A 57,671-nucleotide genomic window follows, 5' to 3' on the forward strand; every position below is an offset into this window, starting at 1 on the left:
AGCATCTTACCTGACATTATTCAAGCGAACCTTGCAAAGAATGGCGAAAAATGAATAATTCATGCTAATTTTTAAGAAAAAGTTCTTCTTTTGTCATGTAGCAGGAAATGACCCAGCGAATCCAGAAAGATTTATATACAGAAATGTAATAAAGGAGGAAAGGCCATGGGTCTTAGTTCAACGTTTGCTATCAAAGAAGAGGTGCTAATTGTTCGGCTTTCAGGCGAATTAGATCATCACGAAGCAGAACAATTACGGAATGAATGGAAAGAAATTATGTACAAAAACGATGTTAAACATGTGCTATTAAATCTTGAAGCAATGACCTTTATGGATAGTTCTGGATTAGGTGTTGTTCTAGGTAGGTATAAAGAAGTATTACAACTAGGCGGAGAAATGGTCGTTTGTTCCATCTCTCCACCAGTTAAACGGTTGTTTGAAATGTCAGGTTTATTTAAAATCGTGCGACTAGAGGAGAATGAGGAATTCGCATTGGAAACCTTGGGGGTGGCATCATGAAAAATGAAATGGCTGTAGCGTTTTCAAGTATCAGTGAAAACGAATCATTTGCTAGAGTTACCGTTGCTGCGTTTGTAAGTCAAGTTGATCCAACAATGGACGAGCTAACGGAAATAAAAACGGTAGTATCGGAAGCCGTTACGAATTCGATTATCCATGGCTATAATAATGAGCCTCATCATCAAGTGTATATTACTTGTACGTTAATAGATGGGGAAGTAGAGCTAACTATAAAGGATGAAGGTATTGGAATCAATGATATTAATGAAGCTCGACAACCCCTCTATACTTCCAAACCTGAACTGGAACGATCTGGTATGGGATTTACAATCATCGAAAACTTTATGGATACGGTTGAGGTCATATCTAATCCAGGAAAAGGAACAACGGTTCACATGACAAAACAACTTACTAATACGAAGACGGTGTGTTCCTAGTGAAGGGTCTTGCCTATGAATGTTAATGTGAAAGGTGATAATAAAAACGAGACGTTAACGGATGAAGAAGTAAAAGTATACATCGAAAAAAGCCAAAAGGGAGATAAAACAGCTAGAGATATATTAGTCGAAAAAAATATCCGTCTCGTTTGGTCCGTTGTGCAACGATTTATTAATAGAGGATATGACCCCGATGATTTATTCCAGATTGGAAGTATTGGATTAATTAAATCAATAGATAAGTTTGATCTATCTTATGATGTTCGCTTTTCAACTTATGCCGTACCGATGATAATCGGTGAAATTCAACGATTTATTAGAGATGATGGGACAGTAAAAGTTAGTAGATCCTTGAAGGAAACTGGTAATCGTATTCGAAAGAAAAAAGATGAGCTGACAAAAAAACTAGGAAGGTCACCAACTGTTAATGAAATTGCCAGTGAATTAGATATTTCACCTGAAGATGTTGTACACGCACAGGAAGCTGGTAAATCACCACAATCCATCCACGAGACAGTGTTCGAGAATGATGGGGATCCAATAACCTTATTGGATCAAATATCTGATCAAGACTCAAAGTGGTTTGAGAAACTTACTTTACAAGAGGCAATTCGAGGCTTAAGCGAAAGAGAAAGATTAATTGTTTACTTGCGATATTATAAGGATCAAACACAATCTGAAGTGGCTGATAGGCTAGGTATCTCTCAAGTTCAAGTTTCTAGATTAGAAAAAAAGATACTGCAAGAGATGAAAATCAATATAGATTCATAAAAATCATCACCTTGGTGATGATTTTTTTCGTTATGTTTGAAGTGGATGGCATTGTCGGTTAATCGGGGTGTGTTTCTGTGGTAATAGTATGAGATTGCTGAGACGAATTTTAGTTATGTCCAGCCCCAATATACTCGAACATGCTGCCAATTGTCTTGTAGGAAAGATTTCTTCGAAACGAAAGTATAGAATTCGTGATAATTAATGGATATTTGGCAAATACTATTTGATACATAAATTGTTTGAGGAGAATCATTATGGCTGAACAAGTTTATTTACGTATGAAAAAGAATATAGAGCTATCTGGATACCAAGAAATCAAATTAAAGGATATTGCTTTTATTTCAACTAACGGAAATGTCAAAAGGAGATTAGAAAACACGCCGATTTATCATGTAACCAAAAAAGATAAAAATATTATCATTATCGATAGCTTTTTGATTATCGATCACTTAATAAAGGATTATGCTGATTTAGAATTTCAATTAATCGGCCCGACGCAGACGATTATTCGGGTACAACCAAAAAAGAAATCCCCTTCTTTATTATTATCGATTGGCGTATGGATTTTATTATTTGTTGGTACTGCTATGACAATTATGAACTTTCATTATGATGTAAGTATGCAAGAAGTACAGCAAAAGATTCATTATTTATTAACAGGTGAAGTAAAAGAGTTTCCACTTTGGATTCAAATACCGTATTCATTTGGACTAGGTGTCGGTATGTTATTGTTTTTTAATCATTGGTTTAATAAACGATTTAACGAAGAACCAAGCCCCTTAGAAGTTGAGATTTATAATTATCAGCAAGACCTAGATAATTATGTCATTCAATACGAGAATAAATTAAACGATGCCAATACTTCTAAGTAACTTCATTGAGGTTATCATTGGTTTTTCTGCAGGTATTGCTGTAGGGGCTGGTTACGTTGCTTTTATCACGGTGCTAGGGATTGTTCCCAGGCTAATCCAATTAAGCAAAACAGAGATGTTTTTAAATATATATACTGCTTGCATTCTGTTCGCGAGTATCTTTGGGACGTATTTATCGTTTACCAATTCAACATGGAATTATTCGGTGATTTTTCTCGCCATTTGGGGATTATTACAGGGAATATTTAATGGCATGCTTGCAGCGGCACTAACAGAAGTATTAAATGTTTTTCCGATTCTTTACAAGCGAATAGGAGTGGACAAACATATGCTTTGGCTGTTGATGGCGATTGTCTTTGGTAAAATAGCTGGTTCATTATTTCAATGGATATACTTTGTTAAACAATGAGAGTGGAGGGATACATATGAAAAAGAAAGAACATGACCAAAAAATCCATGTCTCTCCTAATATTAAAGAAACAGAAAAATATATGGAGAAACGATTGGGCATTGGAGTCTCATTTGATTTGGGATTTCGTGAAGTTGTGTTGTTAAAGCGTAAAGTTCAAGTATATTATGTGACCGGGTTATGTGATTCCATTATTATTCAGGATTTACTTAAAGAACTGGTTAATTTGAATGACCACGAGTCAAACAGCAAAAAACTTCCAGAGATCATTGAAAATCGGCTGCTTCATCAGCAGGTGGAAAAAGTAAAAACAATGGATGAATCAATTGATCAAATGCTGTCAGGTCTCATTGTTCTTTTTGTTGATGGAGAGAAGTATGCATTTATCATCGACGTTAGGAATTATCCAGGCAGGACGCCTGAAGAACCTGATACTGAACGTGTTGTTCGAGGTTCCCGTGATGGGTATACAGAAAATATCATTGAAAATACAGCACTAACTAGAAGAAGGATTCGTGATCCACGTTTACGAAATGAAATGCTAAAGGTTGGTGAGCGATCAAAGACAGACGTATGTCTCAGCTACATTGATGATGTGGCAGATGAAGGTTTAATCAATCTTATTAAAGACAGGGTTGAACAAATTGAAATTGATGGCCTCTCGATGGCTGATAAAACAATTGATGAATTTATTATTAATCGCAAATGGATTCCGTTTCCACTAGTACGATATACTGAAAGGCCCGATGTTGCAGCCAACCATTTATTAGAAGGGCATGTATTAATAACAGTAGATACGTCCCCAAGTGTGATTATTTTACCGACTACTTTATTTCACCATTTACAGCATGCAGAGGAATATCGGCAAACACCAGCAATTGGTACTTTTATACGTTGGATTCGATTTCTAGCTGTTTTCGCTTCGATGTACTTGCTTCCATTATGGTTATTGTTTGTAATGGAACCAAATTTATTGCCAAAAGAATTAGCGTTTATTGGACCAAATGAAGACGGTAATATTTCGATTCCGATCCAAATCATAATGGCAATTGTCGGAATTGAGTTTTTAAGGATGGCTGCTATTCATACACCGACACCCTTATCAACTTCGATGGGGCTTATCGCAGCTGTGCTTATTGGTCAAATTGCAATCGATGTTGGTATGTTTAGTCCAGAAGTAATCTTATATGTGTCCATTAGTGCAGTGGGTACATATGTTACTCCAAGTTATGAGTTGAGTGTTTCGAATAAGATAGTTAATATTTTATTTGTTATTATTACTGGGTTATATGGGCTTTACGGATTTATCGGCATGTTCTTAGTACACCTCTTGGGTTTAGCAAGCTTAAAGTCATTAAGAACTCCTTACCTATGGCCATTTATACCATTTAATTCTAGAGCGATGCTGCATACGTTGGTAAGGATTCCGATGCCATTCACGAATAGTCGTCCGAGTATAGTGCATCCCAAGAATAATTACCGACAGCCTGAAAAAAATAATAACTAAGAGCTACTACTAAGGTTAGCTCTTTTCTTTTGTACAGCAATATGATAAAGTTTTAAAATATAATTGCGAAAGAATTGCTTGGAGGACATATACCATGATAATTGATAACCACCCATTTCAAGTTAATCAGCATGGACATTTGGAAATTGGTGGGGTGGATAGTATAGATCTTGTAAATAAATACGGTACCCCACTTTATGTTTATGATGTACATATTATAAGAGAGAATTGTCGCGCGTTTATTGAGACGTTTAAAGAATTGAATGTACCTGCTAAAGTAGCCTATGCCAGCAAAGCTTTTTCAACGGTAGCTATGTTACAAGTGATGAAACAAGAAGGTATGTGCTTGGATGTTGTCTCTGAAGGTGAGTTATTTACCGCGTTACAGGCGGATTTTCCAACTGAAAACATACACTTACATGGAAATAATAAAAGTATGAATGAATTACGGATGGCAATTGATCATAATATTGGCTGTATTGTGGTAGATAATTTTAGAGAAATAGAGCTTGTCGCTGAATTATTACAAGAACAAGACAAGCAGATGGATGTACTCATGCGTGTTACTCCAGGAATTGAGTCTAAAACACATCAATATATTATGACTGGGAATGAAGATTCTAAGTTTGGCTTTAATCTAACAAACGGACAGGCAGAGCAAGCATTTCAACAATTATTTCAACATTCTCACATACAGTTCAAAGGGTTACATTGTCATATTGGTTCCCAAATCTTTGAAACAGATCGTTTTTTAATTGCTACAGAAGTATTATTTCAAGAGCTTAAAAAATGGAAAGATACGTATCAATTTATTCCAGAAGTATTGAATTTAGGGGGCGGATATGGAATTCGCTATACTTCACAGGACGCACCAATACCATATGCAGTTTACGTTAAGGAACTCGTAAATGAGGTAAAGAAACAGGTGGAAGCATTAGCTATTCCAATGCCAGAAATATGGTTAGAACCTGGCCGAGCTATTGCGGGGAATGCGGGTATTACACTTTATACAGTTGGGGCTATTAAGCAGATCCCAGGAATCAGGAATTATATAGCAGTTGATGGAGGAATGACCGATAATTTAAGGCCTGCATTATATCAGGCAAAATACGAGGCAATCCTTGCAAACAAAGCAAATCAAGCTCCAGATAGTGAAGTCTCAGTAGCAGGCAAGTGTTGTGAATCTGGTGACATGCTAATTTGGGATCTCCCGCTCCCGCAAGTACATTCGAATGATATATTAGCTGTTTTTTCTACAGGAGCCTATGGTTATTCGATGGCTAACCACTATAATCGGATTGCAAAACCTGCGATCGTGTTTATTGAAGATGGTGAGGATAAGTTAGTATTAAAACGGGAAACATATCAGGACATTACGCGGAATGATTTGAGTTATGAATAACGACCGATAGTAACAATTCTTTTCTTCGTTGAAATTAAATGATAAAATAAACGATAGTCTAATAGAAAAAGGTGATTAATAGCATGGCAAAAAAAGGGTATATTTTAATGGAAAATGATAATAAAATTGAATTTGATCTTTTTGAAGAAGCAGCTCCGAATACAGTTGCCAACTTCGAAAAGCTAGCAAATGAAGGTTTTTATAATGGATTGACGTTTCATCGCGTGATCCCTGGGTTTGTTAGTCAAGGTGGATGCCCAGTTGGAAATGGAACGGGTTCAGCGGGTTATACCATCGATTGTGAAACAGAAGGAAATCCACATAAACATCAAGAGGGATCGCTATCAATGGCACATGCCGGAAAAAATACTGGAAGTTGCCAATTTTTCATTGTACATGAATCTCAACCTCATCTAAATGGTGTCCATACCGTATTCGGGCAGGTTACTTCAGGAATTGAATTTGCTAAATCCATGCAAAATGGGGATGTTATGAAAGAAGTAAACATTTATCCTGCATAAGCATGCTTTGTTTTCTTGAAGGATGACGACGTATATGGAATTCGTAAAGCTTGTATATTTATTATTGTTAGTAGCTCCAGTAAGTATATTCATACATGAATTTGGCCATGCTATTGCTGCATGGCTCATTGGAGCAGATCGAATCTACATATCTATTGGGGTTGGAAAAAAAGGAAAAACCGTTATAGTGGGTAAGGTCCACATGATAATTTATCCGTTGTTCTTTTTGGGAGGAGTTGCAACAAGTGAGAGACAACCTTGCTACACTCGTTTAGAAATAATCTTCATTTCCATATTTGGACCATTTGTGAGTGGCGTCGTCGTCATTATCTGTTGGTTTTTCTATCAAATGAATGCTAACTCATTAATTCAGTTATTTTTGCTATTTAATGCTTGGTTATCTATTATTAATCTGATACCATTTCGCTATCAAGGGAAAAGAACAGACGGATATGTCGTTTTTAACTTATTATTAAAGCAAATAAAAGGTAATTGAACCATGTTGTATCTATAAAAAAGCTAAATTTGACAAACTAGATAAAACATGCATAAATATAATTACAAACTCCAAAAGTAGCTAATTTGATAATACATTAAATGATTAAACGAACATCAAATGAATTCAAGCTTTCGATGTATACGTAAGTTATTACGTTAATGAGGGGTATTTATGTTAATTCGCTATAAGAAGAATCAAGAAAAAATCGCAATGGGTTTATTATCTTTTATGCCAGAAGAAAAAGATGTAAAGAAATTGCAACAAACGATAAAAGAATATGAAACGAATCCAGATTGGCATCTATATTTGTGGAAAGAAGAAGATATACTTGGTGCTGTCGGGGTAAAGATAGAAGATGAAATAAATGCTGTTATTCAGCATGTTTCCGTAAATCCTTCTCATCGTAATCTCGGAATTGGCAAAAAAATGGTCAATGAAATTGAGAGGCTTTATCATAACAAATATGCTGTTTGTGCAAGTGATAAAATTCAGCAATTTTATATGAAATGCGATGGTGATTCAAAGGAAGAGAAGGAAAACGATGAATAAAAAGCCAGCCCTCTTAAGGGCCGGCTTTTATTTTCGTGCTGCTCCATGTAATAAATGACTTAGAGCCAAGCAGCACCGACAATAATTAATAAAATGAACAATACTACGATTAACGCGAAACCTCCGCCGTAACCATATCCACCACTCATGATGAAATACCTCCTTTTTCTTCTTTGCCTAAATGTCTTTAATAACATTTATCTTACAGTAATAACGTATGACGGGATATTCAATCGTGTATGGGCGTTTATAATTATTGCACTAATTTTTAGAAGGAAAGGGACGAAATAAATTGAATCAAGCATATCAGGTGAAATTAGATGCGTTCGAAGGACCGCTTGATTTACTGCTCCATTTAATTAATCAATACGAAATTGATATTTATGATATTCCTGTAGCACAAATCACAGAACAATACATGAATTATATTCACACCATGCATCAGCTTGAGTTAAATGTAGCAAGCGAATATCTTGTAATGGCGGCAACGCTGGTGGAAATTAAAAGCCAAATGCTACTGCCAAAACCGGAGATAGATGACGAAGTTGAAGAATATATGGAGGATCCTCGTGAAGAATTAATGTATCGATTAATTGAATATAGAAAATATAAAGAAGCTGCTGCACAATTACAGGAAAAAGAAAGAGAGGCTAATCAACTGTATACAAGGCCACCTGCAAACTTTGATAACTACCTAAGTGAGACAACAACGGTTGTCCAAGGCGATTTATCTGTATATGATATGATTAATGCTCTAGGAAAAATGTTTGAACGTAAGAAATGGAATACTCCTTTAGATACGAAGATTAAGCGTATGGAAGTATCTATAGAACAACGTATGAAAGAAGTACTTGAAGTTGTTAATCTGTCAGATGAAGGAATATTATTTGATCACTTATTTACGACGCAAACTAGATCCCATATTGTAGTAACCTTCATATCATTATTAGAATTAATGAAAAATAATCAAGTTTATTGTAAACAAGAAAAACAATTGGATGCATTATATGTGTTTCGTATGGAGGAATAAGGGTGGAAATATCAAAATTAAAAGCGATTGTAGAAGGATTATTGTTTGCTTCCGGAAATGAAGGGATTACCATAAAACAGCTTTCAAAAATAATGGAAGTAACGGAAGCAACAATTGAACATTTAATGGAAGAATTAAAATATGGTTATGAAAGCACAGACCGTGGTATCATGCTAATGCAAGCACATGAAGTATTCCATTTGACAACAAAACCAGAACATAGCGAATATTATAAAAGATTATTAGAAACACCTCAAACATCACGAATGTCTCAAGCTGCTCTTGAAACATTAGCAATTATCGCTTATCAGCAACCAATTACGAGAACAGAGATTGAAGATATTCGGGGTGTTAAGAGTGATCGCCCTGTTCAAACGCTCCTTTCCCGATTATTAATCGAAGAAGTTGGTAGAAAAGATACGGTAGGTAAACCGATGCTTTTCGCTACCACAAAAGAATTTTTAACATACTTCGGACTAACTTCTCTCGAAGATTTGCCTCCTCTACCTGAAAATCCAGAAACTGAAGGAGAACTGGAGTCAGAGGCAGATTTGTTTTTTGAACGATTTAGTGAAAATATAAATGAAAATGAACCGAAGTAAAGCTGGCAAACCGCCAGTTTTTTTAATTATGTCTTTTTAAACCACAGGCTCTGTTTGTGTGAAAATAAACCTTTAGGGGATGTAAAACAACTAATCCCAACGGCGTCGAGTGAAATCGTTTGGATTACTATAGGAACAAGATACTTTTGTACGAATGTAGCCTTTCTAAACGGGTTCTCGTGTCGTTTGCGCATGAAGAAAGCATAGGACTACATTTTTTTGATTCACATCAACCCGATATAGGCATATGCTACCTTGAGGTGATGATATGGATCGTTCGGTTAATGAATACCTAGATAATCTTATCCAATGGGGAAATCAAGCACGAGCCACAATCGAAAAATCAGAGATTGAAAATCAAGAACAACTGTTAAGTCAGCTGGATAATTGGCAGCATGATGTGAATCAATTGAAACAAATGCAGCAATTACGATCAGCAGAAAAATTGACTACTGTTCATAATGAAGGCGAAAGAATCTTATATCAGATCCATCAATCGCAACATAAAGGTTCTAAGGAGGATAGTATTGATTATGGACAGCATAAGCTGCCTCCATTACCATATGCATACAATGCGCTGGAACCTTACATCAGTGAAGAAATTATGCGTTTACATCATGATGTCCATCATCAAGGGTATGTAGATGGTTTAAATAAAGCAGAAAAAGAACTGTACGGAAAAAAGCTAAATAAGGATCTCATAAAATATTGGTTAAGAGAACAAGCATTTCATGGCTCTGGTCACCAATTGCATACGATATTTTGGTTTAATATGACACCTGATGCAGCAAAACGACCTTCTGGTATATTATTACAAACGATAGAATCAGACTTTGGATCATGGCATCGATTTAAAGCATTATTTACTGCTACAGCTAACTCTGTCGAAGGCGATGGTTGGGCTATCCTATTTTGGAATCCTAGAAATGGAAAATTAGGCGTACAATCATTTGAAAAACATCAATTATTCCAAATAGCTGACATTATACCTCTTCTCGTTTTAGATGTATGGGAACATGCGTATTATTTACAATATAAAACAGATAAAAAAGCATATGTTGATAATTGGTGGAATGTCGTAAATTGGAAAGATGTAGCTAATCGACTCAATAAAGCAATGAAAGTAAAGTGGGAATTATATTAATAAGGCAGGTTATTCTGCCTGTCTTATTAATTTGTCTGCGATCTATCTCTATTGATAGCGTACTTTTTGTTCATATCTTGTTTGTACATGCATAAACTATACAGACAACACCAATGTAGGAGGAACCTGCTCATGCGTATTGCAATTGTCTGTATCGCTATTTTTATATTTTCATTGATTTTCCCTTCCATAGGACAAGCTGATCCCCAGGTTTCGGGGCGTAATGCAGTTTTGATAGAACAATCAACTGGTCGAGTATTATTTGAAAAACAAGCTCATGATAAAGAATCGATTGCCAGTATTACAAAGATTATGACGGCAATAATTGCGATAGAGTCTGGTAAAATGCAAGAAAAAGCGAAGGCTAGTCGAAAAGCAATCTATACGGAAGGTTCTTCTATTTATCTAGAGCAGGGTGAGAAAATGACTATTAAAGATCTTGTTTATGGATTGATGCTACGCTCTGGAAATGATGCGGCAGTTGCTATAAGTGAACATATTGGTGGAAGTGAAGAAGGGTTCGTTTATTTAATGAATCAAAAAGCAAAATGGCTTGGAATGGATAATACACACTTTGATAATCCACATGGACTAGATTCAGAGAATCATTACTCGACAGCGTATGATATGGCAATATTAATGAGTTATGCCATGAAAAACGAAACATTTCAAGATATAACCGGTTCGCAAACCTATTTATCTGAAAATAGAACATATAGTTGGAAAAACAAAAACAAACTCCTTACACAATTTTATGAATATTGCACAGGTGGTAAAACAGGTTACACGAAGAAAACTGGAAGAACGTTGGTTTCTTCTGCGCAGAAGGACGGGATGAATCTAATCGCTGTAACATTAGACGCTCCGGACGATTGGAGAGATCATATTTCCATGTTTGAGTGGGGATTTGACAATTATAATATGGAAACAATTGCTGAGGAAGAACCGATTTCCTATCGATTTTCGCAAGACACAGAAGCAAAATCTGGATATATACAACATGAGATAACATACCCATTACGTGATGAAGAAGTCTCCCAAGTTACGAACCAACTCTATATTTTAGAAAATGCCAAGCAAAGGGAAGAGCAAATAATTGGAAAAAACGTTTTTTATTTAAATGGAAAGCAAATTGCTGAAACAAACATCTTGCAGGAAGATCATGGGCAGGATATAAATCATCAATCGATTATTGAATCGTTCCTATCTGCATTACAAGAAGTTACTGGCGTGAGTGCAACATGGTAAATATTATTTGGGCAGGAATGGCCGCTATTGGAATTATATATGCCATGATTAATGGAACAATGGACAAGGTCAACGAAGCTATATTCGAGAGTGCAAATGAAGCGGTAACACTGACAATAGGATTAATTAGTGTACTGGTATTCTGGCTAGGAATCATGAAGATTGCTGAAAAGGCAGGTATCTTAGAATTATTAGCGAAATTATTTCGTCCCGTTGTAGTCCGTCTCTTTCCCGATATTCCAAAAGACCACCCAGCAATAGGATATATATTATCTAATATTACTGCAAATATATTTGGCTTAGGTAATGCTGCTACACCGATGGGGATTAAAGCGATGGAGCAAATGAAACAAATAAGTGGAGGAGATACTGCATCACGATCAATGATTACATTTTTAGCTTTGAATACTTCTAGTCTAACGTTAATCCCCACAACGGTTATTGCAATTCGGATGCAGTATGATTCTGCCTCACCTACTGAAATTGTCGGTGCAACGATACTAGCGACGCTCATTTCCTCCATTAGTGCAATTCTAATTGATCGATTTTTCTATTATCATAGCAGGCGGAGGATTTAACTTATGGGATTTATAACTTCAATGAGTATTTGGTTAATACCTTGTTTCATTTTAGTTGTGTTAATTACTGCAACCGTTAAACGAGTACCATCCTATGAATTGTTTGTTGAAGGGGGGAAGGAAGGAGTCAAAATGGCCTTTTCTTTACTTCCCTTTTTAGTAGGTATGATTGTATCTATATCGATTTTACGAAGTTCTGGAGCATTAGATGCGTTTATAAATCTTATTTCACCATTTTTATCGTTTATAGGAATACCGCCTGATATTATTCCGCTGGCTATTGTACGACCAATATCCGGTACAGCAGCTTTAGGGATGACAACGGAGCTAATTGATGCATATGGCCCTGACTCATTTATTGGAAGATTAGCTTCTGTAATGCAAGGGAGTACGGATACCACTCTGTATATATTAACGGTTTATTTTGGAGCAATTGGAATTAGAAAAATGGGATATGCATTGAAAGTTGGACTATTAGCTGATTTAGTTGGTATAATAGCTTCAATCGTAATTGTATCCATATTATTTGGATAAGACTTTAAACTAGCGTTAACAGAGAGTTAACGCTATTATTGTGGTTGAAAATATAAAGGTAATGGTGATAATAATGACGAACACACAAGAACGTTTACAAAAAGTAATAGCACAAAGTGGAATAACTTCACGACGGAAAGCAGAAAAACTAATTCAAGATGGAAAAGTAAAAGTTAATCAGAAGGTAATCACTACATTGGGAACGAAGGTTAACCCGGATGATCAAATTGAGGTAGACGGTGTTCCTTTAGAAAAAGAAACCCCTGTTTATTTTATGCTTTATAAACCAAGAGGAGTTATTTCCAGTTTATCTGATGATAAAGGCAGAAAAGTTGTAACTGATTTACTCGGTGAGATCGAGGAACGTGTTTTTCCTATCGGAAGATTAGATTATGATACATCTGGCATACTGATACTAACGAATGATGGTGAATTTGCAAACCTTTTAATGCATCCACGATATCAAGTAGATAAAGTATATGTTGCAAAGATTAAAGGTACCCCGGAAAAGAGTGAATTGAATCAACTAAGAAAAGGGGTTCGATCCGATAATGACCTATTAAAGGCAGTTAATTACCGTATATTGTCTACGGATAAGAAAAAGAATCATACGATTTTGCAGCTGACATTACGAGAAGGAAAAAACCGTCATGTAAGAAGAATGATGGATGGATTAGGGTATCCAGTCATGAAATTAAAAAGAGAAAAATACGGTATGCTAACATTGGATGGGTTGAATTCAGGGGAGTATCGACCATTAACACCAAAAGAAGTGAAACAGATGCGAAATATGGCAACTAAAATTGTTGAAGAATAGTCAAAATTACATGAAAATCTTAATGGTATAATGACTCTGGGAGTTGATTCATTTGGGTCTAGAAGAAATGAAGCAAAAAAAGAAAACGAAAAAGCGAAACCGCTTAATTTTCAGGTCAATCATTCTTGTCGTTTTAGTAGGGGCAGTAGTTTTTGCTGTTGTTTCTAATTTGAAGGAGGATAAAATTGTCTATAAAGAAGGGGACGAAGCACCAGATTTTCAATTAAAACAAATTAATAGTAATAATGAAGCAGAGACCATTCGCTTAAGTGAGTTAGAAGGTAAAGGAGTTATGTTGAATTTTTGGGGGACGTGGTGTAAGCCGTGTGAGTCGGAAATGCCATATATGCAGAAACTTTATCCAGAATACAAGGAGAAAGGAGTAGAGATTGTAGCAGTTAGCTTGGATTCTACAGAATTAGTGGTAAACCGTTTTATAGAAAAATATGATCTTACTTTTCCAATACCTCATGATAAGGATAGCCAAGTGCAAGACTTGTATAAAGTTGGCCCCATCCCTAGCACAATATTTATAAATCCTGAAGGTGAAATTGTCGAAGTAATCAATGGTGCCTTAACCTTGGAGCGGTTAGAAGGATATCTTCAGGAAATACAGCCAAAGTAATGGACAATGGTTATGGAGAGGGATTTATATGAAAAGAATTAAATGTGAATGTGGTCATGTTAACCCAGAGGGTACAGTACTTTGTGAAGCATGCGGAAAACCGATTGAAGAAAATCAACATATCGATGGCAATGATAAGAAAAAATTACTTAATATGCGTTACGATGGAACAGCACGTCGATCTCAGACTTATAATAAGTCCATAGTGGACAAGATCTGGAGTTTTTTCTCCTCCGTAAAAGTGGGAGTATGGTTAATCGTTCTTGCATTAATCGCTTCTGCAATAGGCTCCATATTTCCGCAAGAACAATACATACCAGCAGATGCGGCTTCTCGCGATCCAGCTATCTTCTATGAGGAAAGATATGGAATATTTGGCTTAATCTTTTATCAATTAGGTTTTCATAATCTATATAGTTCTTGGTGGTATATGATTTTAATCGCACTGATAGGTGTATCATTAGTGATCTGTAGTTTAGATCGATTTGTACCATTATTCAAGGCGCTACGCAATCAAAAAGCCAAAAGGCATGAGACATTTTTAAATAGGCAACGATTGTTTAGTGAGACAGACGAGGTTACTAATGAAGATCTAGAAAGTGTTAAACAAGGTCTGAAGAATCAACGATATAAGTTGACGGAAGAAGATGGCCATATTCTTGCTGAAAAAGGTAGATTCTCCAGGTGGGGACCATATGTTAACCACATTGGTTTAATTATTATTTTATTAGCGGCTTTATTGCGAACAACTCCGCTTTTTTATATGGATGAGTATGTTTGGGTTCGTGAAGGTGAACAGGTGGTTTTACCAGGAACAGACCAAGCGTATTATATCGAAAATAAAGATTTTATTATAGAAAACCATAATCCAAACGATGAGCGGTTTGAAGAAGCAATCGCCGAAGAGGGTGGCGAAGTTCCTAGTAATTACCAGACTAATGTTGCTATCTACCAAGCTCAAGAACCAGAAGTAACAGGAGCAGAGCCAGAATTACAAAAGATTATTGATTCCAATATTCGAATGAATCAACCTGCGAAATTTGATAGTTATGCGGTTTATCAATCTGGATATCAATTAAATGAATTCTCCAGTATGTCATTTAAAATCCATGAAACCGATGACCCTGATGAGGATGCATTGGGTTCATTTACGGTAGATTTAACTTCCCCAGAATCAGAATATGAATTGGAGAATGGCTTTCGAGTAGAAGTAACGAATTATTATCCAGATTATTATTTAGATGATAATGGGGAACCTGCATCAGAAACTAACTATCCGCGAAACCCAGCATTTGTTATGATGGTACATCCACCTGATGGTAGTGAACCTGAGATCAGCTTTCTAGGTATTGGTAAAAATATAGATGCAACAGGTGAAAATGACTATAAAGTGGGCATAACAAATTTTGAAACACATGACGTGAGTGGTTTAAGTATAAGAAAGGACTATTCATTACCATACTTCCTAGTAGGTGCAATCATCTTTATGATTGGGGTAATTCAAGGAATGTACTGGCAGCATCGCAGGGTGTGGATTCGTCCGAAAGATAACGGGATTTTACTTGCTGCCCATACTAATAAGAATTGGCATGGCGTAACAAAGGATATTGAAAAATCAATCTCCGGAACAAATGTAAATATGGTAAAAGACCAGCAGGAATTGGATGAATAGCTTCACATGTTAGCTAATTAGGAGGGGTTTCATGAGTAGTAATAACTTAATTGAATTAAGCGGTACATTACTTTATACCGCTTTCTTTCTCTATTTAATTGCGACAGTATTTTTTTCTTTTACAATTGGCAACAAACGTAAGTCGGATGGAAAAGCAGGAAAGATTGGGATAACTTTAACGATTATCGGTTTCCTCTCTCAATTCGCTTATTTTATAACGAGGTGGATGGGGAGTGGTCATGCTCCAGTTAGTAATTTGTTTGAGTTTATGACCTTCTTCGGTATGGCAATTGTCCTAGGATTTATTATTATTTACTTTATTTACAAATTATCAGTTCTAGGTTTATTTGCGCTGCCTGTGGCATTAATCATTATTGCCTATGCAAGTATGTTTCCTACCGAAGTATCACCTCTCATACCGTCATTACAAAGTCATTGGTTATATATTCACGTAACTACAGTGTCGTTAGCACAAGGTATTTTAACCATTAGTTTTGTGGCGGGTTTAATTTATTTAATTAGACAAGTCGATCAAACCAAAACTACAAAACAGACGACTTGGCTGGAAATAACGATTTATTCGTTAATCCTGTTCGTCGGTTTTATTCTAGCTTCAACACTATTTAATGTGATGAATTATAACGCAACGTTCGAATACCCAACTACTGGTAATACTACCGTCGAAACGGAATATCATATGCCTGCTATTGCTGGGCCAACGGATGGTACGTTACTTACAGATGGGGTGATGGAGCCTTGGTTTGAAACACCTGGTTGGATGCATGGTGCAGATGCAGGAAGGAAGTTTAACACATTAATCTGGTCATTTATTTTTGGTACAGGTCTTTATCTATTATTAAGGCTTGTCTTTAGAAAACGGATTGGTGCGGCAATTCAACCGCTTGTGAAAAATGCCAAGCCTGATCTTTTAGATGAGATAGGGTATAGAGCAGTAGCTATCGGGTTTCCGGTATTTACGTTAGGTGGACTTATCTTTGCTGCGATCTGGGCTGAGGAAGCATGGGGGAGATTTTGGGGATGGGATCCGAAAGAAGTATGGGCTCTCATTACTTGGTTCTTCTATGCAGCGTACTTACATTTAAGATTATCAAGAGGATGGCATGGTGAAAAGTCAGCTTGGCTGGCAGTTGTTGGTTTCGCCATTATCATGTTTAATTTAATTGTTGTCAACCTTGTGCTAGCAGGTTTACACTCGTATGCTTAACCTATATTGAAGGCAAGGCATCATTGTTCGAAAGTGATGCCTTGTTTTTTCTTATACTTTTAACACCGGATAGTTTATACTCATAAGTGAATAGGTATGATTGGGGGTTCAAACATGGAAACAGAAGCAAAAGTATTAGTAGTAGATGATGAAGATAGAATACGAAGATTAATTCGAATGTATATGGAACGGGATAATTTTATTGTTGAAGAAGCAGAAAACGGTACAGCTGCACTGGATTTAGCGTTAAATAATGACTATGATGTGATCTTGTTAGACATCATGATGCCGGGAATGGATGGGGTTGAAGTATGCCAGGAGCTTAGGAAACAAAAAGATACACCTGTTATTATGTTAACTGCTAAAGGAGAGGAAGCAAACCGCGTACAAGGGTTTGAGATCGGAGCAGATGATTATATTGTGAAGCCCTTTAGTCCAAGAGAAGTTGTTTTACGGGTGAAAGCCCTTCTACGCAGAGTGACAAGCTCAACATTTAACGAAACTGACACAACAACCAAAAATATTATGGTTTTCCCACATATAACAATTGATAATGATGCACATCGAGTAACAGCGGATGGCGAAGAGGTAAGTTTAACCCCAAAAGAATATGAATTGTTATGTTTTCTTGCCAAATCGCCGGATAAAGTATTTAACCGAGAGCTCTTATTAAAAGAAGTATGGCAATATGAATTTTTTGGGGACTTGCGAACAGTTGATACACATGTAAAGCGTCTTCGCGAGAAATTAAATCAAGTTTCCCAAGAAGCTGCCAAGATGATTGTAACCGTATGGGGAGTCGGTTATAAATTCGAGGTGGATGATCAATAATGTTTTGGAGAAGTGTGGTGGGGAAACTAGCAATAACCATCTTATTGCTAGTTTCTTTTGTATTATTTATTTTAACAATATTATTGCTGCAGTTTTTTGAAGATTTTCATATACAAGAAGCAGAAGAAGATATGTTGCAAACTGCGACCAAGGTTTCTTTACTTGTTAATACGCATGATGATCGGCAAATTGTAAAAGAAATGACGGAACGAGTTAAAGATCCAGCTAGTAGGGTTGCCGTAGTATTTAATGATGGCGATCTATGGGTATCTGACGATGGAAAGGATAATCGTTTACCCGAATTAAAATCTAGTTGGATTGAGAATGAGGCGGGATTATCCGATGTATTAACAAATAACCAAGAAATACGGAAACAGATGCTTCTCCCTGGAAATCAGATGGAAGCAATGATTGTTGGTATTCCAATTGAAAATGAGGATGGAGCTATCTATGTTTATCAATCATTAGACGTTATTGATCAAACAAAAGCAGAAACAACGAAAATTATCTTTTTAGCAGCAGGAATTGCGATTGTTTTAACAACTATATTTGCATTTTTCTTATCGACACGAATTACTTCTCCCCTTATAAAGATGCGAGAAGCTGCATTTGATCTTGCAAAGGGAGAATTCAATACAAAAGTCCCAATATTAACGCATGACGAAATTGGAGAATTAGCTTTAGCGTTTAACCGAATGGGTAGGCAGCTTAAGTTTCATTTAAATGCGTTACGACAAGAAAAAGAGCAATTATCAAGTATTGTAAGCTCGATGGCTGATGGAGTAATTACGTTAAATCGAAGGGGAGACATGATTGTTACCAATAGTCCAGCAGATCGATTTATCGAAGACTGGTATTATGAGAATAATTTACAAAATGATACCGAAGAAAGGACACTTCCGTCAGAATTACTAGAAGTATTGCAAGAAGTGATTAATGGAGAAAAGGAAGCCATTCATGAAATCAGCTTGCAAGGTAGAAATTGGGTCATGCTGATGACCCCATTATATGATCAAAATTATGTGCGTGGTGCGGTAGCAGTTATTCGCGATATGACAGAAGAAAGGCGAATGGACAAATTACGAGAGGACTTTATTGCAAATGTTTCTCATGAATTACGTACACCGATTTCAATGCTACAAGGCTATAGCGAAGCCATTGTTGATGATATTGCAGAGTCAAAAGAAGATAAAAATGAATTAGCACAAATCATTCATGATGAATCATTACGGATGGGAAGGCTTGTCAATGAGTTATTAGACCTTGCTCGAATGGAAGCAGGTCACATCCATTTAAGTATGGAATCGGTAGATGTAGAAAAATATGTAGAAAGAATTATGAAGAAATTCAATGGTTTAGCATACGATAACCAAATTTCTCTTTCCTTAGACAAACAAATTATCCAATCCTATGCAATTTTTGACCCAGACCGAATCGAACAAGTATTTACAAACCTTATTGATAATGCCATTCGTCATACAAGTAAACATGGGTTTGTCCGGGTAAAAGTAATAAATGATCAACGTGCATTTCAGGTTGAGATTGAAGATAGTGGTAGTGGAATTCCAGAAGAGGATCTTCCATTTGTATTTGAACGTTTTTACAAAGCAGATAAGTCAAGGGTAAAGGATAAGAAGAAAAAAGGTACTGGGTTAGGGTTAGCGATTGCCAAAAATATTGTTGATTCCCATCATGGTTCAATTAATGTGAATAGTAAAGTAAACAAGGGAACTGCTTTTACTTTCCGTATTCCGAAAAATATGGAATCCTGATCCAGGTTATGGTATGGTTACGATGATTAGGAATAGAAAGGATGATCCGGATGAAAACATGGCTAAAACGGTTTGTTCCTATACTGGTTATTCTAGTCTTCATAACAGGTTGTGGAACAGAGGAACAAGGTGCTCCTGCAGAACCGAATCAAACGTCGGAGAACCAGCAAACCCAAACCGAGCAAAATGAAGAAAAAGTCTTGATAACAATCTCAAAAGATAATGGTGAGGAATACTTACATGAAAAAGAAATCCCTATTGAAGAGGGCGCCATTCTCATGGATGTAATGGAAGAGAATTTCTATATTGAAACAGAACAAGATGGTACATTTATAACCTCAATTGAACGTTTATCAGCGAAAGAAGGCGAACAAAAAGGGTGGGTTTATACTGTAAATGGGGACATGCCTACCGTTGGAGCTGCAGAATATAAATTAAAACCAGATGATAAGGTTGTATTTGATTTCCAGGCTTGGGAATAATTTGAGTGAACACATATAAAATAACGTTATTAGCAGTGTTAGCAGCTTTGGCAATTGTTGGTCGGTACTTCTTTGTCTTTATACCGAATGTACAGCCAGTGACTTCAATTATCATTATATCTGGTTTGACACTAGGGCCAATAGCAGGTGTATTATTAGCTTTAATTATATCCTTTGTCTCGAATATACTTTTAGGCATGGGAATATGGACAATATGGCAAACTGTATCTTGGGGAATCATTGGAATAATAAGTGGATGGATCGGTAAATTTTTTCCCCGGCTGCCATTTCTTTATATCCTGTTATTATCATTCTTGAGTGGTTATTTTTATGGATTTATTATTTCTTTAACTACCTATCAAATCAGTGGTGCATTTTGGCCGTATTATATTGCTGGAATCCCTTTTGATACTAATCATGCAATCGGCAATGTTTTATTTATGAGTTTCTTTTTTCCAATCATAAACTATTTAATTAAAAAATATAGGATGACGTGGATTGATGTAAAATAAGATGATGGACAGCTTGTGAGACTACCTTGTTTCACAAGCTGATTTTATTTGAATAGAGAATTAAAATTACTACAGGTCACTATTTGAATAAGTATTGCACTACTGATTTAGTCAATTTATAGTATGAAGTATAATTCACTATGTAACTTTTTTATGGAATCATCGACTATTTAGGTGAACGGAGGACCTTTATGAAGATCGTTTTTGATCAGTTATATGATAACTACCATCATGATCTTTATCAATTCATATTTTATATGGTGAAGGATAAATCTACAACGGAGGATTTGGTTCAAGAAGTTTACATTAAAGTTTTAAAATCACATAAAAGCTTTAAGGGAGAAAGCAGTATTAAAACCTGGCTGTTTTCCATTGCTCGTCATGTAACGATCGATTATTTTCGAAAACAAACCAGACGAAAAAAACGAATCTTATCCTTCTTTGACTGGTCAGTGAAAGAAGAGCTTGTGGAAGATCATGCTTTTTTACCAGAAGAATTAGCTATTCAGAATGAAGAAATACAAGCTATTTACCAGTGTCTTGATCATTGCACGTTCGACCAAAAAAGCGTCATTATATTGCGATACATACAATCATTTTCCATTAAAGAAACGGCAGAAATATTAAATTTTACCGAGAGTAAAGTGAAAACCACACAACATAGAGGGTTAAAAGAGTTAAGGAAACAATTAGAATTTCGTAGCAAGGGAGGGATCGTGGATGAATAAAGACGAAAAGAAGCAAAACTTAAAAAATAGGCTTAAGCACCTTCCTGAAGTTACGGATCATCGATCAAAAAAAGAGGTTTATCAAAAATTCTTATTACAAATGGAAAAGAATGAGAAAAACAAACGTAATAAACGATTATTACCGGTGACAGCTCTTATAACAGCTGCTATTATTTTAATTCTTATTGTTCCTGGTTTGTTTAATTCTTTTCAAACGAGTGAAGATAATACAAGTGAATGGACCGCCAATCAAGAAGACAGATCAAGTGTTGAGACTGATGCTTCCAGAGATGTTAACCGCATAGAAACGAAAGAGGAACATATGGCAGTTGATCCTGCAAAAGAAAATGATTCATATGTTCTCCATGAACTACCATCTAATCATCGTGTTCTTTATGCTTCCATCGCAGATGAACAAATACAACATACGATTCCCTTTGCTTTTGTTGTTTCAGCAAACAGGGAACTGGATACTGCTTACAATCATTTGGATCAATATATAGATAGACTTAAGATAAATCAAAACCAATATTTGTTTCATGGCATTACTTATCAAATAGATGAAGATGCAAAGCGTGTCACTTTGCAATTACCTGATCATTTTGCTTTAGGGGAAGGGTCTGCGGTGCCAAGGATGTTTGAACGAATGGTCGGCAACATGTTTCGACCTTATGGCATCGATATGGCTTATTTCAGTAAAGGAAATAAGGATCAAGTGGACCTAGGAGCTTTAGGGAACGTGAACTCACTTTCGATAGAGGATACAGTGAAGTATAGTTATAAGTTATATGAGAGAAACAACCAACGTCATTTAATTGAAATATCGAACAATGAATCTGAATCGATAGATGCTGCCATTCAAAAGTTGCAAACGAGGGGTAAAAATAAGTATATTAAACAAACGATACCAAAAGAACTTCAATATCAAGTGTCAACTGCTAATGACCTACTGCAATTTACACTTACAAATAATGTAGAGCTTACCAATAGGAACGGGATATTACTGATTGAATCTATATTAATGACTGCCAAAAGTTATGAATACAACAGAGTAAAGTTTAACAACTTTTCCAGCGAACAGATAGGAGAATATGACTTAACCAAGCCTGTCCCTGTTCCTAAAGCCGTGAACCCGGTAGAAGTTAACTAATGCGAATAAAAAAGTGTTTTAGACTTGATTCTGCTAAAACACTTTTTCTATGGATATGGATATTGTAGAATATAAATATATATATCACGCTTGATTATTACAAGAGGCAGCCTTAAACGGATGCTCCGAAATTTTTACTGAATCTGTAGGACATCCTTGGTAGGCTTCTATCATATCGTCTATATATTCGTTTTTAACTGCCGTAATTCCTTGATTATTATCGGTTTTTACGAATGCTATACACTCATCGTCATAATCGTATATATCAGGAGCTGCAGTTCCGCACGCACCACAAGCAATACATGTTTCTTTGTCTATTCTTGTATAATACGCCATATTCCTATTTCTCCTTATCGGTAAAGTCTTTATATCTTCTTTTAGTGTAAAGCTGAAATGGAATTCTTTCAATAAAAACAGCCCGATACGAAGAAGATGGTCATGAATATCAAGGAGAGTCGATTTTATGATACTTAAAGGAATCATTTTATATTGTGTTTCGCAAATTGAAACGGAACGATCCGTTTCGGCTGTTTATTATATTATAACAGGGAAACGATCGATTCAAACGGTACAGGATATGCACATTTATCAATTAAAGAATTTTTTTGGAATTGATACTAATATAGATAAGTCTGATTATGATCAACTTATTCAAGCATGTGAAGCGGAGCAATTACTTATAAAGGTAGATGATGAAAAGCAACTGTATCGAATATCGAGGCAAGGAGAACGCTGGTTAGTTAAAGAAAATGATCAACTCTATTTAAACCTATTTAAAGGGGCGCAATATGGAGCTAATTCCCATACTTATTTTGATCGATTACGATTGTTAATACAAACACTTACAAATAGTAAAATGGGCTACTTTCAATTTATTCCAGTCATTGAAAATAAAGATGTTGAGAATTGGGTAAAACGCAATTACAGTGCAATAAAGCCAGTTACCAATCAATTCTTATCTAAGCTTTATGAAGAATTACTTCAGGTATTACATCGATTTCCAGTAGAAGTAGCAGAAATGTTTGTGGATCGCTTGACGGGATATAAATCTTATGGAAAAAGTATAAATCAATTAGCTAAACAACATAACCGATCTACCAAAACGGTTCATTTAATCATCACTGGTTTTCTACACTTTCTTATGGATATAGTTATGAAAGAAGAGCCTTTTCCGATATTAAGGTTTATTGCAAAAGATTTAACTTCTTCCGTTTATTTAACCAATACGGCTCAAATAACACATCAATTCTTACATAATGGCAATACAATACAGGAAATAGCGAATGAAAGAAATTTAAAAGTCAATACAATCTATGACCATATTGTTGAAATAGCACTTTACGATTCAGACTTTTCCATAGAAAACTATGTCTCTAAAGCTGATCAACAAGAAATTATCGAAGCTTTCTATCAGACAAACTCATATAGGCTAAAAACGATTAAAGACTTCGTTGATAACCGTATATCGTATTTTCAAATTCGCTTAGTATTGGCAGTCTTACAAAATGAGGTAGAATCCAATGGATCAATTAGCTGAACAATATACTTTATTACAAAACCAATTAGATAAGTTTTTCGGCTATCCTTCTTTTCGATTAGGTCAGAAAGAAATTATTCAAGACATAATGGAAGGGAAGAATGTTTTAGGAATCTTGCCAACTGGATCAGGGAAGTCGATCTGTTATCAATTGCCAGCTCGATTATTAGAAGGTTTAACTATTGTAGTTTCACCGCTTATTTCGCTAATGATTGACCAGGTTAAACAATTAAAAGCGATGAATTTTAAGCAAGCGGTAGCGATCAATAGTTTTATGGACTATAGGGAGCGTAACGATGTGCTCCGTAACCTAAGTCATTATAAGCTGGTCTATGTTTCTCCAGAATTATTACAGCATGATCAGATACAACAAAAGCTCGGTGAGGTAAAAGTTAGCTTATTTGTGATTGATGAGGCCCATTGTATATCACAATGGGGCCATGAATTCAGACCAGATTATTTAAAGTTACACGAAATTATTCATGTGTGTAATTATCCAGCTGTATTAGCATTAAGTGCTACAGCTACTCCAAAAGTTCAAGAAGATATTATTCAAGCTTTAGGTAATCAAAAAATGGTAAAGCATGTATATGACATGGATCGGGATAATATTGCGTTTTGTATTAAGGAAGTGAACGATGATCAGGAAAAGAATGCGAAAATCATCGCTTTGTGTAAAAAATACCGCGTCCCAAGTTTAATTTATTTTTCAAGTAGACAGGCTGCTGAAAAAGTATCGCAGATCTTAATTCAAAATTTAGGTTATCGCATTGCTGTTTATCATGGTGGCATGGACCAACATGATCGAATAACTATTCAGCAACAGTTTATGAATAATCAATTGGATATTGTTTGTTGTACCAGCGCCTTCGGTATGGGGATTAATAAGCAAAATATACGTCTCATCATTCATTATCACTTAACTACTCAGGTCGAATCCTATATTCAAGAAATTGGAAGAGCCGGCAGAGACGGTGAGGCAAGTGTTAGTTTTTTACTATATTCCAAAAAAGATATCCATTTACCGAAGAATATTATTAAGAAGGATCTGCCAACTAAACATGATGTAATGGTTATATTTGAACATTTATATAATCTGTACATGGCAGATCAGCCGTTGCCAGTCAAGGAAGAAGCGATGAATCGATTTCATATAAATGAAGTACAGTGGCGTTTTATTTGTTATCAACTTGAACACCACGGGATAATAAAAGATAACACGATTTTTTTCAAAAATAATGTTTGGCTTCGTGCCAGGCAACAAATTAATGAATATTGTCAACATAGAATTACCATGAAACAAGCAAAACTAAATAAATTTTTAACTTGGGTACATCAGAAAGATTGTCTTAGAAAGTATCTTTATCATGAATTTCAATCAGGTTATAAAACGCCTAAATATCAATGCTGTACTAATTGTGGTTTCAGTTGGGATCATTGGAGTCCAGTACAAATAGTTCCAATGGAAGAAATGACAGAAACATGGCAAGACAAGTTAAAAGGAAAACTACTAGTTGGAGTTAAAGATGAAACAGAGTGAACAAATAAAACATATGGAAGATCATGAAATAAGAACACAACTCATTATTTCGCAATTCGTGTTAATTTTTATTAGTCTGGCAGGCAGCTTTATTTTATTTGATTCTTTCTTTCGTGATTGGCTGCGATTATTTGCGTGGGATAATCAAGATATCCTTTATTATGGTGTCTTACCTGGTCTTATCATAGTTGGTGTTGATCTATTACTGATTCGGTTTTTACCGCCTTCCTACTATGATGATGGTGGAATTAATGATCGACTTTTTCGTAATCAGTCAGTTACGTTCATTACTCTTATATCCTTAATGGTGGCTTTTGCAGAGGAGATTTTATTTCGTGGTGTACTTCAGACGTCATTCGGGTATCTCATAGCTAGTTTTATTTTTGCGCTTGTTCATTTAAGATACCTGAGAAAACCCGTATTGCTCATTGGAGTATTGTTAATAAGTTTTTATATTGGATATTTATTTCACTTAACGGAAAATTTAGTTGTAACGATTGTCGCTCACTTTATTGTAGATTGTTTACTTGGATTAGTTATTCGTCTGAAAAGCGAGGTTGGTAAAAATGAGTCAACAGGCTAAAAAATTAGAAGATCAAGCAGAAGAACTCAGAAGTTTATTAAATGAAGTTGAAAAGAATACAGATAAAGAAAATGCCTCCGATGAAAAAAAAGCAAACGAAGGACATCGGTCGCGAGAGGTAGATATCCTTAATTTACCCCCACGTAAGGAAATTCATAGTAATAAAAAAGCACCCACACATATTAAAATAAGTGTGCCATTTAAACGATTCCTTTTGATTCTTACAGTTTTGTTAATTCTTATGTTAGGTGCATATCTTTGGTTTGGTGAAGATTTAATACAAATGATTAATAATGCTCTACCATTAGAGGAACTTATATAAAAAGGTAAAGTAGATAAAGGGGTAAGTGTAGGTTGATAATTTTATGCAGCGCATTGTTGATTCTGATTATAATAGGTTCCATGATTTATTTAGCATATTTGGATACTACGCATTATCATTCCATACAGCATAATTGTTTACCAGAAGAATTTCATATGTTTCGCATCTTTTTCATCTCAGATATTCATCGACGTAGAATAAATAAGAAGACGATTGATAAAATAAAGAAGCATGTGGATATTATAGTGATTGGTGGAGATTTAACAGAAAAATATGTTCCACTAAGCAGAACAAGAAAGAATTTGCATTTACTTAAACAACTATGTCCTACGATTTATTTTATCTGGGGTAATAATGATTATGAAGTAAATACGAATGATTTAATCGAATTGCTGTTGGCTGAGAACATTACGATACTAAAAAATACAAATGAAGAATTAATGAACCATCAAAAAAAAATCACTTTACTTGCACTAGATTGTATGAAATACGGAGAACCTAATTTCGAGATGGCAAACAAAGGTATTACTGGGGATTTTAGAATATTACTGACACATGATCCAATGGGTTTTTATACATTATGTGATACACAAAAAGCAGCCATTCAGCTTGTATTATCAGGCCACACACATGGGGGGCAAATTCGATTCCTTGGATTCGGGCCATACGAGTCAGGAAGCTTTAAAAATGTGCAAAATACATCTATATTAGTAAGTGAAGGGTATGGTTTTACAACTTTGCCTTTTCGTTTAGGTACCAGATCTCAGTGTCATGTCATTACTTTAGAGAAAAAGACATAAAAGTAAGGTTGCCAAGTTCAAGAATAACATCCTGAGCATATAGTGTAGTAAGTGATGTTTAATATGAAGTGTAATATTACTGCAAAAATGATGCTTTGCTTCAGTTGTATATTCTAATGCGACTCAAAAGGAGGATACTATATGCGTATTGAAAGAGTGTCTAATAATCAATTTACGATATTTTTAACCTTTGACGACTTAATGGAACGAGGGTTTAATAAAGATGATTTATGGTATGATGCGTCAAGTGTCCGCAGCCTGTTTAGTGATATGATGTATGAAGCGAGTACAGAATTGGGATTTGAACTTGAAGGAGCATTACTCGTACAAGTTCATCTAATGCAAGCACAAGGAATGCACGTTGTTGTTACACAAAAAATAGAAGAATTTGACCCAGAAGATGATTTTATTGAAATGAAAGTCACGCTTGATGAAAGTAAAGAATTGTTGTTTTCATTTACAGATTTTGAGAATATTATTCAAGTTGCCTCTTACCTAACAGCACTATCAATAGATGGTGGTGAAGTATACCATATGGATGATACCTATTATATGTTACTAAATGATGATGATTTAAAAGGACAAAGCAGAGAGGATATTATCGCAGTAATGTCTGAATATGCATATCCAAGTATAATCACCTCTTATCGTTTAAAGGAATACGGTAAAGTGATCTATGCTAATCAAGCAGTGGAGCAGATTCATCACATGTTCCATTAAATTATAGTGTAAGTCTAGATGGTTTTTAAGGAAAATGTTACGATAGGTCTGGTGTTAAAATAAAGTTTTTTTAAACTGAAGACACCGATTACATGAGGTGATTTTCTTCAGCATAGTAAATATACATTTTTGTCTCATGAAGTTATAAAAAATGTAGTTATTTTATTGCATATTTACAGTGAAGGTGTATACTAATCTCTGAGTAAAGCTATTAATAAATATTTTAGAGATATTCTAGGAGGTAAATTCATGGTAGCCGATAACGCAGCAGACTCTACCAAAGAAACGAACAAAAAAATGGATGTATTGAGCTCAACACGAACTGTTGTAAAAACTGCATTGGAGAAATTGGGTTACCCTGATGAAGTTTTTGAATTATTAAAAGACCCGATAAGAATGATGACAGTAAGGATCCCAGTTCGAATGGATGATGGTTCTATAAAGGTTTTTACTGGATATCGTGCGCAGCATAATGATGCTGTAGGACCTACAAAGGGTGGCGTAAGGTTTCATCCGGATGTTACGGAAACGGAAGTAAAAGCACTCTCTATATGGATGAGCTTAAAAGCTGGTATTGTTGATTTACCTTATGGTGGTGGAAAAGGTGGAATCATTTGTGATCCTAGAGAAATGTCATTTCGCGAGTTAGAAGGATTGAGTAGAGGATATGTACGAGCAATTAGTCAAATTGTAGGTCCAACCAAAGATATTCCTGCACCAGATGTATTCACTAACTCACAAATTATGGCATGGATGATGGATGAGTACAGTCGTATTGATGAATTTAATAATCCAGGATTTATTACAGGTAAACCAATTGTGCTTGGGGGTTCACATGGTAGGGAATCTGCAACTGCAAAAGGGGTTACAATTTGTATAAACGAAGCTGCCAAGAAAAAAGGTATTGATGTAAAAGGGGCAAGAATCGTTGTTCAAGGCTTTGGTAATGCTGGTAGTTTCTTGGCTAAATTTTTGCATGACGCTGGTGCAAAAGTTGTAGGTATTTCTGATGCGTATGGTGCTCTCCATGATCCAGAAGGCCTTGATATCGACTACTTATTAGATCGACGAGATAGCTTTGGTACCGTTACAAAGCTATTTAACAACACTCTTTCCAATCAAGAACTATTAGAGTTAGATTGTGATATATTAGTGCCGGCAGCAGTTGAAAATCAGATCACGGAGAAAAATGCTGATAAGATAAAAGCAAGCATCGTTGTAGAAGCGGCTAATGGTCCAACAACAATGGAAGCTACTCGAATTCTGAGCGAGCGAGGAGTTTTATTAGTACCCGATGTTCTAGCTTCTGCTGGTGGAGTAACCGTTTCCTACTTTGAATGGGTACAAAATAATCAAGGCTACTACTGGACGGAAGAAGAAATTGATACAAAGCTTCATGAAATTATGATAAAATCGTTTAATTCCATTTACAACACCGCTGAGAACAGACGGGTAGATATGCGATTAGCTGCTTATATGATTGGAGTTAGAAAGATGGCTGAAGCTTCGAGATTCCGTGGTTGGGTATAATTAGAAATGTACGAAGCGCGAATTATGACGAAAAAACTCTTATCCTGTGTAGTAAGATAAGAGTTTTTTTGGTTATGGCGACTAAAAAGCAGCGAGTTTTTAGATAAGGAAGTGTGATGAAGCATGCAAGCAGAAAAAATAATCGTGGTTGGTGCAGGACCTTGTGGAATGTCTTGCGCAATCGAACTTCAAAAAAATGGATATAACCCTTTGCTTATTGAAAAAGAAAATATTGTTAATGCCATTTATAATTTTCCAACACACCAAACATTTTTTAGCTCTAGCGAAAAATTGGAGATTGGGGATGTAGCATTTATTACGGAAAAACATAAACCAGTTCGTAATCAGGCACTTGCTTACTATCGTTCGGTGGCAGAACGAAAACAGTTACGTATTCATACTTTTGAAGAAGTCACAGGTGTTCAGAAAGATGAAAAACAATTTTATGTTACTACAAATAAACAAACCTATACGGCTGCACAGGTGATTATTGCTACAGGATATTATGGTCAACCTAATATGATGAATATCCCCGGCGAAACATTGGAAAAAGTGATGCATTATTTTAAAGAAGGGCATCCTTATTTCCGAAAAGATGTTGTCGTTATTGGCGGCAAGAATTCAGCGGTAGATGCTGCACTTGAGCTTCACAAAGCAGGAGCAAACGTTACAGTAATTTATCGTGGGAGTGAATATTCGAAAAGCATCAAACCGTGGATTCTTCCTGAATTTGATTCTCTTGTTCGTAAAGAAAAGATTAAAATGCTGTTTGATGCGACCGTTTGCGAAATAACAGATAATAAGGTAATTTATCAGCAAAACAATCAGAAACAATCACTTCATAACGACTATGTGTTTGCCATGACAGGATATCACCCTGACTTATCCTTACTATCTTTTATGGGCGTTAAAATTGATGAAGCATCAGGCCAGCCATATTTTAATGAGGTAACTTATGAAACAAATGTTCCTGGTATATATATTGCGGGCGTTGTAGCTGCAGGATACAATAATAATAAAATATTTATTGAAAATGGAAGGTTTCATGGGGAAGCCATTGCGAATTCGATAAGAAAAAAAGGATGGTAGTGTTTGCTATCATCCTTTTTTTTATCGTCCTGTTTCTTCTAGACTTTCTCTATCACATTGACGAATTCTGTCAAAACAAATATGCTATTGTTGTATATGTTTCTGCATAGAATGGAACAAAAAATTTTAGTTAAAAAGTAGGTATTTCTAATGGAGAAAAAAAAAGTCGTTTTGATTGCTACTGGAGGCACCATCGCAAGTAGAAAAAGAGCTGACAGTGGCCTTTTAGAATCAGGTGTCATCAGTGGAGAAGAAATTGTGGAGTTATGTGACATACCAGGTTACATTGATGTTGAAGTGGAATCATTATTCCAAAAGGCTAGTATGCATATTCTCTTTGAAGATCTATTGGAGTTAAAGAATAGAATTGATTATCAATTAGCTAAAGATGATGTATCAGGAGTAGTGGTCACTCAGGGAACAGATACATTGGAAGAATCTTCATATTTCATTAATTTGATTACAAATCATAAAAAACCAATTGTATTTACTGGATCACAACGCTCACCTGGTGAAGTTGGCACAGATGCTTTTATTAATATAAAGCATGCTATTTTAACTTCTTGTAGTGAAGACTTGAATGATGTTGGAGTAGTGGTAGTATTTAATGAGCGAATCTTTCATTCAAGATATGTAAAGAAAGAACATGCCTCAAATATTCAAGGATTTAATTCGTTTGGCTTTGGATATCTAGGTATTATTGACAATGAAACCGTACATATGTTTCAAAAACCTTTAGAGAATGAATTCTATCCTATATCTATTTCAACTGCATTGCCTACGATCGATATCATTAAATGTTATATGGGAGCAAACGATAGATTTCTTAAAGCATCGAGGGAAGCCGGTGTTGATGGAATTATTTTAGAGGGAGTAGGAAGAGGTCAGGTTACACCGAATATGATGGCCGAAATAGCGCATTGCATTCAAAAAGGAATATACGTTGTGATTACAACCTCTGCTGTTGAAGGTGAAGTATATACAACCTATGATTATGAAGGCAGTACATTTGACTTAAAAAAAGCTGGGGTTATTTTAGGTAGAGATTATGACAGTAAAAAAGCAAGAATTAGACTAATGGTTGGAATAGCCAGTAAGCACATGAATATGGAGCGTCTGTTTAATCCAGACAGATAATAGCACGTAAGTTAATTAAAATCTGCTTGATTTGCTATTTTCAGAAGGTAGTACTTAATGGTACGATAATGGTATTGGATGTGAAAGAGGTTAAAGGCCATGTTTGCTATTTTCTCTGCTGGTATAGCACCAGCTTTAGCTTTAATGTCATTTTTCTATTTAAAGGATCGCTTTTCAGAGCCATTACCATTAATAATTAGGACATTCGTTCTTGGAATGTTGCTTGTTTTTCCTATTATGTTTATCCAATATGTGATACAGTCTGAAGAAATCATTACGAATAATTTCTTGGAATCTTTTTTAATTGTAGGTTTCTTAGAAGAGTTCTTTAAGTGGTTTATTTTCATGTATACCATATATCATCATTCAGAATTTGATGCTCATTACGATGGAATTGTTTACGCGGTAGCAATTAGCTTAGGATTTGCTACACTTGAAAATATATTGTATCTATTTACAAATGGAATTAGTTATGCATTCACGCGAGCTTTATTTCCAGTATCTTCTCATGCTCTATTCGGAGTAATAATGGGCTATTATTTTGGTAAAGCAAAAATGAACCCTGATAACCGGAGAAAGAATGTTTGTTATGCGTTTTTCTTCCCTTATGTTTTACACGGAATCTATAATTATATACTCATACAGGTATCAAGTTATTGGGCTATTATACTCATACCGTTTATGATTGGGTTATGGATTATCGGGTTGCGTAGAGTTAAAATAGCCAATGAATCAACGTACCATTTGATTATGGCTAAGACAAAAAAAGAAGGATAAAAAACCCTTGTACTGTTGTACAGGGGTTTTTTATTACGTAAAAGCTTTTAAGATAATATGATTTTCCAATTATAGCTAAATCCTTCTATATCTATTTATGAATAAAAACAAGATTTAATCAAAAAATAGGTATCATAATACATGTATGGCAGGAGGAAAACGTATGACCAATAAAAAACTACCGGTTTCACTTTTAATTATGAGTTTTTTATTTATTGGGTTTCATATTGCTCAACCACCAAAAACGGTTCATGCATTTAGTTCCCAAGTAATACAACAAGGTGCTGTCGGTGATGATGTAATTGAGCTTCAAGCGAGACTCCAATATATAGGATTTTATAATGGGAAAATAGATGGTGTATTTGGATGGGGCACCTATTGGGCTTTACGTAATTTTCAATATGAATTTGGTTTGGAAATCGATGGTCTGGCTGGTGCAACTACAAAGCAAAAGTTAACACAAGCCACTGAATATAACGAACAATATGTTAAAAATCAAATTAATCAAGGCAAAGATTTTACTCATTATGGTGGTACAGAGGGTACAGGTGGTACGAACCAATCTGGTGGTAATAATACTGGAAATACGGAGAGCAATACCGCAGTTAATGTCCCTCAAGGTTACTCACAAAATGATATCCAATTAATGGCAAATGCTGTTTACGGTGAAGCTCGTGGGGAACCGTATGTAGGGCAAGTAGCAGTAGCTGCAGTTATTCTTAATCGTGTAGAAAGTTCAACATTTCCAAATACGGTATCCGGAGTTATCTTTGAGCCTCGTGCATTTACAGCTGTTGCCGATGGGCAAATCTGGTTAACACCAAATGAAACTGCAAAAGAAGCAGTATTAGATGCGATAAATGGTTGGGATCCTTCGGGAAATGCACAGTATTATTTCAACCCCGATACTGCAACTTCTGCTTGGATTTGGTCTAGACCGCAAATTAAAAAGATAGGGAAACACATATTTTGTAAATAGAAAGGTGTGAAAATAATGATTCGCTGGATACTTATAGCTGTTTTATCTATTGGAATTGCAGGTACAGCATTTTGGGGTTATCAGGAACATCAAGAAAAAAACGCAGTACTGATCCAAGCGGAAAATACGTATCAACGTGCTTTCCATGAGCTTACGTATCATGTTGATTTATTAAATGACAAAATTGGGTCTGCTTTAGCTATGAATTCGGAACAACGCTTATCTCCACAATTGGTTGAGATTTGGCGTATTACTTCAGAAGCGTTATCAGATGTAAGTCAATTACCCTTAGGTCTATTACCATTTAATAAAACCGAGGAATTTCTTTCTGAAATTGGTGATTTCACCTATCGAACTGCAGTGAGAAATTTAGAATCTGAGCCGTTATCTGATGAAGAAACCAAATCGTTAGAGAATTTGTACAAACAATCCGGTGATATCAAAGACGAATTAAGACAAGTTCAGCATGTTGCGCTAGATAATAATCTACGTTGGATGGATGTACAACTAGCAATGGCAAATGAAGATGAACAATTAGATAATACAATCATTGATGGATTAAAAACGATCGAAAAAACGGTAGAAGGTTTCTCTGAAGGGAATGGCGATTCTTCTATATCGAATACAACAGTAAAAGAGCATGAGTATAAGTACCTAAATGGGGAAAAAATTAGTGAAGATGAAGCCCTGGCAAAAGCGCAGAAGTTATTCAATGTCAAGAATAGAGACAAGCTGAATATTAGCACAAGTGGTAAAGGTGCAGACGTACCTTTATATAGTATTTCTTACCGTAACGATAAGAAAAGTGCCTATATGGATCTTTCACAAAAAGGAGGGCACCCAATTACGTTATTGGTAGACCGTCCGGTGGGAAAGAAACAAATTAGTTTAAATGCTGGTATGGAAAAAGCAAAAAAATATTTGGAGCAATTCAATTTTGAAAATATGACGGTATTTCAAAGTAATCAGTTTGATAATATTGGCGCATATTCGTTCTTGTATTCGAAAGATGGGGTACGATACTACTCAGATGCAATGGAAGTAAAAGTTGCATTAGATAATGGCGACGTATTAGGGTTAACGGCAAATGATTACTTTATGAACCATAGCGAAAGAGAGGCACCAGAGCCAGAAATAAGTGAAGAAGAGGCAAAAAAAATGGTGAATCCTAATGTTGAGATTCAAGAACAGTTTCTTGCTGTTATTGACAATGACTTAGGTGAAGAAGTCCTTACCTATGAGTTCCTTGGAACATTGGGGAATGAAACATATCGCATATTTATAAATGCAAAAGATGGTAGAGAAGAACGTGTTGAAAAATTAAGCGGTTCGGAAATTAATTATGCAAGTGCAACATAACAGGAGAGAGTCACTTCTTTATATTGCTCGATAAAGTCACCCATGTGTGGCTTTATCGAGACAAGTGCTTTAAGTGGATAATAACGATAATAATTTAATGCTGAAAAAGGAAGACATACATCTGTCTTCCTTTTTTCGAATTTTTCTGTAATAATAGGTATATTGAATTACTTTTAGTTGATATTAAAAACCATATAGGGGGAGACAAATAGATGAAAATAGGGACATTACTTAATATAGAGCTTCGGAAATCCGGTGAATTTTATACAGAAAAGTTCCGCAGTAGAGTTATCGAACAAAATGAAACATTTTTATTTATCGATTATCCCATAGATATAAAGACACATAAAACTTCTTTCTTCCCTAAAGGGACATCGTTTTTAATAACCTACGTAGATGAGAACGAAAACATATATAGCTTTCTTTCAAAACTGGTTGCGAAAGTGAAATTAAATGTTCCTGCACTAGCAATTGAATTACCATCTGATTTACAGCGTATACAGCGCAGGGAATTTGTTCGAGTGGATACTGCTATTGACGTGGCTGTTCATCCTCTGGATGATCGTCTTCAGCCCTTTACTACGGTTACACGGAATATAAGTGGAGGCGGTATCTCTGTGATTATTCCGAAAGACGTGGATTTAAAAGAGAATAACGTAGAAATCTTTTTATCATTACCTTTAAAGAATCATGGGTTTGCCTATCTGAAAGCAATTGCTGAGGTTGTTATTCTTGAAGAAAAGAAACATAAAAACCCTACTGCTGCTATGAAATTTCTAAACATTGCTAAGCAAGATCAGCAAATGATTATTCGTTATTGCTTTGAAAAGCAGAGGGAAGCACGTAAAAAGGAATTATCATAAAATAAAGTCAACGGGCGTTTTGTTGGAATAGACCATTTTTTATAGAATATGTTATTATTTATTATAGGTTTATTTTATCAAAACTTGGCTATGCCAAGTTTTTTCAATGGCCAAACTGAACTTTACGTATTGAGAGGAATGGAAATTATTCATGAAAAACTATACTGTAACAATTGCAATTGATGGGCCAGCGGCTGCAGGGAAAAGTACTGTTGCCAAGATAGTAGCAGAGAAACTCTCGTGTGTTTATATAGATACTGGAGCCATGTATCGTGCCCTAACATTAAAAGCAATCAATAATTCCATTAATGTAAATGATGAAAATGCGTTAGTAGGGTTATTATCTAATACGATAATCGAGTTACAACAAAGCGATAAAGGGCAGCTTGTTTTATTGGATAATCAAGATGTAACGGCTGCTATTCGTTCCATCGAAGTTACCAACAATGTTTCTTTTGTTGCCCAACATCCAGCTATCCGAAAAGAGATGGTAAAACGCCAACAGAACTTGGCAAACAAACGAGATGTAGTGATGGATGGTAGAGACATTGGTACCCATGTATTACCAAATGCAGAAGTAAAGATATTTTTAATTGCTTCGGTCGATGAAAGAGCGAAACGAAGGTATGAGGAAAACATAAATAATGGTATTTCATCTGATTTAAATGAATTAAAACGGGAAATAGAACAAAGAGATAAAATTGATTCTAAGCGAGAAGCATCCCCTCTAGTAAAAGCGAGTGATGCGATAGAAATTGATACAACTTCGTTATCGATTCAGGAAGTAGCTCAACGAATATTTAATGAAGCAGCAAAAATCAAAAAGAATAAAACGGAACGCTAAAGGGGATAGCTAATGAATCTTTATAAAATCGCTAAATCTGTGGTTGCATTGATTTTCTATCCTTTATATCGTATAAAAGTAATTGGAAAAGAAAATGTACCGAATAAGGGACCAGTTATTATTTGTTCTAATCATATTTCAAATTTGGATCCTCCTGTGGTTGGGATTACCTCTCCCAGAGATATCTCTTTTATGGCAAAAGATGAGTTATTTGAAAAACCATTTATTGGATGGTTATTATCCAATATTCAAGCTTTTCCAGTTAAGCGAGGCATGAGTGACCGTAATGCTTTAAGAAAAGGCTTAGCTACGTTAAAAGATGGGCATACCCTCGGTCTATTTCCAGAAGGGACGAGAAGTAAAACAGGAGAGTTAGGAGAACCCCTTTCTGGAGCTGGTTTTTTTGCACTAAGATCAGATGCGGTTATCGTACCTTGCGCAATCATAGGAACATACCAACCGCTTAAACAATTGAAAGTAGTATACGGTCAACCGATTCCTATGGAAGAATTAAGAACATCAAAAGCAACTGCTAAAGAAACAGCAGATGTTATTATGAGCGAAATTAAAAAATTAATTGATTTCAATAAATGAAACTACTTTACTTGACAAATATTTATAATTATTAGAAGTTATAAAAAAGGAATATTTTTTATTATTATTCTGTTAGTATTAGGGTTAATGAAAGAATCTTAAGTAACAATAGAGAGAAAGTTATTTGGGGTTTCGAATTGTATTTAGGAGGGCTATCGATATGAGTGAAGCAAAAAAAGAACTAACCAATGTGAATGTAGGCGATACACTAACTGGAACCGTGGTTAAAGTAGACGATAAACAGGTTCTTGTAGATATTGGTTATAAAACAGAAGGTATTCTACCAATAGGAGAAATTTCTAACCTTCATATTGAAACAGCAGGTGATGCTGTAAGTGAAGGGGAGACATTAACGGTAAAAATTAAGAAAATAGATGAAGATGATGTTATTCTGTCTAAAAAAGCAGTTGATGCAGATGCAGCTTGGGAAGCACTTCAAGAAAAATACGATAAAGGAGAAGTGTTTGAAACAGAAGTAAAGGAAATAGTTAATGGTGGGTTAGTAGTTGATGTTGGCTTGAGGGGGTTTATTCCAGCATCATTAGTAGAAACTTACTACGTAGAAGACTTTACTGATTACAAAGGAAAAACACTTTCGGTTAAAATTGTAGATTTAGTTCGTGAACAAAATCGAGTTATTCTTTCTCACCGTGCTGTGGAAGAAGAAGAGCTAGTAGAAAAGAAAAAGACATTATTACAATCTCTTGAAGCAGGACAAGTAATTGAAGGAAAAGTACAGCGGATAACTGACTTCGGTGTATTTGTGGATATTGGAGGTGTAGATGGGCTTGTTCATATTTCTCAATTAGCACATGAACATGTTGATCATGCTTCTGAAATTGTCAAAGAAGGTGACCAAATAAAAGTGGAAGTGCTATCCGTTGATCAAGACAACGAACGTATATCCCTTTCTAGGAAAAATGTGATTCCGGGCCCTTGGTCCGGCATTGAAGAACGAATCACAAGCGGTGACGTAGTTGAAGGTACAGTAAAACGCCTTGTGAACTTTGGCGCCTTTGTAGAAATAGAACCTGGAGTAGAAGGTCTTGTTCATATTTCTCAAATTGCTACTAGACATATCGGAACACCACAAGAAATTCTAGAAGTTGGTCAATCAGTTAAAGTAAAAGTACTGGATGTAGATGAAAATGACGAGCGCATTTCATTAAGCATTCGGGAATTAGAACAGGAACAAGAAACGAAAGAATATAAACAGTATGAAAAAGATGAAGAACAATCTGGATTCCAATTAGGAGACTTTATTGGAGATAAACTAAATAAATATAAATAAAGATACGAAAGCATCCCATAGATAAGATGGGATGCTTTTTTGTATAAGAAGTTTATGAACCAGCTATAATGCTAATGGGTGGTAGTGATGAGCAGTGGATTATTATTCTATTGGTTCAGTTGGATGCTTTGGATTATAATCGTATTTATGATGAAAAAAAATCAAATGAGAAGTTATCTCTCCTTCGCTATATTAATTATTATCATTTCGGCTAATGTTATCCTTTCTTTTCAGATCTATACCGTTTCACTATCCTATTTGGGTTTAGTTATTACGGCTGTTTTATGGATGATACAGTTGCAGCATTCAGCTTACCTTTTATTTGCTTCATTCACCCTTTCTATTGGCTATGCAGGAATCCTCCTATGGGAAAAAAATGCGCCTGTATGGATAATTATGCCTCGCGTAATTCTTATTTCTTTTGCAATCATTCTCTTAATCGTATTATGTACGAAATACACGAAAGAACGATTTGCTATTTGTTTGACGGGACTGACATTCGGTGAGCTAATGTACAGCCTTACGATGTCAAGTTATGGATTTCCAGAAATAATTGGAGATTTACAATTCTTTGATATTCTACTTTTTGTTATAGTAATAATCTTAATTCTAGACATACTACAAAGAGGGAGGAACAAATGGATATATTATAAAAAAAGCATGCATTGAGGTGACAGCATGAATGAATATACGTTACCAATTTTATTTGGAGTTATTATCGGGACAGTCGTACGTATTTTAATGTTACGAACAGATTATAGACAATACCCTACATATTTACATGGTAAAGTAATACATGTTTCTTTAGGTTTTATCGCTGCATCTCTAGGTTCTGTAGCTATTCCTGCAATTATGGAATTAGAATTTACCGCTGTAACTTTTTTAACTGTTGCCGCAACACAATTTAGAGAAGTTCGAAATATGGAACGTAATACGTTAACAGAAGTAGATGGTTTTGAATTAGTGCCTCGAGGAAAAACATATATAGAAGGTATTGCCATTTCCTTTGAAAGTAGGAACTATTTAGTTATATTTACTTCCTTTATTGGTACACTCGTATTTATCGTTTTCAATATTTATTTAGCAATACTTGCAGCAGTTGTATGTTTCATGATTTCTAAAGTTTTAATGAGTGGGAAAACAATGAAAGATATAGTTGAAATTGATCATCATGATCTTCATTTTGAAGGTGCAGGATTATATGTAGATAATATATACATCATGAATATTGGGTTACCTGAACGACAAGAAGAAATATTAAAATATGGTATGGGGTTTGTTCTAACGCCTAAAAATATGAATGTAATTACAACAATTGCTAATCTTGGTCAACGTCAAGCAGTTCTACATGATGTATCCGTTACACTAGGAGTATTTAGAGATTCTGGTACACCAGCCCTAACTCCGTTAATTAAACGCGACCTAGATGATGGCCGAATTGGAATTTTTATCTTACCACAGATTCGAGAGGTAACAAAAGCAAAAAAGGTGATTGGCGCAGTTCCTGTCTTAGAAAATGCCATCCGTATGCCTTCAGAATCAGGGTTTACAAATAAAAGGGGGCAGTACTAAATGAAAATTGAAAAGGCAATACTTGCAGTCATAACCACCAATAAGGCAAACATCGATGGCGGTGCTCCCATTTTTATTTGCGAAAATAGACAACAAGCAGAGGAAATCTCCGCAAACCTTGAAGCAATTACGGATGGTATAGCACATGAGCTTAGTGATGAATTATTTATCATTGTGAAACATTAACTCGTCTTGCAAATTTAATTGTGAATATGAACTAGTTTTGCTATTATAGAGGTTGTTCAAATAATCGGTAATTGTTTGTTTGAACCACTGAATAAGCTGTTTTAAACATATTTACTTTTAAATTGAATGTAAAGAGAAAGGATGTTCCTTTCATGAGGAAATCTGTTGTAGCAATTGTAGGTAGACCAAATGTAGGAAAATCAACTATTTTTAATAGATTAGTTGGCGAACGGATCTCGATCGTTGAAGATATTCCGGGCGTAACCAGAGATCGTATCTATGCACAAGCAGAATGGTTAACAACAAATTTTAATGTGATTGATACTGGTGGAATTGAGTTAGGAGACGAACCGCTTTTAGTGCAAATGCGTTATCAGGCAGAAATTGCCATTGATGAAGCCGATGTCATTATTTTCCTGGTAAATGGTCGGGAAGGAATAACTGGAGCGGATGAAGAAGTAGCTAAATTGCTATACAAATCAAATAAGCCAGTTGTATTAGGTGTTAATAAAATGGATAATCCGGAAATGCGGGAAACGATTTACGAATATTATTCATTAGGTTTCGGTGAACCATACCCTATTTCTGGATCACATGGACTTGGTCTAGGTGACTTGTTAGATGCTGTCGTTGATTATTTTCCCAAACAAGAATTGAATAATGAGGACGACGATACCATCTATTTTAGTTTAATTGGGCGACCGAATGTCGGCAAATCTTCATTAGTAAATGCAATGCTAAATGAAGAACGTGTGATCGTAAGTGAAATAGAAGGCACAACTCGTGATGCCATTGATACAAAGCTTCATAAGGATAATCAGGATTATGTTATCATTGATACTGCGGGAATGCGTAAACGTGGAAAAGTTTATGAAGCGACAGAAAAATATAGTGTTCTACGAGCACTAAAAGCAGTCGAACGCTCCGATGTTGTTTTGGTTTTAATTGATGCGGAAACAGGAATAAGAGAACAAGATAAGAAGATAGCTGGATACGCACATGACGCGGGACGAGCAATCGTAATTGTAGTTAACAAGTGGGACACAATAGATGCGAATGAAAAAAGCATGAAAGATTTTGAAAAGAACATTAGAGCACATTTTCAATATTTAGACTATGCTCCAATTGTATTTTTGTCTGCAAAAACCAAAAAAAGGTTGCACACATTGATCCCCGCTATTCAATTAGCTAGTGAGAATCATGCGAAGCGAATTCCAACGAATGTATTAAATGATGTCATTATGGATGCTATTGCAATGAATCCAACTCCTACATTGAAAGGAAAACGGTTAAAGGTTCTCTATTGTACACAAGTAGCTGTCAAACCACCAAGCTTTGTGGTGTTTGTAAACGATCCAGAACTCATGCACTTTTCTTATCAACGCTTTTTAGAAAATAAAATAAGAGAAGCATTTGGTTTTGTTGGTACACCAATAAAATTGTTTGCAAGAAAGCGACAATAAAGGAGGAGAAGACATGTCTAAAATAGCAGTATTAGGAGCAGGTAGTTGGGGAACTGCATTAAGTATTGTATTAGCAGATAATGGACATGATGTACGGTTGTGGACACATAGACAAGAACAGGCACAACAAATAAATGAAACGAGAAGAAATGAAAAATATTTGGATGTCGAAATCCCGTCACAAATAGATGCTTATAGTAACTTGAAAGATGCTTTATCCAATGTGTCAGCAGTTGTAATTGTGGTACCTACAAAAGCAATACGTGAGGTATGTCAACAACTTAATGAAGTAACCCAAGACGACAATGTCACAATTATTCATGCTACAAAAGGAATTGAACCACTATCGTTAAAGCGAGTTTCTCAAATGATTGGTGAGGAACTAGAAGGCTATCAAGAAGAAGATATCGTTGTTCTGTCTGGACCTAGTCATGCTGAGGAAGTCGCATTGCGTCAACCAACAACTGTTACTGTGTCTTCGATCAATCTTGAAAATGCTAAAATAGCTCAAGATTTATTTATTAATGAAGCTTTTCGCGTATATACTAGCCCAGATATATTAGGCATCGAGCTAGGTGGGGCCTTGAAGAACATTATTGCTTTAGGTGCAGGTATTTCTGATGGTCTCGGCTATGGAGATAATGCCAAAGCAGCATTACTCACTAGAGGTTTGGCAGAGATCGCAAGATTGGGCACGTCCCTCGGTGCAAATCCACTAAGCTTCTTAGGCTTACCTGGTGTTGGTGACCTAATTGTAACCTGTACAAGTGTACATAGTAGAAATTGGCGAGCAGGCAATTTACTAGGTAAAGGGCATAAATTAGATGATGTGCTTACAGAAATGGGAATGGTCGTTGAAGGAGTTAGAACAGTAAAAGCTGCATACCAGTTTGCCAAAGAACAACAAGTTGAAATGCCAATTACTACTGGGATTTATCAAGTTTTATTTGAAGATAAAGATCCAAAAGATATTGTTGAACAGCTCATGAATCGGACAAAACGAGAAGAGATGGATGATTTAGCTAAATTATTAATGGAGAGGTATTCCTGATAACACGTGCACCTCTTCCTGCATATAATGTGATGAGTTAACTTAGCAGGGAGGCGAGTACGTGAATAATTTTCAAAAAGGTCTTTTTGACAAAATACAACAAAAATCAAACATCAATGCAGATGACGTTTATAAAGTTGCAGACTCAGTAAAGCATGCTGATTTTTCTGATGAAAAAACAGTAAGAAAACTTGTACGTCATTTAAGTAAATTGGCTAGTAAACCAATATCTAAAGAAAAAGAAGACAAAATTGTTGAGTCAATTGTCAAAAACGATATGCCAATGGATATGAATTCGTTGAATAAAATATTTAAAAAATAAGCGTACTTGGGCAAGTGAGGATACAATCAACCGTATACTCGCATAAAATAAATCGCACAAGCATTCATGGATAGAGTTGCTGTGGATAATTATTTAGTCAAACCGAGATGGAGTAAGCCCCCTTCATCTCGGATTTTTATTTGCAATCTGCCTTGATACAAACTATTTCGAATTAATTCATTTTTAGACGAGAGGACAAGCCTTTATGTTATAATACATGATGCAATGAAAAGTTTGTCATACAGGAGTGAAGAGAATGTCACTATCCATGTTAAAAATGTATATTTCTTTTGCGGGGATGTTATTATTACTAATAGCCATGGGGTTGATTTTATTAGCTAGGTATAAACTTAATGGTTGGTTTGCGGGAATCGTGTCCATTTTAGCTTATCTATCATTAATTTCTGGTGGTTTAATTATTTTTTATATTGTGTTTAGTGGCCCAACAGGTTAAGTTAAGGAGGCTATCTTTTGAAGTATACATATTTAAATATAATGTTAGCGTTTGTATGTACAATGGTATTAAGTGGTTGCCTATACCCTCAAGATGAATTATCGAAAAATCAAGTACCAAATCAGGATCAATTGGAAACGGTTCAATCTGCAGTAGACCAATATAAAGAAAAAAATCAAGGATTGGTGCCAATTCGGACGAAACCAAGTGACACCCCTATTTTTCAAAAATACTTAATCGATTTTTCGAAGTTAAAAGAAGCGAATGTTTTAACAGAAATTCCAGGTAATGCTTACGAAAATGGCGGTGTATATCAATATACCTTAATCAATCCAGAGGAAAACCCGCAAGTTAAATTAATCGATTTACAAACAAGTGAAGCGATTCGAAGCGTCAATGTAAAACTAGACATGTATCGAAATGATCATATATATCCTCCATTTGGAGAAGAAATTAATCAAGGAATATATACGATCGATTATGAAAAGTTAGGAATGAAAAGTGCTCCTACAGTAAATAGTCCATATTCTAATCAGTCACTTCCTATTGTTATGGATGTTGATGGAAATCTCTATGTTGACTATCGAATTGATTTAAATAATGCGCTGTCTGACTATGAGCATCATTATCAGCCCGGAGATGATATTCGATATATACTAACAGATCATACACCATTTGTTCCGGTTTATTCGTTTCCTTATACGATAAAAGATGGTGAACCAGTATTTAATCCTGAAAATAAATAAAAATATATCATATTAAAACCCTTGTAACATATATTGTTTCAAGGGTTTATTTGCTTTTTCTTTTACGAACATATCAACAGCTATATCCATCGTTACCGTAGCCTATACGGTTTAGGGATGGAATTCGAAGGAACTAGTAATCCTTTTGTCAAACTACCATTGTAAATTGTCATCAAAATTATCTTTTTTAAATCTTTTACACATATTTAAGGCATATTTTGATAGGACAACATCATAGACTTGTAATGTCAATTATTCGTAGTTTGTTCGTAATGAAAAAAGAACGGAGATCGGGAGGGGATCTTTTGGAAAGAGTTGATATTTTTAAAGATATTTCGAAACGGACGAATGGAGATATTTATCTTGGTATTGTTGGAGCAGTTCGTACCGGAAAATCAACTTTCATAAAAAAATTTATGGAGTTGGTTGTGTTACCGAATATCGAAGAAGAAAGTGATCGAGCACGAGCACATGATGAATTACCGCAAAGCGCTGCAGGTAAGACCATTATGACAACGGAGCCTAAATTTGTACCTAATCAAGCAGTTACTGTCAATGTAGATGAGGGTCTCGATGTCAATATACGGTTAGTCGATTGTGTAGGATACGCAGTTGAAGGGGCAAAAGGGTTTGAGGATGAAAATGGTCCACGAATGATTCATACACCTTGGTATGAAGAGCCAATCCCTTTTCATGATGCAGCTGAAATCGGTACAAGAAAGGTAATACAAGAACATTCCACTATCGGTGTTGTAGTTACCTCAGATGGTTCTTTTGGCGAGATTGGAAGAGATGACTATATAGATGCAGAAGCTAGAGTGGTGGATGAACTGAAAGAAGTCGGAAAACCGTTTATCATGGTTGTCAATTCTGAAAGACCCAGTAGCCAAGAAACCGAGTTATTACGTCAAGATCTTTCTGAGAAATACGATATTCCAGTGCTTTCCATGAGTATTGAGTCCATGACAGAACATGATGTTAATAATGTGCTTAGAGAAGCATTATATGAATTTCCAGTATTAGAGGTAAATGTTAATCTTCCTAGTTGGGTAATGGTATTAAATGAAAATCATTGGTTACGAAAAAATTATCAAGAAGCTATTCAAGACACAGTAAAAAATATCAAACGATTAAGAGATGTTGATCAAATTGTAGGAGACTTTTCAGAGTTTGAATATATTGACCAAGCCAAGCTTGCTGGAATGGAGATGGGTGAAGGGGTCGCAGAAATCGATTTACACGCACCAGATCACCTATACGATGAAGTTTTAAAGGAAATTGTAGGAGAGGAAATTAGAGGCAAGGATCATTTATTGCAACTCATGCAAGATTTTGCGCATGCAAAACGTGAATATGATCAAGTGTCTGGAGCTCTTCAAATGGTCAAGCAGACAGGTTATGGAATCGCTGCACCTGCATTGGAGGATATGATTCTAGACGAACCTGAGATCATTAGGCAAGGATCAAGGTTTGGCGTAAGATTAAAGGCTGTAGCCCCTTCTATCCATATGGTTAAAGTAGAAGTGGAATCTGAATTCTCACCAATTATTGGAACAGAGAAGCAAAGTGAAGAGCTTGTTAGATACTTGATGCAAGACTTCGAAGAGGATCCATTGTCCATTTGGGAATCCGATATATTTGGACGATCATTAAGTTCGATTGTTAGGGAAGGAATTCAAGCTAAAATTGCATTAATGCCTGAAAATGCAAGATATAAATTAAAAGATACGCTGGAGCGGATCATTAATGAAGGATCTGGTGGTCTCATAGCAATTATTTTATAGCAGCTGATTATAAGCTGCTTTTTTATTTTCTAGAAGCATAAAACCTTTCAATCAATGCTGGATTGCGAATCAAGCAATGTAGCTTAACTGCTTCCGGTTTAAGTTCATCAGCGTCTAGTGAGGCTTCCTTAACTCCCGTGCGATAAAGAAAGACTAGTCGATCTTGAATATCCGAACATTCTTTTATTATCTCCCGCGGAAGTCATGATCAATGAAGTTCGCCATTGCGCTTTGTGTGGTAACGCTGATCCTAGTACAAGCCGAATTTAGTCGGCGTTTATGTAACGGTCGCCCCGATCCTTAATTCTTTACCAATAAAAAAGTTATGAAAATACCATTCTCCCAAAAAAAAATTGATATAACGGCAGGATATTTTTATAAGGTGTCGTATATCTTTAATAAAGCCGAAAAGTATTGCTGGCATTGACTTCAGCTTGCGCCTCTAATATTTGGTTAAATATGTAAATTTTACTTTAAAATCAAAGCAATTCATAAAGAAATAAGTAAAATTTGGGTGCTAACTGTTGAATTTTGCTGCAAACTCGGTTAATATAAGCCTTGTCACTAAATGAATTACGTGACATGAAGTATAAAAACTGGCAAAATGGTGAACAAATGATGATAGTTTCATTATTTGTTCCAATGTCGATTGATGATTAATGGGAGGAGGTGAATGTCATGAACAAAACAGATTTAGTGAATGCTGTAGCTGAGAAAAGTGAACTTTCAAAAAAGGACGCAACGAAAGCAGTTGATGCAGTTTTCGATTCTGTCATGGATTCACTACAAAAAGGTGAAAAAGTACAGTTAATCGGATTCGGTAACTTTGAAGTACGTGAGCGTTCAGCTCGTAAAGGTCGTAATCCTCAAACAGGAGAAGAGATCGAAATTCCAGCAAGCAAAGTTCCTGCATTTAAACCAGGAAAAGCCCTAAAAGACAGCGTAAAATAATATATTTTACATAGGGCCGGGAGGATACGCAACTAGCGTATCCTCTTTTTTAGTTTTGTGCGAAAAATTGACATTGGTTTGGAGATAATTCATTATTTATGTAGATATCGATTGAGGAGGGGTTAAATGGACAAAGCAACTATTCCATCAGACTTTTTTGTTATTAAGGCATTAGAAGATGGTGTTAATGTTATTGGTCTTACTAGAGGTAATGATACGAGATTCCATCATTCTGAAAAGCTTGATAAGGGCGAAATAATGATTGCACAATTTACGGAACACACTTCCGCAGTTAAAGTTCGAGGGAAAGCGTTGATCCAAACGAGTCATGGGGAAATAGAGAATGATGAAGTGTAGTTAGAAACAGGAATTATAATTTCTGCTTTTATCCAGAATGCTTGATTAACGAAGCTACATAAATTATGCTATAATAGCTAAAGCATGATTAGATTGGATGAAAGGGCTCAGGTGATTTCTTTGAATACTTCAGGTATGGACATTAGATACCTTAAACAACACATAGAAGATAAAATACAACATTCATTTTTAGAAAGATATATCAATAAGCCCGTCATCAATGAGGACAAACTGCGGTTATTAGTAGAAATAATTGCTAATACGAAATTACCTGATTATAAAAAAGAAAGGTATATCGTAACTACAATGCTCGTGCAGATTGCCCTAGATACACATGATTATGTTCCTAGCAATACAGATGAAAATGAGAATAAGGAAATAAAATTAAATAAACAGCTTCATGTCCTTGCTGGTGATTACTATAGTGGTCTTTACTATTTTTTATTATCGGAAATTGATGATTTTGATTTTATTCACCAATTAGCAACTGCGATAAAAGAGATCAATGAACAGAAAATGAAGCTTTATTATAATGAAGTATCCTCTTTTGAAGATTATTTGCAACTATTCCAGAGAATAGATGCTTTATTAATTATTCATGTGGCTTCCTACCTGCATGTTACGATACTTGGCAAAGTTGCAGAACAGTGGTTATTTGTAACAAAATTAAACGTAGAACGGCAGCGATTGACAGAAACAGGTTATCTCCTTATTTCGATTAACGGATTTGGAAATGAGTCAGCAACTGTGGTTAAGATAAGTCAGTTAAATACGCTTTTGAATAAAGCGATAAATCATTTAAAAGAAGATTTAAACAAGGTTAACAAAGATAAAACGGGCCTTATTCAATATATTCATCATCAGTTGCCAATAAATACATCTAATGTGGAAGAAGGGTAAGACAATGTCAGAACAATCGAAAGAAGAGCGTGTTCATCATGTGTTTGAAAAAGTCTATTCTAAATATGACTCTATGAATTCTATTATCTCTTTTAAACGTCATAAAGCATGGCGAAAAGATGTAATGAAACAGATGAATGTCCAAATCGGTTCAAACGCATTGGATGTATGTTGCGGCACTGGTGATTGGACTCTGTCCATTGCAGAACAAACCGGTAAATCTGGAGACGTAATTGGACTTGACTTTAGTAACAATATGCTTTCGGTAGCAGAGCAAAAGAGACAACAAGAAGGTATAAAGCAAGTAAGATTTATACAAGGAAATGCAATGGAACTTCCTTTTGAAGAAGGAACCTTTGATTATGTAACGATCGGTTTTGGTTTGCGTAACGTTCAAGATTATATGACGGTTATTAAGGAAATGTATCGGGTATTGAAACCGGGAGGTAAAGTTGTTTGTCTCGAAACATCGCAGCCAACATTACCAATATATCGGCAATTCTATTATTTTTATTTTGAGCATATTATGCCATTAATTGGAAAATTATTTGCCAAAAGCTATAAAGAGTATGCCTGGTTAAATGAATCAGCTAAGAATTTTCCTGATAAAAAAAGGTTGAAGCAAATGTTTTTGGAAGCTGGTTTTTCTAACGTCCAAGTCAAAAGTTATACAGGCGGAGTAGCTGCCATGCATATGGGTGTCAAAGGTAAGAGGCATGTTTAATAAGTTAAAAAGGTGACATACATGAAATTAGCTAAAGCTTATGGATATTTAAGAAAAGATTTAGAAGAAATAGAATCAAGTATTAATCAAATGATACAGGCAGATCATCCTGTCTTACGTGAAGCATCAACTGAACTACTTAAAGCCGGTGGTAAACGAATCCGTCCGGTTTTTGTCTTGTTATCTGGACAGATAGGTACGTATGATCTAGAGAGGTTAAAAATCGTAGCAGTAACATTAGAATTGATTCATACTGCAACCCTGGTACATGATGATGTAATTGATGATGCGGAAATCCGACGGGGAATGCCTACAGTTAGGCAATTGTATGGGAATCGGGTTGCCATGTACACCGGCGATTATATTTTAGCTCGAGCGCTTGAAGAAATTACACTTCTTCGTGATCCTAAGATCCATCGCCTACTCTCAAAAACAATTGTAGAAGTATGTAAAGGTGAGATAGAGCAAATTAAGGATAAGTTTGATTGGAATCAGGATTTACGAACTTATTTACGGCGAATTAAGCGTAAAACGGCGCTATTAATTGCTACCAGCTGTAAATTAGGAGCAATTGCTTCTGGTGTAAATGAAAAGGATGCGCATCGGCTTTATCAGTACGGATATAATATTGGCATGTCTTATCAAATCATCGATGATATTCTTGATTTTACTAGTTCTGAAAAAGAACTTGGCAAACCTGCTGGAAATGACTTATTACAAGGTAATTTAACACTTCCTGTTTTCATGGCAATGAAAGATGAATCACTTCGTAACAAAATCAAGAACTTATTTCATACAGATCAAACCGTCTCGGAAGCAGAAGTGAAAGTGATTGTTCAGGATATTAAAAATACAAGTGCAATCGAGGATTCCTATGCAATAAGTGAACGTTATCTCAATAAAGCCTTGCAGAAGTTAAATGAAATCCCAAATAGTCGTTCTAAAAACACCTTATTAGAAATTGGTAAGTATATCGGAAAAAGGCGTTCATAACTGTCTTGCCCCGTTGTAATTTTTACATAATTTTGATAGAATTTTATCGGTTAGATAAAATACATAATGATGAGGTGTGTTGAAACATGGAACAAACATTTTTAATGGTAAAACCAGACGGTGTACAACGTAATTTAATCGGTGAAATAGTTAAGCGTTTTGAGTCAAAAGGTTTTCAGCTTGTAGGGGCAAAACTAATGACAATAACGCCAGATCTCGCAGAACAGCACTATGCAGAGCATAAAGAACGGCCTTTTTTCGGTGAATTAGTGGAATTTATTACATCTGGTCCTGTTTTTGCAATGGCATGGGAAGGTGAGAATGTTATTGCAATCGCTCGTGAAATGATGGGGAAAACGAATCCGTCAGAGGCTTTGCCGGGAACAATTCGCGGAGATTACGGGATGACTGTTGGTAAAAATGTAATCCATGGCTCTGATTCTCCTGAAAGCGCAAACAGAGAGCTTGGACTATTTTTTAACAATGATGAATTGTCGAGTTATACGAAACAAGATACAGCATGGATCTATTAATGGGAAAGAACGCCTCCGTTTAAACGGGGGTTTTCATTTTATGTATGTTTGAAGATTATTTGGATGATGTGAAAGAGGCGGAACGGATGGAAAAAGATTATCATCTTTTTAAAGAAAATATAAAAAGAAAGCTAGATATTGATTTAGAATTATATAAAGAGTCCCAGATGAAACGAAGGTTAACTTCATTACGAAATAAATATGGGTATGCTTCTTTTGCCGAATATTATGAAGCATTGTGTAGAAATCAAGATTTGATGAGGCAATTCCTTGATCGTATGACGATAAATGTTTCTGAGTTTTATCGAAATCCAAAACGCTGGGAAGTGCTTCAAGAAAAAATACTACCTAGCTTAGTTAATAAGCAGTCTTTTACTATCTGGAGTGCCGCTTGCTCGACTGGGGAAGAACCGTATAGTATCGCAATGTTACTTGCGACTCACTATCCTAATGCAACGTACCAAATATTAGCTACAGACATTGATGAGACAGTTTTAGATAAGGCAAAGCAAGCTATCTATCAAAAAGCTGCTCTGAAAGACCTGCCCGAGGCATTTTTGTCTAACTATTTTACTGAACAAAATGATTTATTTTACCTTGATCAAACGATAAAGAAAAAAGTGTCGTTCAAAAAGCATAATTTACTTGCAGACAAATATCCAAATAATGTAGATTTAGTCATTTGTCGTAATGTCTTAATTTACTTTACTGATCAAGCAAAAGAAAGCATTTATCATAAATTCAGTAACACGCTTACAGAAAGCGGAGTGTTATTTGTAGGCAGCACAGAACAAATATTTAACCCGGAAAAGTATAACTTAAAATTAAAAGAAACATTTTTCTATCAAAAGGATCTTTCAAAACTCTTATCTCATCGATAGGAGTTTTTTACGTTGCTCATACACTATCCCGATAAATGCCAAGATTCTATGACAAATTATTTTTTTTCTGATTTTGTTGCCAAAAATACGAGAAGATATGATATAGTAATTAGAAAAAATTCATAAAGGAGAATGTAATGTGCGCTATTTAACTGCAGGAGAATCACACGGCAAACAATTAACAACAATAATAGAAGGCGTACCAGCTAGAATGCCTCTTTTAAAAGAAGATATAAATAACTCCTTACTTCGGAGACAAAAGGGTCATGGGCGGGGGAAACGGATGCAGATTGAAAAAGACCTCGTTGAGATTACTAGTGGAGTAAGACATGGTTATACCCTTGGTTCTCCATTATCTCTTGTTATACATAATGATGATTTTAAACATTGGATAGATATCATGGGAGAAGATCCAATAGAAGCCGATACCAAGATAAGAAGGGTTGTTACGAGACCAAGACCCGGACACGCAGATTTAAATGGTGCTTTAAAATATGGTCATCGTGACATTCGGAATATTCTTGAACGATCTTCCGCTCGTGAAACAGCTGCACGTGTGGCTGCAGGTGCTGTTGCAAAAACACTATTAAAACATCTTGGTATTGAAGTTGCAGGATATGTAAAAGAAATAGCTGGAATTGTAGCAGCAGATAAAGAGGAGCTGTCTATGGCAGATAGACAGACTCGTTCTGAAGATTCACCAGTCCGTATATTAGATAAATCGGTGGAAGAAAAAATGATGCATGCAATTGACGAGGCAAAGCAAGAAGGTGACTCTATTGGTGGTGTTGTAGAAGTATATGTCGAAGGTATGCCTGCTGGGATAGGCTCCTACGTCCATTATGATCGTAAATTAGATAGTAGAATAGCTGGTAGTGTTGTAAGCATCAATGCTTTTAAAGGTGTGGAATTTGGAATTGGATTCGAAGCTGCAAAACGAAATGGCAGCGAAGTACATGATGAAATTGCCTGGAATGAAGAGCAAGGATATTATCGAACAACAAATCGTCTGGGCGGTTTCGAAGGTGGAATGACTACGGGAATGCCGATTGTTGTTAAAGGTGTTATGAAACCAATCCCTACGCTAATGAAACGACCACTTAAAAGTGTAGACATTGAAACAAAAGAACCATTTAAAGCAAGTGTTGAACGTTCGGATGCCTGTGCAGTACCGGCGGCTTCGGTAGTTATGGAGCATGTCGTCGCATTTGAATTGGCAAAGGCCATTACAGAACAATTTTCAAGTGATCAATTTCCTATGCTGCAACAAGCGTTAGAAGTATACCGTGAAGAGATCAGAGGTTTTTAAGATGAAGGTGGATGAAATCGTAGTAAATTCAAGCTCGCATTCATACCGTATTATGATTGGGAATGGAATTCGATCACAGATTTCAACATTTGTAACAAAGGCATACTCTTCCATCTTTATCGTTACAGATGAGCATATTGCTGATTTATATTTGTCTGATATACAATCGGGTTTAACACATGAATACGTGTATACTTCGATACTACCTGCTGGAGAGAAAACGAAGTGTATAGAGTATTATTATCAATTACAAACGGAAGCAATTAAATATGGTCTAGATCGTAATTCACTTATCATTGCATTAGGAGGAGGAGTTATCGGAGATCTAGCAGGTTTTGTGGCTTCTACTTTTATGCGGGGAATCGACTATATCCAAGTGCCAACGACGATATTAGCTCACGATAGCAGTGTAGGTGGGAAAGTAGCGATTAATCACCGACTAGGGAAGAATTTGATTGGCAGCTTTTATCCTCCACAAGCAGTTATTTATGATGTTGAAACATTGCAATCATTAAGCGAACAGGAAATACGATCTGGGTATGCAGAGCTAATTAAAGAAGCATTAATCTCAGATGAACTTACATTTCGGGCTATGTTAAAAACAGATTTGACATCACTTTCGGCGGAGGAATTACAAGAACATCTACGTATGGGAATAAAGGTAAAAGCTAGTATTGTGGAAGCGGATGAAAAAGAATCAGGTATTCGTAAGTTTTTAAACTTGGGACATACATTAGGCCATGCTTTGGAAGCGGAGTTAGGATATGGATCTCTAACACATGGAGAAGCAGTAGCTATTGGTTTGTTATTCTCGTTTCATATAAGTGAATCCATACTTTCTACTCATTTACCGTATGATCAATTACATGAATGGTTTAAAAAAAATAGTTTTCCTTTGATCATCCAAACGGAAGATATCCAATCACTAATGATGAAAATGAAAAAGGACAAAAAGAATGTAAGTAAGATGATTCAAATGGTATTGCTGCAAGACATTGGTGAACCAACCTTACGTACGGTAACGGATAAGGATATGGAACGTCATTTAAATTCTTTTATAGGAAAGCTGGTGACCGAGTGACACGAGGAATTCGAGGGGCAACAACAATTTCAGAAAATAAAGCTGACATGATTATTGAGAATACGAGGCAGTTAATTGAAGAAATGGTAACAAAAAATAATGTAGAGCCAGAAGATGTATCTCATGTTTTTATCTCTGTAACGAAAGATCTAAATGCTGCATTTCCGGCAAAGGCGCTTAGAAAATTATCTGGTTGGACATATGTACCGGTAATGTGTATGGCAGAGATTGAAGTACCAAATAGTTTACCATCGTGTATTCGGGTCATGATGATTGTTAATACAGATATAGATCAAGCTGCTATTCAACATGTTTTTCATAATGAGGCGGTTCATTTACGACCAGATTTAGCGGGAAAGGTGGAGAAGCAATGATGGAAGGAAAAGCAGCACTTAAACAATTGGCTCCGTATCAACAAGGAAAACAGATCCAAGAAATCAAACAAATGTACAATTTAGACCGTATTGTAAAACTGTCTTCAAATGAGAACCCCTATGGATATTCAGATAAAGTAAAGCAATTTCTAAATGAATATATCCCATCATTTGATATTTACCCTGATGGCTATACGAAAGAATTACGTTCTGTACTTGCTGCAAAGTTAAATGCTCAAGAGACAGAACTGGTTTTTGGAAGCGGCTCAGAGGAAATTGTTCAAATGATTTGCCGTACGTTTTTATATGAGGGCGTAAATACCGTCATGGCTACACCAACCTTTCCGCAATATAAACATAATGCAATTATTGAAGGAGCGGAGGTTAAAGAGATTCCAACGGTAGAGGGTTATCATGATTTACCAGCAATGTTGGCCGCCATTGATAAGAAGACAAATGTGGTATGGCTTTGCTCTCCTAATAACCCAACCGGTAATCCTATGGCAAAACAGGAATTTATTCAATTTATGGATAATTGTCCAGATAATGTCTTAGTTGTATTAGACGAAGCGTATTATGAATATGTTGATCCAAATAAGGATATCCAAGCAATTAATGAAATCAATAAATACCAAAACTTAATCGTTCTCCGTACATTTTCCAAGGCGTATGGTCTTGCTGGACTACGAATTGGTTATGGTATAGCAAATGAAGCAATTGTTACACAATTAAACATCGTACGGGGACCATTTAATACAACTTCAATCGCGCAACAGATAGCACTGGTCGCCTTAGAGGATGATGATTTTATTCAGGATACGAAAGCAAAAAACCTTGAAGTAAAGCTCTCTTTTCAACAGTTTTTACATGATATTGACTGGGGGTATTATCCTTCTGAAACTAATTTCATGCTTGTTTCAACACCAAATAGTGGAACGGAGTTGTTCGAATATTTAATACAACATGGGTTTATTGTTAGACCGGGGGAATTATTAGGTATCCCTAATACCATTCGGTTAACATTGGGATTGAAAGAAGATATGGAGCGATTTCAACAGCTATTGGGAAGTTATAATAAAAGCTAAGGAGACGTCAGTGTGAAACGAACAATAATGATAGCAGGGCTTGGTCTTATTGGAGCTTCATTAGCAAGAGCACTTGTTACAGTAAAAGAGAATACAGTTATCGGATACGATGTAAATCCGTATACGGTTGACTTTGCCCAGAAAAACGAAATTATCCATGAATCATCTAGTGAATTTAAAACGGCTGTACAGAAATCGGATTACGTAATCTTGGCGGCACCAATTTCAGAATCGATTACTCTCTTAAATGAAATGGATAATATGGCATTAGAAAAGGACATCATCGTAAGTGATGTCTCTTCTGTAAAACAATCGATTATTACAACGGCAAACCGCTTAACGAATAAACAGATTGCTTTTATAGGTGGGCATCCGATGGCTGGTTCTCATAAAAAAGGGGTTGAAGCTGCTAAACCGCATTTATTTGAAAATGCGATGTATGTACTGACCCCGACTAATCGTAGTTCCGATCAAGATGTAGAAGAACTAAAGCAAGTATTATTGCCCACGAGAAGCAAGTTTATCACCTTAAATGCTGAAGAGCATGATGAGATGACTGGGGTAGTTTCCCATTTCCCTCATTTAATCGCTTCATCACTTGTACATCAAGCGAAAAATTGGGCGCGAACACATACATATTTACCTAATTTAGCAGCAGGAGGTTTTCGTGATATAACTCGTATAGCCTCAAGTAATCCGATTCTTTGGCAGGACATTTTCTACCATAATCGACAGAAAATGTCCCAGCTTTTAGAAGAGTGGATCACTGAAATGCAAACGTTAAAAAAGCTCTTAGACCAAAATGAAAAAAAAGAAATGATTCACTATTTAGAATTAGCCAAGAATTATCGGGATGGTTTAGGATCTGCTGATAAAGGAGCCATTCCATCCTATTACGATCTATATGTCGATATTCGAGATCAGACGGGTGCATTAGCTAATGTTACCCAATTACTTGCAACCCACGATATCAGCATTAATAATATACAAATATTAGAGATAAGAGAAGGAATTATGGGGGCATTACGTTTAAGCTTTTCTACGGAACAAGTACAAAAATCTAGTGAAGTAATACTACAGCAGCATGGATACGAAACAATGATCGAAAAATAAGGATGAACCATTGGTAGAATAAAGGACGTGATCAATTGAAGGAATTAAAATTATCAGCTGTGAATGCACCGTTACAAGGTGAACTTGAAGTACCTGGTGATAAATCTATATCTCATCGTTCTGTCATATTTGGCGCATTAGCTCACGGCGTAACTACTGTTAGTCATTTTTTAGATGGAGAAGACTGTATGCGTACAGTAGATATTTTTCGTGCTATGGGAGTTTCGATAGATAAAGAAGGTTCTCAATTAAAAATTGTTGGAAAAGGTCGTCAAGCGTTAACAGAGCCGACAGCTCCGCTTTATTTTGGGAACTCAGGTACTACAGCTCGATTAATGCTTGGTATATTAGCTGGACTTCCTTTTTTTACAACAGTTTATGGTGATGCTTCTCTAACCAAACGGCCAATGAACAGAGTCGTAGACCCACTATGTCAAATGGGAGCTCATATTGATGGGAGAAAGGATGGAAATTATCTACCTTTGGCAATTAACGGTGACACCTTATCAGGAATACATTATCATTTACCAGTGAAGAGCGCTCAAGTGAAATCAGCCGTATTATTAGCGGGTCTGTACGCAAATGGTGAAACTACAGTTGTAGAAACTTCCTTAACGAGGAACCATACAGAAACCATGTTACAAGCATTTGGTGCCGATATAGAGATTGAAGGGAAAGAAATTACTGTTAAAGGAAATCAAACGCTATCTGCTAATGATGTTTATGTACCAGGAGATATATCTTCAGCAGCATTCTTTTTAGCGGCAGCTGCAATTGTGCAAGGAAGCAGTATCCGCTTGTTGCATGTTGGTCTAAATGAGACGAGAACAGGAATAATCGATGTTCTAAAAGCGATGGGCGCTAATGTAATAGTAGAAGAAGTTCATTCTAAAGGAGGAGAGCTGTTAGGGAATATCCGAATTGCGCAATCTCCTTTAATTGGTACTACCATCGAAGGGGAAATGATACCTAGGTTAATCGATGAGATTCCTATCATTGCTCTACTGGCAACGCAAGCAGTGGGAACAACAGTTATTAAAGATGCAGAAGAATTACGCGTGAAAGAAACGGATAGAATCCTTGCCGTTACGGAAGTATTAACTCGTTTAGGTGCAGATGTTGAAGCAACAGACGACGGGTTAATCGTCCACGGAAAAACACCGTTAACCGGCAATGAAGTTGCTTCCTATCACGATCATCGTATAGCAATGATGGCTTCTGTTGCGTCTCTAATAACTAATGGCGAAGTAATCATTGACGACATTTCGCCTGTAGCCACCTCTTATCCAAATTTCTATAAGGACTTAGATCATTTGATCAAGTAAGAATGATCGCTTGTAGGGTATTGATCTTTTTTAATAACTAATCAGTTACTAAACAACTGAAAG

At 35.8% G+C, this 57,671-nt stretch carries 67 protein-coding genes (1 of these 67 running past the window's edge); 65 read left to right on the plus strand and 2 right to left on the minus strand.

Features of this window, described 5'->3' with window-relative positions:
- The 11 genes from M948_RS35255 to M948_RS35305 all read left to right on the plus strand — a co-directional run.
- Nucleotides 1–58, plus strand: the 3' end of a protein-coding gene (locus M948_RS35255; protein ID WP_021291204.1) for a D-alanyl-D-alanine carboxypeptidase family protein. The gene continues 1,124 nt to the left of window position 1, outside the view; 58 of the gene's 1,182 nt are visible here — the last part of the coding sequence; the start codon falls outside the window, past its left edge; it ends in the stop codon at nt 56–58.
- 107 nt (nt 59–165) lie between these two features.
- Complete coding sequence (gene spoIIAA, locus M948_RS35260) at nt 166–519, plus strand: anti-sigma F factor antagonist (protein ID WP_021291205.1); 354 nt, start codon at nt 166–168, stop codon at nt 517–519.
- A complete protein-coding gene (spoIIAB, locus tag M948_RS35265) occupies nt 516–956 on the plus strand; it encodes an anti-sigma F factor (protein WP_021291206.1) in 441 nt (146 codons plus the stop codon). The genes spoIIAA and spoIIAB overlap by 4 nt, the downstream gene beginning before the upstream one ends.
- 15 nt (nt 957–971) lie before the next feature.
- Nucleotides 972–1,727: an RNA polymerase sporulation sigma factor SigF gene (sigF, locus tag M948_RS35270; protein WP_021291207.1), complete on the plus strand. Its 756-nt coding sequence runs from the start codon at nt 972–974 to the stop codon at nt 1,725–1,727.
- A 257-nt stretch (nt 1,728–1,984) separates the two neighbouring features.
- Nucleotides 1,985–2,602 (plus strand): stage V sporulation protein AA, encoded by a 618-nt coding sequence (locus M948_RS35275; RefSeq protein ID WP_021291208.1) that lies wholly within the window; start codon nt 1,985–1,987, stop codon nt 2,600–2,602.
- Entirely contained in the window at nt 2,583–3,011 is a 429-nt protein-coding gene (locus M948_RS35280; RefSeq protein ID WP_021291209.1) for a stage V sporulation protein AB, read from the plus strand. The genes M948_RS35275 and M948_RS35280 overlap by 20 nt, the downstream gene beginning before the upstream one ends.
- Before the next feature lie 16 nt (nt 3,012–3,027).
- Nucleotides 3,028–4,518 (plus strand): spore germination protein, encoded by a 1,491-nt coding sequence (locus tag M948_RS35285; protein WP_021291210.1) that lies wholly within the window; start codon nt 3,028–3,030, stop codon nt 4,516–4,518.
- A gap of 94 nt (nt 4,519–4,612) precedes the next feature.
- Nucleotides 4,613–5,920 (plus strand): diaminopimelate decarboxylase, encoded by a 1,308-nt coding sequence (gene lysA / locus M948_RS35290; protein ID WP_021291211.1) that lies wholly within the window; start codon nt 4,613–4,615, stop codon nt 5,918–5,920.
- Between the two features lie 83 nt (nt 5,921–6,003).
- Nucleotides 6,004–6,441, plus strand: a complete 438-nt coding sequence (locus tag M948_RS35295; protein ID WP_021291212.1) for a peptidylprolyl isomerase — start codon at nt 6,004–6,006, stop codon at nt 6,439–6,441.
- Between the two features lie 34 nt (nt 6,442–6,475).
- Nucleotides 6,476–6,937, plus strand: coding sequence for a M50 family metallopeptidase (locus M948_RS35300; RefSeq protein ID WP_021291213.1), 462 nt, complete (start codon nt 6,476–6,478; stop codon nt 6,935–6,937).
- Between the two features lie 174 nt (nt 6,938–7,111).
- Nucleotides 7,112–7,489 (plus strand): GNAT family N-acetyltransferase, encoded by a 378-nt coding sequence (locus tag M948_RS35305; RefSeq protein WP_021291214.1) that lies wholly within the window; start codon nt 7,112–7,114, stop codon nt 7,487–7,489.
- Between the two features lie 59 nt (nt 7,490–7,548).
- Here M948_RS35305 and M948_RS42865 read toward each other — a convergent pair whose 3' ends face one another.
- Entirely contained in the window at nt 7,549–7,638 is a 90-nt protein-coding gene (locus M948_RS42865) for a YjcZ family sporulation protein (RefSeq protein ID WP_021291215.1), read from the minus strand.
- Nucleotides 7,639–7,781: 143 nt separating this feature from the next.
- Between M948_RS42865 and M948_RS35310 the strand changes: the two genes are divergently transcribed.
- The 16 genes from M948_RS35310 (at nt 7,782) to M948_RS35385 (ending at nt 22,439) form a co-directional block, all read left to right on the plus strand.
- Nucleotides 7,782–8,519 (plus strand): segregation/condensation protein A, encoded by a 738-nt coding sequence (locus M948_RS35310; RefSeq protein ID WP_021291216.1) that lies wholly within the window; start codon nt 7,782–7,784, stop codon nt 8,517–8,519.
- A gap of 2 nt (nt 8,520–8,521) precedes the next feature.
- Nucleotides 8,522–9,121 carry an SMC-Scp complex subunit ScpB gene (scpB, locus tag M948_RS35315; protein WP_021291217.1) on the plus strand — a complete coding sequence of 200 codons (600 nt, stop codon included), beginning with the start codon at nt 8,522–8,524 and terminating at the stop codon, nt 9,119–9,121.
- 268 nt (nt 9,122–9,389) lie between these two features.
- Entirely contained in the window at nt 9,390–10,265 is an 876-nt protein-coding gene (locus M948_RS35320; protein ID WP_021291218.1) for a superoxide dismutase, read from the plus strand.
- 132 nt (nt 10,266–10,397) lie between these two features.
- Nucleotides 10,398–11,513: a D-alanyl-D-alanine carboxypeptidase family protein gene (locus M948_RS35325; protein ID WP_021291219.1), complete on the plus strand. Its 1,116-nt coding sequence runs from the start codon at nt 10,398–10,400 to the stop codon at nt 11,511–11,513.
- On the plus strand, nt 11,507–12,091 hold the full coding sequence (locus M948_RS35330) for a nucleoside recognition domain-containing protein (RefSeq protein ID WP_021291220.1): 585 nt from the start codon (nt 11,507–11,509) through the stop codon (nt 12,089–12,091). The genes M948_RS35325 and M948_RS35330 overlap by 7 nt, the downstream gene beginning before the upstream one ends.
- Before the next feature lie 3 nt (nt 12,092–12,094).
- Nucleotides 12,095–12,625, plus strand: coding sequence for a spore maturation protein (locus tag M948_RS35335; RefSeq protein ID WP_021291221.1), 531 nt, complete (start codon nt 12,095–12,097; stop codon nt 12,623–12,625).
- 73 nt (nt 12,626–12,698) lie between these two features.
- Nucleotides 12,699–13,442 (plus strand): pseudouridine synthase, encoded by a 744-nt coding sequence (locus M948_RS35340; protein WP_021291222.1) that lies wholly within the window; start codon nt 12,699–12,701, stop codon nt 13,440–13,442.
- Between the two features lie 67 nt (nt 13,443–13,509).
- On the plus strand, nt 13,510–14,067 hold the full coding sequence (gene resA, locus M948_RS35345; RefSeq protein WP_038245145.1) for a thiol-disulfide oxidoreductase ResA: 558 nt from the start codon (nt 13,510–13,512) through the stop codon (nt 14,065–14,067).
- 28 nt (nt 14,068–14,095) lie between these two features.
- Nucleotides 14,096–15,739, plus strand: a complete 1,644-nt coding sequence (locus tag M948_RS35350; RefSeq protein WP_021291224.1) for a cytochrome c biogenesis protein ResB — start codon at nt 14,096–14,098, stop codon at nt 15,737–15,739.
- Between the two features lie 31 nt (nt 15,740–15,770).
- Nucleotides 15,771–16,964 carry a c-type cytochrome biogenesis protein CcsB gene (gene ccsB / locus M948_RS35355; RefSeq protein ID WP_021291225.1) on the plus strand — a complete coding sequence of 398 codons (1,194 nt, stop codon included), beginning with the start codon at nt 15,771–15,773 and terminating at the stop codon, nt 16,962–16,964.
- Nucleotides 16,965–17,078: 114 nt separating this feature from the next.
- Nucleotides 17,079–17,795: a response regulator transcription factor gene (locus tag M948_RS35360; protein WP_021291226.1), complete on the plus strand. Its 717-nt coding sequence runs from the start codon at nt 17,079–17,081 to the stop codon at nt 17,793–17,795.
- Nucleotides 17,795–19,567: an ATP-binding protein gene (locus tag M948_RS35365; RefSeq protein ID WP_021291227.1), complete on the plus strand. Its 1,773-nt coding sequence runs from the start codon at nt 17,795–17,797 to the stop codon at nt 19,565–19,567. Before M948_RS35360 ends, M948_RS35365 begins: the two co-directional genes overlap by 1 nt.
- A gap of 50 nt (nt 19,568–19,617) precedes the next feature.
- Nucleotides 19,618–20,049, plus strand: a complete 432-nt coding sequence (locus M948_RS35370; RefSeq protein WP_021291228.1) for a DUF4430 domain-containing protein — start codon at nt 19,618–19,620, stop codon at nt 20,047–20,049.
- 5 nt (nt 20,050–20,054) lie between these two features.
- Nucleotides 20,055–20,561 carry an ECF transporter S component gene (locus M948_RS35375; RefSeq protein WP_021291229.1) on the plus strand — a complete coding sequence of 169 codons (507 nt, stop codon included), beginning with the start codon at nt 20,055–20,057 and terminating at the stop codon, nt 20,559–20,561.
- A 191-nt stretch (nt 20,562–20,752) separates the two neighbouring features.
- Nucleotides 20,753–21,289, plus strand: a complete 537-nt coding sequence (sigX, locus tag M948_RS35380; protein WP_021291230.1) for an RNA polymerase sigma factor SigX — start codon at nt 20,753–20,755, stop codon at nt 21,287–21,289.
- A complete protein-coding gene (locus tag M948_RS35385; protein ID WP_021291231.1) occupies nt 21,282–22,439 on the plus strand; it encodes a hypothetical protein in 1,158 nt (385 codons plus the stop codon). Before sigX ends, M948_RS35385 begins: the two co-directional genes overlap by 8 nt.
- An 84-nt stretch (nt 22,440–22,523) precedes the next feature.
- Here M948_RS35385 and M948_RS35390 read toward each other — a convergent pair whose 3' ends face one another.
- A complete protein-coding gene (locus M948_RS35390) occupies nt 22,524–22,775 on the minus strand; it encodes a ferredoxin (RefSeq protein WP_021291232.1) in 252 nt (83 codons plus the stop codon).
- A gap of 127 nt (nt 22,776–22,902) precedes the next feature.
- Between M948_RS35390 and M948_RS35395 the strand changes: the two genes are divergently transcribed.
- From M948_RS35395 to aroA, 38 genes are all read left to right on the plus strand, one after another.
- Nucleotides 22,903–23,976, plus strand: a complete 1,074-nt coding sequence (locus M948_RS35395) for a helix-turn-helix domain-containing protein (protein ID WP_021291233.1) — start codon at nt 22,903–22,905, stop codon at nt 23,974–23,976.
- On the plus strand, nt 23,960–25,516 hold the full coding sequence (locus M948_RS35400; RefSeq protein ID WP_021291234.1) for a RecQ family ATP-dependent DNA helicase: 1,557 nt from the start codon (nt 23,960–23,962) through the stop codon (nt 25,514–25,516). The genes M948_RS35395 and M948_RS35400 overlap by 17 nt, the downstream gene beginning before the upstream one ends.
- Nucleotides 25,503–26,099: a CPBP family intramembrane glutamic endopeptidase gene (locus M948_RS35405; RefSeq protein ID WP_021291235.1), complete on the plus strand. Its 597-nt coding sequence runs from the start codon at nt 25,503–25,505 to the stop codon at nt 26,097–26,099. Before M948_RS35400 ends, M948_RS35405 begins: the two co-directional genes overlap by 14 nt.
- Nucleotides 26,083–26,421, plus strand: coding sequence for a hypothetical protein (locus M948_RS35410; RefSeq protein WP_021291236.1), 339 nt, complete (start codon nt 26,083–26,085; stop codon nt 26,419–26,421). Before M948_RS35405 ends, M948_RS35410 begins: the two co-directional genes overlap by 17 nt.
- Before the next feature lie 155 nt (nt 26,422–26,576).
- The gene (locus tag M948_RS35415; RefSeq protein ID WP_158295234.1) at nt 26,577–27,221 is read left to right on the plus strand and encodes a metallophosphoesterase; all 645 of its coding nucleotides are present in this window, start codon (nt 26,577–26,579) and stop codon (nt 27,219–27,221) included.
- Nucleotides 27,222–27,362: 141 nt separating this feature from the next.
- Nucleotides 27,363–27,941 carry a genetic competence negative regulator gene (locus tag M948_RS35420; RefSeq protein WP_021291238.1) on the plus strand — a complete coding sequence of 193 codons (579 nt, stop codon included), beginning with the start codon at nt 27,363–27,365 and terminating at the stop codon, nt 27,939–27,941.
- A 297-nt stretch (nt 27,942–28,238) separates the two neighbouring features.
- On the plus strand, nt 28,239–29,471 hold the full coding sequence (locus M948_RS35425) for a Glu/Leu/Phe/Val family dehydrogenase (protein WP_369759893.1): 1,233 nt from the start codon (nt 28,239–28,241) through the stop codon (nt 29,469–29,471).
- Nucleotides 29,472–29,594: 123 nt separating this feature from the next.
- A complete protein-coding gene (locus tag M948_RS35430; protein WP_021291240.1) occupies nt 29,595–30,560 on the plus strand; it encodes a YpdA family putative bacillithiol disulfide reductase in 966 nt (321 codons plus the stop codon).
- 150 nt (nt 30,561–30,710) lie between these two features.
- Nucleotides 30,711–31,697: an asparaginase gene (locus tag M948_RS35435; RefSeq protein ID WP_021291241.1), complete on the plus strand. Its 987-nt coding sequence runs from the start codon at nt 30,711–30,713 to the stop codon at nt 31,695–31,697.
- Nucleotides 31,698–31,796: 99 nt separating this feature from the next.
- A complete protein-coding gene (prsW, locus tag M948_RS35440) occupies nt 31,797–32,474 on the plus strand; it encodes a glutamic-type intramembrane protease PrsW (protein ID WP_021291242.1) in 678 nt (225 codons plus the stop codon).
- A gap of 163 nt (nt 32,475–32,637) precedes the next feature.
- Nucleotides 32,638–33,453: a spore cortex-lytic enzyme gene (gene sleB / locus M948_RS35445; RefSeq protein ID WP_021291243.1), complete on the plus strand. Its 816-nt coding sequence runs from the start codon at nt 32,638–32,640 to the stop codon at nt 33,451–33,453.
- Between the two features lie 15 nt (nt 33,454–33,468).
- Entirely contained in the window at nt 33,469–34,812 is a 1,344-nt protein-coding gene (ypeB, locus tag M948_RS35450; protein WP_021291244.1) for a germination protein YpeB, read from the plus strand.
- A 212-nt stretch (nt 34,813–35,024) separates the two neighbouring features.
- On the plus strand, nt 35,025–35,675 hold the full coding sequence (locus M948_RS35455) for a flagellar brake protein (protein ID WP_021291245.1): 651 nt from the start codon (nt 35,025–35,027) through the stop codon (nt 35,673–35,675).
- Nucleotides 35,676–35,826: 151 nt separating this feature from the next.
- Nucleotides 35,827–36,519, plus strand: a complete 693-nt coding sequence (cmk, locus tag M948_RS35460) for a (d)CMP kinase (RefSeq protein WP_021291246.1) — start codon at nt 35,827–35,829, stop codon at nt 36,517–36,519.
- A gap of 12 nt (nt 36,520–36,531) precedes the next feature.
- Nucleotides 36,532–37,113, plus strand: coding sequence for a lysophospholipid acyltransferase family protein (locus tag M948_RS35465; protein ID WP_021291247.1), 582 nt, complete (start codon nt 36,532–36,534; stop codon nt 37,111–37,113).
- 160 nt (nt 37,114–37,273) lie between these two features.
- The gene (gene rpsA, locus M948_RS35470) at nt 37,274–38,404 is read left to right on the plus strand and encodes a 30S ribosomal protein S1 (protein ID WP_021291248.1); all 1,131 of its coding nucleotides are present in this window, start codon (nt 37,274–37,276) and stop codon (nt 38,402–38,404) included.
- A gap of 87 nt (nt 38,405–38,491) precedes the next feature.
- A complete protein-coding gene (locus M948_RS35475) occupies nt 38,492–39,073 on the plus strand; it encodes a YphA family membrane protein (protein WP_021291249.1) in 582 nt (193 codons plus the stop codon).
- Nucleotides 39,074–39,082: 9 nt separating this feature from the next.
- Nucleotides 39,083–39,976 carry a YIEGIA family protein gene (locus tag M948_RS35480; RefSeq protein ID WP_021291250.1) on the plus strand — a complete coding sequence of 298 codons (894 nt, stop codon included), beginning with the start codon at nt 39,083–39,085 and terminating at the stop codon, nt 39,974–39,976.
- Nucleotides 39,977–40,162, plus strand: coding sequence for a capping complex subunit for YIEGIA (locus tag M948_RS35485; RefSeq protein WP_021291251.1), 186 nt, complete (start codon nt 39,977–39,979; stop codon nt 40,160–40,162).
- Nucleotides 40,163–40,314: 152 nt separating this feature from the next.
- Nucleotides 40,315–41,625, plus strand: a complete 1,311-nt coding sequence (gene der / locus M948_RS35490) for a ribosome biogenesis GTPase Der (RefSeq protein WP_021291252.1) — start codon at nt 40,315–40,317, stop codon at nt 41,623–41,625.
- Nucleotides 41,626–41,638: 13 nt separating this feature from the next.
- The gene (locus M948_RS35495; RefSeq protein WP_021291253.1) at nt 41,639–42,676 is read left to right on the plus strand and encodes an NAD(P)H-dependent glycerol-3-phosphate dehydrogenase; all 1,038 of its coding nucleotides are present in this window, start codon (nt 41,639–41,641) and stop codon (nt 42,674–42,676) included.
- A gap of 61 nt (nt 42,677–42,737) precedes the next feature.
- On the plus strand, nt 42,738–42,998 hold the full coding sequence (locus M948_RS35500) for a stage VI sporulation protein F (RefSeq protein ID WP_021291254.1): 261 nt from the start codon (nt 42,738–42,740) through the stop codon (nt 42,996–42,998).
- Between the two features lie 256 nt (nt 42,999–43,254).
- Nucleotides 43,255–43,452 carry a DUF2768 domain-containing protein gene (locus M948_RS35505; protein ID WP_021291255.1) on the plus strand — a complete coding sequence of 66 codons (198 nt, stop codon included), beginning with the start codon at nt 43,255–43,257 and terminating at the stop codon, nt 43,450–43,452.
- Between the two features lie 17 nt (nt 43,453–43,469).
- The gene (locus M948_RS35510; RefSeq protein ID WP_021291256.1) at nt 43,470–44,198 is read left to right on the plus strand and encodes a hypothetical protein; all 729 of its coding nucleotides are present in this window, start codon (nt 43,470–43,472) and stop codon (nt 44,196–44,198) included.
- A gap of 305 nt (nt 44,199–44,503) precedes the next feature.
- Nucleotides 44,504–45,982 (plus strand): stage IV sporulation protein A, encoded by a 1,479-nt coding sequence (gene spoIVA / locus M948_RS35515; RefSeq protein ID WP_021291257.1) that lies wholly within the window; start codon nt 44,504–44,506, stop codon nt 45,980–45,982.
- A gap of 678 nt (nt 45,983–46,660) precedes the next feature.
- On the plus strand, nt 46,661–46,933 hold the full coding sequence (locus M948_RS35520; RefSeq protein WP_021291258.1) for an HU family DNA-binding protein: 273 nt from the start codon (nt 46,661–46,663) through the stop codon (nt 46,931–46,933).
- A 126-nt stretch (nt 46,934–47,059) separates the two neighbouring features.
- Nucleotides 47,060–47,290, plus strand: a complete 231-nt coding sequence (gene mtrB, locus M948_RS35525) for a trp RNA-binding attenuation protein MtrB (RefSeq protein WP_021291259.1) — start codon at nt 47,060–47,062, stop codon at nt 47,288–47,290.
- Between the two features lie 120 nt (nt 47,291–47,410).
- Nucleotides 47,411–48,190, plus strand: coding sequence for a heptaprenyl diphosphate synthase component 1 (locus M948_RS35530; RefSeq protein WP_021291260.1), 780 nt, complete (start codon nt 47,411–47,413; stop codon nt 48,188–48,190).
- 4 nt (nt 48,191–48,194) lie between these two features.
- Nucleotides 48,195–48,914, plus strand: coding sequence for a demethylmenaquinone methyltransferase (gene menG, locus M948_RS35535; RefSeq protein ID WP_021291261.1), 720 nt, complete (start codon nt 48,195–48,197; stop codon nt 48,912–48,914).
- 21 nt (nt 48,915–48,935) lie between these two features.
- The gene (hepT, locus tag M948_RS35540; RefSeq protein ID WP_021291262.1) at nt 48,936–49,907 is read left to right on the plus strand and encodes a heptaprenyl diphosphate synthase component II; all 972 of its coding nucleotides are present in this window, start codon (nt 48,936–48,938) and stop codon (nt 49,905–49,907) included.
- An 86-nt stretch (nt 49,908–49,993) separates the two neighbouring features.
- Nucleotides 49,994–50,440 carry a nucleoside-diphosphate kinase gene (gene ndk, locus M948_RS35545; RefSeq protein WP_021291263.1) on the plus strand — a complete coding sequence of 149 codons (447 nt, stop codon included), beginning with the start codon at nt 49,994–49,996 and terminating at the stop codon, nt 50,438–50,440.
- An 86-nt stretch (nt 50,441–50,526) separates the two neighbouring features.
- Nucleotides 50,527–51,321: a CheR family methyltransferase gene (locus M948_RS35550; protein ID WP_031335525.1), complete on the plus strand. Its 795-nt coding sequence runs from the start codon at nt 50,527–50,529 to the stop codon at nt 51,319–51,321.
- A 139-nt stretch (nt 51,322–51,460) separates the two neighbouring features.
- Nucleotides 51,461–52,630 carry a chorismate synthase gene (aroC, locus tag M948_RS35555; protein ID WP_021291265.1) on the plus strand — a complete coding sequence of 390 codons (1,170 nt, stop codon included), beginning with the start codon at nt 51,461–51,463 and terminating at the stop codon, nt 52,628–52,630.
- Between the two features lies 1 nt (nt 52,631).
- Nucleotides 52,632–53,711 (plus strand): 3-dehydroquinate synthase, encoded by a 1,080-nt coding sequence (gene aroB / locus M948_RS35560; RefSeq protein ID WP_021291266.1) that lies wholly within the window; start codon nt 52,632–52,634, stop codon nt 53,709–53,711.
- Complete coding sequence (gene aroH / locus M948_RS35565) at nt 53,708–54,085, plus strand: chorismate mutase (RefSeq protein ID WP_021291267.1); 378 nt, start codon at nt 53,708–53,710, stop codon at nt 54,083–54,085. Before aroB ends, aroH begins: the two co-directional genes overlap by 4 nt.
- Nucleotides 54,085–55,170, plus strand: a complete 1,086-nt coding sequence (gene hisC, locus M948_RS35570; RefSeq protein ID WP_031335528.1) for a histidinol-phosphate transaminase — start codon at nt 54,085–54,087, stop codon at nt 55,168–55,170. The genes aroH and hisC overlap by 1 nt, the downstream gene beginning before the upstream one ends.
- 12 nt (nt 55,171–55,182) lie before the next feature.
- Nucleotides 55,183–56,283, plus strand: a complete 1,101-nt coding sequence (locus M948_RS35575) for a prephenate dehydrogenase (RefSeq protein WP_021291269.1) — start codon at nt 55,183–55,185, stop codon at nt 56,281–56,283.
- Nucleotides 56,284–56,318: 35 nt separating this feature from the next.
- The gene (aroA, locus tag M948_RS35580; RefSeq protein ID WP_021291270.1) at nt 56,319–57,608 is read left to right on the plus strand and encodes a 3-phosphoshikimate 1-carboxyvinyltransferase; all 1,290 of its coding nucleotides are present in this window, start codon (nt 56,319–56,321) and stop codon (nt 57,606–57,608) included.
- The last annotated feature ends 63 nt before the right edge of the window (nt 57,609–57,671 follow it).

The sequence above is a fragment of the Virgibacillus sp. CM-4 genome (assembly GCF_000445495.1).
Taxonomy (GTDB): Bacteria; Bacillota; Bacilli; order Bacillales; family Amphibacillaceae; genus Virgibacillus; species Virgibacillus salexigens.

Excerpts from the sequence above, each read along its gene's own strand:
- spoIIAA (WP_021291205.1), top strand. The coding sequence starts at position 166 with ATGGGTCTTAGTTCAACGTTTGCTATCAAAGAAGAGGTGCTAATTGTT.
- spoIIAB (WP_021291206.1), top strand. The coding sequence starts at position 516 with ATGAAAAATGAAATGGCTGTAGCGTTTTCAAGTATCAGTGAAAACGAA.
- sigF (WP_021291207.1), top strand. The coding sequence starts at position 972 with ATGAATGTTAATGTGAAAGGTGATAATAAAAACGAGACGTTAACGGAT.
- M948_RS35275 (WP_021291208.1), top strand. The coding sequence starts at position 1,985 with ATGGCTGAACAAGTTTATTTACGTATGAAAAAGAATATAGAGCTATCT.
- M948_RS35280 (WP_021291209.1), top strand. The coding sequence starts at position 2,583 with ATGCCAATACTTCTAAGTAACTTCATTGAGGTTATCATTGGTTTTTCT.
- M948_RS35285 (WP_021291210.1), top strand. The coding sequence starts at position 3,028 with ATGAAAAAGAAAGAACATGACCAAAAAATCCATGTCTCTCCTAATATT.
- lysA (WP_021291211.1), top strand. The coding sequence starts at position 4,613 with ATGATAATTGATAACCACCCATTTCAAGTTAATCAGCATGGACATTTG.
- M948_RS35295 (WP_021291212.1), top strand. The coding sequence starts at position 6,004 with ATGGCAAAAAAAGGGTATATTTTAATGGAAAATGATAATAAAATTGAA.
- M948_RS35300 (WP_021291213.1), top strand. The coding sequence starts at position 6,476 with ATGGAATTCGTAAAGCTTGTATATTTATTATTGTTAGTAGCTCCAGTA.
- M948_RS35305 (WP_021291214.1), top strand. The coding sequence starts at position 7,112 with ATGTTAATTCGCTATAAGAAGAATCAAGAAAAAATCGCAATGGGTTTA.
- M948_RS42865 (WP_021291215.1), bottom strand. The coding sequence starts at position 7,638 with ATGAGTGGTGGATATGGTTACGGCGGAGGTTTCGCGTTAATCGTAGTA.
- M948_RS35320 (WP_021291218.1), top strand. The coding sequence starts at position 9,390 with ATGGATCGTTCGGTTAATGAATACCTAGATAATCTTATCCAATGGGGA.
- M948_RS35325 (WP_021291219.1), top strand. The coding sequence starts at position 10,398 with ATGCGTATTGCAATTGTCTGTATCGCTATTTTTATATTTTCATTGATT.
- M948_RS35330 (WP_021291220.1), top strand. The coding sequence starts at position 11,507 with ATGGTAAATATTATTTGGGCAGGAATGGCCGCTATTGGAATTATATAT.
- M948_RS35335 (WP_021291221.1), top strand. The coding sequence starts at position 12,095 with ATGGGATTTATAACTTCAATGAGTATTTGGTTAATACCTTGTTTCATT.
- M948_RS35340 (WP_021291222.1), top strand. The coding sequence starts at position 12,699 with ATGACGAACACACAAGAACGTTTACAAAAAGTAATAGCACAAAGTGGA.
- resA (WP_038245145.1), top strand. The coding sequence starts at position 13,510 with ATGAAGCAAAAAAAGAAAACGAAAAAGCGAAACCGCTTAATTTTCAGG.
- M948_RS35350 (WP_021291224.1), top strand. The coding sequence starts at position 14,096 with ATGAAAAGAATTAAATGTGAATGTGGTCATGTTAACCCAGAGGGTACA.
- ccsB (WP_021291225.1), top strand. The coding sequence starts at position 15,771 with ATGAGTAGTAATAACTTAATTGAATTAAGCGGTACATTACTTTATACC.
- M948_RS35360 (WP_021291226.1), top strand. The coding sequence starts at position 17,079 with ATGGAAACAGAAGCAAAAGTATTAGTAGTAGATGATGAAGATAGAATA.
- M948_RS35365 (WP_021291227.1), top strand. The coding sequence starts at position 17,795 with ATGTTTTGGAGAAGTGTGGTGGGGAAACTAGCAATAACCATCTTATTG.
- M948_RS35370 (WP_021291228.1), top strand. The coding sequence starts at position 19,618 with ATGAAAACATGGCTAAAACGGTTTGTTCCTATACTGGTTATTCTAGTC.
- sigX (WP_021291230.1), top strand. The coding sequence starts at position 20,753 with ATGAAGATCGTTTTTGATCAGTTATATGATAACTACCATCATGATCTT.
- M948_RS35385 (WP_021291231.1), top strand. The coding sequence starts at position 21,282 with ATGAATAAAGACGAAAAGAAGCAAAACTTAAAAAATAGGCTTAAGCAC.
- M948_RS35390 (WP_021291232.1), bottom strand. The coding sequence starts at position 22,775 with ATGGCGTATTATACAAGAATAGACAAAGAAACATGTATTGCTTGTGGT.
- M948_RS35395 (WP_021291233.1), top strand. The coding sequence starts at position 22,903 with ATGATACTTAAAGGAATCATTTTATATTGTGTTTCGCAAATTGAAACG.
- M948_RS35400 (WP_021291234.1), top strand. The coding sequence starts at position 23,960 with ATGGATCAATTAGCTGAACAATATACTTTATTACAAAACCAATTAGAT.
- M948_RS35405 (WP_021291235.1), top strand. The coding sequence starts at position 25,503 with ATGAAACAGAGTGAACAAATAAAACATATGGAAGATCATGAAATAAGA.
- M948_RS35410 (WP_021291236.1), top strand. The coding sequence starts at position 26,083 with ATGAGTCAACAGGCTAAAAAATTAGAAGATCAAGCAGAAGAACTCAGA.
- M948_RS35415 (WP_158295234.1), top strand. The coding sequence starts at position 26,577 with ATGTTTCGCATCTTTTTCATCTCAGATATTCATCGACGTAGAATAAAT.
- M948_RS35420 (WP_021291238.1), top strand. The coding sequence starts at position 27,363 with ATGCGTATTGAAAGAGTGTCTAATAATCAATTTACGATATTTTTAACC.
- M948_RS35425 (WP_369759893.1), top strand. The coding sequence starts at position 28,239 with ATGGATGTATTGAGCTCAACACGAACTGTTGTAAAAACTGCATTGGAG.
- M948_RS35430 (WP_021291240.1), top strand. The coding sequence starts at position 29,595 with ATGCAAGCAGAAAAAATAATCGTGGTTGGTGCAGGACCTTGTGGAATG.
- M948_RS35435 (WP_021291241.1), top strand. The coding sequence starts at position 30,711 with ATGGAGAAAAAAAAAGTCGTTTTGATTGCTACTGGAGGCACCATCGCA.
- prsW (WP_021291242.1), top strand. The coding sequence starts at position 31,797 with ATGTTTGCTATTTTCTCTGCTGGTATAGCACCAGCTTTAGCTTTAATG.
- sleB (WP_021291243.1), top strand. The coding sequence starts at position 32,638 with ATGACCAATAAAAAACTACCGGTTTCACTTTTAATTATGAGTTTTTTA.
- ypeB (WP_021291244.1), top strand. The coding sequence starts at position 33,469 with ATGATTCGCTGGATACTTATAGCTGTTTTATCTATTGGAATTGCAGGT.
- M948_RS35455 (WP_021291245.1), top strand. The coding sequence starts at position 35,025 with ATGAAAATAGGGACATTACTTAATATAGAGCTTCGGAAATCCGGTGAA.
- cmk (WP_021291246.1), top strand. The coding sequence starts at position 35,827 with ATGAAAAACTATACTGTAACAATTGCAATTGATGGGCCAGCGGCTGCA.
- M948_RS35465 (WP_021291247.1), top strand. The coding sequence starts at position 36,532 with ATGAATCTTTATAAAATCGCTAAATCTGTGGTTGCATTGATTTTCTAT.
- rpsA (WP_021291248.1), top strand. The coding sequence starts at position 37,274 with ATGAGTGAAGCAAAAAAAGAACTAACCAATGTGAATGTAGGCGATACA.
- M948_RS35475 (WP_021291249.1), top strand. The coding sequence starts at position 38,492 with ATGAGCAGTGGATTATTATTCTATTGGTTCAGTTGGATGCTTTGGATT.
- M948_RS35480 (WP_021291250.1), top strand. The coding sequence starts at position 39,083 with ATGAATGAATATACGTTACCAATTTTATTTGGAGTTATTATCGGGACA.
- M948_RS35485 (WP_021291251.1), top strand. The coding sequence starts at position 39,977 with ATGAAAATTGAAAAGGCAATACTTGCAGTCATAACCACCAATAAGGCA.
- der (WP_021291252.1), top strand. The coding sequence starts at position 40,315 with ATGAGGAAATCTGTTGTAGCAATTGTAGGTAGACCAAATGTAGGAAAA.
- M948_RS35495 (WP_021291253.1), top strand. The coding sequence starts at position 41,639 with ATGTCTAAAATAGCAGTATTAGGAGCAGGTAGTTGGGGAACTGCATTA.
- M948_RS35505 (WP_021291255.1), top strand. The coding sequence starts at position 43,255 with ATGTCACTATCCATGTTAAAAATGTATATTTCTTTTGCGGGGATGTTA.
- M948_RS35520 (WP_021291258.1), top strand. The coding sequence starts at position 46,661 with ATGAACAAAACAGATTTAGTGAATGCTGTAGCTGAGAAAAGTGAACTT.
- mtrB (WP_021291259.1), top strand. The coding sequence starts at position 47,060 with ATGGACAAAGCAACTATTCCATCAGACTTTTTTGTTATTAAGGCATTA.
- menG (WP_021291261.1), top strand. The coding sequence starts at position 48,195 with ATGTCAGAACAATCGAAAGAAGAGCGTGTTCATCATGTGTTTGAAAAA.
- hepT (WP_021291262.1), top strand. The coding sequence starts at position 48,936 with ATGAAATTAGCTAAAGCTTATGGATATTTAAGAAAAGATTTAGAAGAA.
- ndk (WP_021291263.1), top strand. The coding sequence starts at position 49,994 with ATGGAACAAACATTTTTAATGGTAAAACCAGACGGTGTACAACGTAAT.
- M948_RS35550 (WP_031335525.1), top strand. The coding sequence starts at position 50,527 with ATGGAAAAAGATTATCATCTTTTTAAAGAAAATATAAAAAGAAAGCTA.
- aroB (WP_021291266.1), top strand. The coding sequence starts at position 52,632 with ATGAAGGTGGATGAAATCGTAGTAAATTCAAGCTCGCATTCATACCGT.
- hisC (WP_031335528.1), top strand. The coding sequence starts at position 54,085 with ATGGAAGGAAAAGCAGCACTTAAACAATTGGCTCCGTATCAACAAGGA.